We start from the raw sequence: 57,671 nt of genomic DNA on the forward strand, positions 1-57,671 counted from the left end.
ACGGTTGTTTTGCTTTTCTTGGGCGAGACTGAGTTTTCTATAGGCCCGCGCCTCTTATTATCCGCGCTTCTTATATATGAAGGCGGCGAAACGGCCGCAATGTGGGCATCAATTAGCTGTACGAGCGAACGACCATAGCCGCGAGCCTGAGTTCACTCAAAAATTGCGCTAAGAAGCTAACCAGCACTCATTATTGGATGCCTACCCCGCTCTGCCGCCATCGCAACGCCCTAGTTGTAAACTGCTTCACAGTCCTCCTGATCTATCCTGCCTAGCATTCGCACTTCATTGGCGTGCGGGTATTGCACGCAGCAAGTCGTTGCGCATGAAGCGCGCCCTGCAGCAGCAATGCATAAAAGCAGGTTTCAGTTGAGTCATGGAATGACGTTTTCTAGCAAGCTAGCCGTTCAGGTTCTGGCGGCAGCAAAATCTCCAATCACAGCGTCCTGCTTTGCAGGCGACGATATTCGCTACGCTGCAGAGTACGAGCTCCTGGAGCAGGAGTTAGGCAAGGCAGCTTCCTTGCACGCCGCCGGGGCCGTCGACTGGGAAGCTATGCGCGCAGGTAGTGAAAGCCTGCTAAGTACCCAGACGAAAGATCTACGAATCGCCGCATGGCTGACTTGGAGCCTGTATCAACGCGACTCGTTTCTCGGGCTGCATGCCGGCCTGGCCATGCTCGGCTTCTTCTGCCGCGATCACTGGGAAGATATCCACCCTCGCAAGGACCGCACTCGCGCTGCTGCAATCAATTGGCTGGTCCCCCGCATGGAACAGGTGCTTGCCGACCATGTGCCAATGGGCGAGCAACTGCCTCTATTCGAGCAGATCGCGATCGAACTACGCAGCCTCGAAAGCTGCCTAGCGACACGCCTGGGATCCCAAGCCCCACTTCTTTTACCGCTATGTCGCCGACTCGAGGAAATGGTCAAGCGAGCCGGCGCTGCCCATCCGCAGCCAGGCGCTGTCGGCGCCGCTATCGCCCAGGTCAAGCAGGCGGCAGTGCAGGTGTTCACCGCCACCACACCGGTTGAGCATGAGAAAGACGCCCACAAGAGCCTACGCAGCCTGCAGGATCAGGCCCGACCGCTTTGTAGCTGGTGGCTGAAGCAGAAAGCCACAGACCTCAGGCCACTGCGCCTAAGACGCCTTCCTCGACCTCCCTGAGCAAGGCTTGTGGGCGGTCGCCGATGGCATGGGTGGCCATCACAACGGTGCATTGGCCAGCCGCTTGATCGTTGAGCAACTGGCCGACTTACCGAAAGGTAGCCTGACCGAACGGTTGGCCAACCTGCGGCGCTGCCTGCATGACCTGAACCACCGGCTCGGGCAGGAGTTGACCGTCACCGCTGATCGTCCAGACCCGGTGATTGGCAGCACCGTGGTCGCACTGCTGATGGAGAATAATCGCGCCGCCTGCGTCTGGGCCGGCGACAGCCGCTGCTACCTCTGGCGTGGCGGTCGCCTGTATCAGCTTTCGCGCGACCACTCACTGCTGCAACAACTGATCGACGAACAAAACCTAAGCCCGCAGGAGGCTGCACGCCGCCCCGCTGCGCATGCGCTCACTCGCGCTGTCGGTGCCAGCGAGCATCTGGTGCTGGACATTCTTGAGTTCGATGTCTATCCAGGCGACGCCCTGCTGCTGTGCAGCGATGGCCTCTACCAGACTCTATCGCCGGACGCACTGGGTGCAGCGCTCAATTCGCCGTCGCCGGCGCTTGCGCTGCAACGGCTGTTCGACCTGGCCATGGACGGTCCGGCGCGGGACAACCTCAGCGCCGTGGTGGTACGCCGATGAACGAGCCCATAGGGGCCGAGCCGGCTTCGGACCTGACCTACTTCGCCTTCGCCTCCACGGCTGCCATGCCTGGCACTCCGACGTCGTCGGCCACCCATACCAACGAGTTGCCGCAGGTATTAGGCGGTCGCTACCGAATTGAACGACTGCTCGGCGTGGGCGGCATGGGAGCCGTCTACCGCGCCCGGGACCTGCTACGTGAACAGTTCGGCGACCCGGAGCCCTACATTGCGCTCAAAACCCTGAACGATGAGTTCGCCGAGTACCCCGACGCCCATGCGCTGCTTTATACCGAGTTCGCCCTGACCGCACGGCTTAGCCATCGCCATGTCGTACGGCTGTTCGGCTTCGATGTGGACACAGCCAGCCAGAGAGCTTTTATCACCCTTGAATTGCTCAAGGGTCCGACCCTCGACCAATTGCTCAGCGAGCGCCCTGGTGGCCTCGCCTGGGACGAGCTGCGCGAAATCGCCCTGCCGCTGATCGAAGCGTTGGCCTACTCCCATACTTACCCTTATGGCGTCAGCCAAGGGAGGCTACTACCCGACCGGCGAGAATGGCCTATGGCATGGCGGCGTGCATTTCGACGACGGCACTGCAGCCGAGTTCGATCAATCGAGCGTGCGCTGCATCGCTGATGGAGAGGTGATCGCCTATCGCATCGACGAGCACTACCCCGTCAGCGAGTTTACGGACGAGATCCCGCTGATCAAACGCGCGCCGTTTTCGCCGGGGTTCGTTCTGGTCAAGCACAGCCTACAGGCACCACCACTACGCAATGCCGACGGCCGCATCGATGATCGGAGTATCCCTCCAAACCTGACCCTCTACAGCTTGTATATGCACTTGCTGGACTGGCCGGGCTACCAGGCGCAGCCAGACCTGCCGCGCCCCGCCTTCTGGGAAACGAGAAGCTATACCGTCAACACGCAGAATCAAGGTTTGAGCGTCCGTGCGGGTCCGAGCAAGAACGCCGCCAAGCTTTCCGAGCTGTCCAGGGGAGCCGAAGTTGCCATTGGCGAAACGCAAGGCGAATTCAGCAAGCTGGTCAGCCTCATCGTGACAAGCTGTGTAAACCAAAACAGAAAGCGCCATATTGCCAGCGCTCTTTAACCCTGCCATAAACGCGCATTCGCCATTACCGTTACAAGGATGTACCAATGCGACTAGTGCGACGTGTCCTGTTGGCTGTTTTGTTGCTGGCTGCGCTGGTGGTCGGGGCTGGGTTGTATTTTGTGGCCTATCCCAACCTGCCTGACTATGAGGCGCCCAAGGTGCTTCGCTACCTCGACCAATGGAGCGAGGCAGACCGGCAAACCTATTACTACACGCCACAAGGCACCCAGGTTAAAGGCCTGGAATACGACTGGTTCGGAGCGCTGGAGCTACCGCTCAGTAGAGCCAAATTCGCGGCACCCGACTACCTGGCCCGCTTCGGATTTCTGATCGATCCCACACAGAAGGCCACTGCACTGAACCCTGGCAATCTTCCGGTCGGCTTTGCCCGACATGAAGATGACGAGACAGGAAGAGCCTACCTGGACGTCAGCTGTGCGGCGTGCCACACCGGCGAGCTGCGCTACAATGGTCAGGCCATACGCATCGACGGCGGCGCGGCGATGCACTCACTGGCGTCGACCGTACCGACTTTGCGCGGCGGGTCCTTTGGCCAGGCGCTCGGCATGAGCATGGCATTTACCTACTACAATCCGCTCAAGTTCCGCCGTTTCGCTCATGAGGTGCTGGGTGAGAACTACGAGCGTGATCGTAGCCAGCTGCGCCGGGATTTCAAGCAGGTGCTCAATCGGCTGCTCGGCACGGCCTACAACGACTGGCATCGTGGACTCTACCCGACCGAGGAAGGCTTCGGCCGCACCGATGCCTTCGGGCGCATCGCCAACACAACCTTCGGTAACGCCATTGACCCGGTCAACTACCGCGTCGCCAACGCCCCGGTTAGCTATCCGCAACTCTGGGATATCTGGAAGTTCGACTGGGTTCAGTGGAACGGCTCGGCCATGCAGCCTATGGCGCGCAACATTGGCGAGGCACTGGGCGTGGGTGCGCGACTGCAATTGCTGCACGAAGATGGCCAACCGGTTCCCGAGGCCGAGCGTTATGCGTCCGGCGTGCGTGTACGAGACCTGCATAGGCTTGAAACGACCCTGATGCAGCTGACCCCGCCACGCTGGCCTGAAGAGGTGCTGGGCCAGGTCGATCTCCAGCAGGCGAGCCAGGGACGCGCGCTGTACTGGGAAAACTGCGCGCACTGTCACGACGCCAAGCCCAAACCGGCCGACAAGCGCTTTGCTCCAAGCCGTGAGCCGGAGTGGCGCATGCCAGTCGTTGCGACCTCTTTCGTTGGTACCGACCCGACCACAGCCGACAACATTGCCGACAATCGCTTCGATCTCACCCGTTTGGGCTGGAAGCAGGAGGAGCTGAATCGGCTGGACGTCCGTCTGTTCGGTAAATCGGCAGGCGAACTGGACCTGAGGAAGGTTTCTAGCGCTAAGGGACTGGCCTATATCACTGCTTACGTCAGCGACCGCGCATATCGCGACGCGGGCATCACGCCGGAAGAGCGGGCCGAATTCGATGGCTTCGGGCTGCCGATCGGGGTGCAGGAAGTCCGCGGTTATAAGGCGCGCCCGCTAGACGGCATCTGGGCGACGCCTCCTTTTCTACACAACGGCTCCGTGCCAACCCTGTTCCAGCTGTTGTCGCCCGTCGCCGAGCGGCAAAAAACCTTCTGGACCGGTAGCCGAGAATATGACCCGCGGCATGTCGGCATCCGCACCGAGCGCTTCGAGGGCGGGTTCCTGCTGGACACCTCGATCATCGGCAATAGCAATCGCGGTCATGAATTTCGTGCTGGATGCCGCGGCAACGGCGTGATTGGTCGTGCCCTTGAGCCGCACGAACGCTGGGCTCTGGTGGAATACCTCAAGGTATATGGTGATCCGCGCTTCGAGCCTCTGCTGAGCGACATTCCACCCCGCCGTTACAATCCTGGCCCGGCCTGCCGCTGATCAGCGCATAAGGAGTTACACATGTTTACACGGTTCTGGCTCTGGCTCGGGCGCCTGCTCAGCCGACTGCTGGTCGCTTTGATCGCGCTCGGCGTGACCGTCTGGGCAATCAGCTTTGTCTTTTACCATTTCAAATACAGCGGTCCAGTTCCGACCGAAGAGATGGTCGCGCCCGACGAAGCCTCCGACACGCAGGCGATCATCGAGAACGCTATCGCGGTGATCGAGCAGCATCGAGACAACACTCGCGTGCTTCGTGACGCACACGCCAAAGCGCATGGCTGCGTTAAGGCCGAGGTGAGGGTACGTGAAGATTTGGAGAGCGCGCTGCGCCAGGGTGTATTCGCGGAGCCAGGCAAAACCTGGCAGGCCTGGGTGCGGCTCTCCAACGGCAACGCTTATCCTCAATTCGACCGGATCAAGGACGCCCGCGGTATGGCTATCAAACTGCTCGATGTGCCAGGCGATAAGCTCACCCGCGACCCGCACCATGCCGGGGAGCAGGACTTCGTGATGTTCAACCATCCGGTGTTCTTCGTACGCGACGTCGCAGAATATCGCAGCAACTTTGCAGCTCAAGCCGAAGGCAAAAAATTGTTGGCCTTCTTTCCGAGTGCCGACCCACGCAGCTGGGAACTGCGCCACCTTTATATCGCGTTGGAGACACTCGCACCGGCACCCGAGAGTCCAGTCGCGACCACCTACAGTTCAGTGGCGCCATACAAGCTCGGCCCGCACAACATCAAGTACCGCGTAATCCCCACCCCCGAGCATTGCCCGGACTACCGTCTGCCAGAGCAGAACCGCGATCTACCGAACTTCCTGCGCAGTGCGCTCTACCAGCAATTGTCGCTGGACCGCGCGCCAGCCTGTTTTCAGCTTCAGGTTCAGCGGCAGAACGCAGACCATTACATGCCGATTGAGGACACCAGTATCGAATGGGACGAGTCAGTTTCTCCGTTCGAAACGGTTGCCGATATCCGCCTCCCTGCGCAGGACTTTGACAACCCCGAACAGAACCTTGCCTGCGACAATCTTTCGTTCAACCCTTGGCATGCGCTGCCAGCGCACCGGCCGATAGGTGGCATCAACCGACTGAGGAAGACGGTCTATGAGGCGATCAGTGCTTACCGAGCAGAGCGAAATGGTTTTGGCCAGCTAGGTGCTAACCAGGAAACGCCGCGTTGACGCGCTTTCTCAAGGCTGCTTGAACTCAAGAATCTGCGAGACCGTTTTACGGTTCAGCTTTGCTCGTAAGCACTTGAAAAACAGGTGGGCCGTATCCGACTCCCCATTATCTGGACGAAGCAGCTGACATTGACGAGCGTAAACCAGCAGGCACTCATCGAAACCAGCCTGCAACTCGGCTTCGTGCCGATTCTGGCCTCGGTGAAGCCGCAGGTGTCGGCACATGTGGCTATCGACCTGGAAGGCGGTAGCAGCCCGGCCGGAATCTATATCGACGAAGCGGATTGGAAATTCATTAAGCGCCGTGATCAGGCTGAGGCATCGATCGCCGCCTCTGATCCAAAAGCCGTGAAAGAGGTCGAGCCGGTTAGCTGAACGCGGTGGTCGAGAGCTGACCAGTCTGCTGCCGGTGGCGCAGGCTGGCGCCAGCCGAAACGGCCTTTTCTATCGCCTCTAGTCCAAAGCTATCTCATACGCAAGAGTGCGGTTTGCCCGTAGCCATGAGTCTCCTCCCAAACGGTGTGACGATCCGCATTGATCGTCGCTCCGCCACGCATCGATTGTCGTCGAGCGCGTCTATCTCAACAGCCGCTTCTTCTAGCCTGCCAGTTCCTCGGCATTGGTGATTCACAGAGCCAGATAGCTCGATGCATGAGCGGCTTGCTGCTATCGCAGCCAGCCTGCCCGGATCCAAAGCCGTAACTCTTCTCGCTAGGCCAATGCTACCGGAGCCCCAAAGCCCAGCGAGTTTTCCCGCGCCCAAAGACAAACCCCCGGTCATCTTTCGATGATCGGGGGTTTGGTGTAGAAGCTTGACGATGACCTACTCTCACATGGGGAGACCCCACACTACCATCGGCGATGCGTCGTTTCACTTCTGAGTTCGGGATGGGATCAGGTGGTTCCAACGCTCTATGGTCGTCAAGCAATTCGGTTGGGGAGTCGGTGTTCAGTCGCTTCCCCTAATTGGGTATGTGATGGTGTTGCTGTATTGGTTTCGCTTGCGAGCGATGCGTCTTTTCGGTTTGTTTGTCGACTTCAACCGTCTGACACGCAAACATCAAATTGTTTGGGTGTTATATGGTCAAGCCTCACGGGCAATTAGTATGGGTTAGCTCAACGCCTCACAGCGCTTACACACCCCACCTATCAACGTCGTAGTCTTCGACGGCCCTTCAGGGAGCTCAAGGCTCCAGTGAGATCTCATCTTGAGGCAAGTTTCCCGCTTAGATGCTTTCAGCGGTTATCTCTTCCGAACATAGCTACCCGGCAATGCCACTGGCGTGACAACCGGAACACCAGAGGTTCGTCCACTCCGGTCCTCTCGTACTAGGAGCAGCCCCTCTCAAATCTCAAACGTCCACGGCAGATAGGGACCGAACTGTCTCACGACGTTCTAAACCCAGCTCGCGTACCACTTTAAATGGCGAACAGCCATACCCTTGGGACCGGCTTCAGCCCCAGGATGTGATGAGCCGACATCGAGGTGCCAAACACCGCCGTCGATATGAACTCTTGGGCGGTATCAGCCTGTTATCCCCGGAGTACCTTTTATCCGTTGAGCGATGGCCCTTCCATACAGAACCACCGGATCACTAAGACCTACTTTCGTACCTGCTCGACGTGTCTGTCTCGCAGTCAAGCGCGCTTTTGCCTTTATACTCTACGACCGATTTCCGACCGGTCTGAGCGCACCTTCGTACTCCTCCGTTACTCTTTAGGAGGAGACCGCCCCAGTCAAACTACCCACCATACACTGTCCTCGATCCGGATAACGGACCAGAGTTAGAACCTCAAAGTTGCCAGGGTGGTATTTCAAGGTTGGCTCCACGCGAACTGGCGTCCACGCTTCAAAGCCTCCCACCTATCCTACACAAGCAAATTCAAAGTCCAGTGCAAAGCTATAGTAAAGGTTCACGGGGTCTTTCCGTCTAGCCGCGGATACACTGCATCTTCACAGCGATTTCAATTTCACTGAGTCTCGGGTGGAGACAGCGCCGCCATCGTTACGCCATTCGTGCAGGTCGGAACTTACCCGACAAGGAATTTCGCTACCTTAGGACCGTTATAGTTACGGCCGCCGTTTACCGGGGCTTCGATCAAGAGCTTCGCTTGCGCTAACCCCATCAATTAACCTTCCGGCACCGGGCAGGCGTCACACCCTATACGTCCACTTTCGTGTTTGCAGAGTGCTGTGTTTTTAATAAACAGTCGCAGCGGCCTGGTATCTTCGACCGGCATGAGCTTACGGGGTAAACCCTTCACCCTCACCGGCGCACCTTCTCCCGAAGTTACGGTGCCATTTTGCCTAGTTCCTTCACCCGAGTTCTCTCAAGCGCCTTGGTATTCTCTACCCAACCACCTGTGTCGGTTTGGGGTACGGTTCCTAGTTACCTGAAGCTTAGAGGCTTTTCCTGGAAGCATGGCATCAACCACTTCTCCTTCTAAAAGAAGGATCGTCATCAGTTCTCGGCATTAAGATCCCGGATTTACCTAAGACCTCTGCCTACCACCTTAAACTTGGACAACCAACGCCAAGCTGGCCTAGCCTTCTCCGTCCCCCCATCGCAGTAACTAGAAGTACGGGAATATTAACCCGTTTCCCATCGACTACGCTCTTCAGCCTCGCCTTAGGGACCGACTCACCCTGCGTCGATTAACGTTGCGCAGGAACCCTTGGTCTTTCGGCGTGCGAGTTTTTCACTCGCATTGTCGTTACTCATGTCAGCATTCGCACTTCTGATACCTCCAGCAAGCTTCTCAACTCACCTTCACAGGCTTACAGAACGCTCCTCTACCGCTCAACTTACGTTGAACCCGTAGCTTCGGTACCTGGTTTGAGCCCCGTTACATCTTCCGCGCAGGCCGACTCGACTAGTGAGCTATTACGCTTTCTTTAAAGGGTGGCTGCTTCTAAGCCAACCTCCTAGCTGTCTGAGCCTTCCCACATCGTTTCCCACTTAACCAGGATTTTGGGACCTTAGCTGACGGTCTGGGTTGTTTCCCTTTTCACGACGGACGTTAGCACCCGCCGTGTGTCTCCCGTGCTGACACTTGCTGGTATTCGGAGTTTGCATCGGTTTGGTAAGTCGGGATGACCCCCTAGCCGAAACAGTGCTCTACCCCCAGCAGTGATACACGAGGCGCTACCTAAATAGCTTTCGAGGAGAACCAGCTATCTCCGAGCTTGATTAGCCTTTCACTCCGATCCACAGGTCATCCGCTAACTTTTCAACGGTAGTCGGTTCGGTCCTCCAGTTAGTGTTACCCAACCTTCAACCTGCCCATGGATAGATCGCCCGGTTTCGGGTCTATTCCCAGCGACTAGACGCCCTATTAAGACTCGCTTTCGCTACGCCTCCCCTATTCGGTTAAGCTCGCCACTGAAAATAAGTCGCTGACCCATTATACAAAAGGTACGCAGTCACCTAACAAAGTAGGCTCCCACTGCTTGTACGCATACGGTTTCAGGATCTATTTCACTCCCCTCTCCGGGGTTCTTTTCGCCTTTCCCTCACGGTACTAGTTCACTATCGGTCAGTCAGTAGTATTTAGCCTTGGAGGATGGTCCCCCCATATTCAGACAAAGTTTCTCGTGCTCCGTCCTACTCGATTTCACTTCTAAGATCCTTTCGCGTACAGGGCTATCACCCACTATGGCCGCACTTTCCAGAGCGTTCCGCTAAAATCAAAGAAGCTTAAGGGCTAGTCCCCGTTCGCTCGCCACTACTAAGGGAATCTCGGTTGATTTCTTTTCCTCAGGGTACTTAGATGTTTCAGTTCCCCTGGTTCGCCTCACACACCTATGTATTCAGTGTGTGATAACCATCTTATGATGGCTGGGTTCCCCCATTCAGACATCTCCGGATCACAGTCTGTTTGCCGACTCCCCGAAGCTTTTCGCAGGCTACCACGTCTTTCATCGCCTCTGACTGCCAAGGCATCCACCGTATGCGCTTCTTCACTTGACCATATAACCCCAAGCAATCTGGTTACTGTCTATAACGTGAAGACGACATTCGCCGAAAATCCGCATTTTGCTCTCTCGAGCATCTCGCAAATTTTACCTTGACTTGAATAATCACCAGTGAAAGTAATTACCCAAATCTACTTCTATCACATACCCAAATTTTTAAAGAACAGTTACTGGCGCAAAGACCAGAAATCAATACACTCCTCTAAGGAATCTATTCATTTCTGTGCTTTCAAGCGATGTCGAGGTAATGGTGGAGCCAAGCGGGATCGAACCGCTGACCTCCTGCGTGCAAAGCAGGCGCTCTCCCAGCTGAGCTATGGCCCCATCTACAGATCGGCCACATCCCATGACAATTGGTGGGTCTGGGCAGATTCGAACTGCCGACCTCACCCTTATCAGGGGTGCGCTCTAACCAACTGAGCTACAGACCCAATCGTCTCTCTCGGGTCGAAACCCAATCGCTTTTCGCTAGTGAATCAAGCAATTCGTGTGGGAACTTATGAAGAAGCTGAAGTCTTCGATTAAGGAGGTGATCCAGCCGCAGGTTCCCCTACGGCTACCTTGTTACGACTTCACCCCAGTCATGAATCACTCCGTGGTAACCGTCCCCCCGAAGGTTAGACTAGCTACTTCTGGAGCAACCCACTCCCATGGTGTGACGGGCGGTGTGTACAAGGCCCGGGAACGTATTCACCGTGACATTCTGATTCACGATTACTAGCGATTCCGACTTCACGCAGTCGAGTTGCAGACTGCGATCCGGACTACGATCGGTTTTATGGGATTAGCTCCACCTCGCGGCTTGGCAACCCTTTGTACCGACCATTGTAGCACGTGTGTAGCCCAGGCCGTAAGGGCCATGATGACTTGACGTCATCCCCACCTTCCTCCGGTTTGTCACCGGCAGTCTCCTTAGAGTGCCCACCATTACGTGCTGGTAACTAAGGACAAGGGTTGCGCTCGTTACGGGACTTAACCCAACATCTCACGACACGAGCTGACGACAGCCATGCAGCACCTGTGTCAGAGTTCCCGAAGGCACCCCTCCATCTCTGGAAGGTTCTCTGCATGTCAAGGCCTGGTAAGGTTCTTCGCGTTGCTTCGAATTAAACCACATGCTCCACCGCTTGTGCGGGCCCCCGTCAATTCATTTGAGTTTTAACCTTGCGGCCGTACTCCCCAGGCGGTCGACTTAATGCGTTAGCTGCGCCACTAAGATCTCAAGGATCCCAACGGCTAGTCGACATCGTTTACGGCGTGGACTACCAGGGTATCTAATCCTGTTTGCTCCCCACGCTTTCGCACCTCAGTGTCAGTATTAGCCCAGGTGGTCGCCTTCGCCACTGGTGTTCCTTCCTATATCTACGCATTTCACCGCTACACAGGAAATTCCACCACCCTCTGCCATACTCTAGCTTGCCAGTTTTGGATGCAGTTCCCAGGTTGAGCCCGGGGCTTTCACATCCAACTTAACAAACCACCTACGCGCGCTTTACGCCCAGTAATTCCGATTAACGCTTGCACCCTTCGTATTACCGCGGCTGCTGGCACGAAGTTAGCCGGTGCTTATTCTGTCGGTAACGTCAAAACAGCAAGGTATTAGCTTACTGCCCTTCCTCCCAACTTAAAGTGCTTTACAATCCGAAGACCTTCTTCACACACGCGGCATGGCTGGATCAGGCTTTCGCCCATTGTCCAATATTCCCCACTGCTGCCTCCCGTAGGAGTCTGGACCGTGTCTCAGTTCCAGTGTGACTGATCATCCTCTCAGACCAGTTACGGATCGTCGCCTTGGTGAGCCATTACCTCACCAACTAGCTAATCCGACCTAGGCTCATCTGATAGCGCAAGGCCCGAAGGTCCCCTGCTTTCTCCCGTAGGACGTATGCGGTATTAGCGTTCCTTTCGAAACGTTGTCCCCCACTACCAGGCAGATTCCTAGGCATTACTCACCCGTCCGCCGCTGAATCAGGGAGCAAGCTCCCTTCATCCGCTCGACTTGCATGTGTTAGGCCTGCCGCCAGCGTTCAATCTGAGCCATGATCAAACTCTTCAGTTCAATACTGCTTGGGTTTTGAGAAAACCCTAAACCTGGCTCAGCAATCGCAAATCTCTTCTCCTAAAAGAAGAGCACTCAATGATTTCTCGTTGAGTACATTGTGATGCTGATAATCTTGCTGACCATCAGTCTTACCTCACAAGCACCCACACGAATTGCTTGATTCAGTTGTTAAAGAGCGTTTCGATCAAGTCTTTCGTCTCAACCGAGGCCGCGCATTCTACAGCAGCCTTGTTTCTCGTCAAGCTGTTTTTGAAGAAGTTTTTCTTTCTTCTCAACCGCTTGCGCTTCCGATCAACCTAGCGCCTCTCGTCAGCGGGAGGCGAATCATACAGCGTCCAAAACCGCTGTCAACCACCTCTTTCAACCGCTTCCGATCAACCCGACCGAAGCGCCAACAGGACTCAACCTCCACCCTGCCAGCCCGGCGCATTCTACTCGAATCCGCCTTCCGTGCAAGCCTTTATTCTAGCTAAGTACTTGATTTGCAAGACGTTTCGCCAAAGGCCTGCGCCGGAGAAGGTGCGCATTATAGGCACTCACAAAACCACGTCAACGGTTGTTTTCAGTTTTGTTCAGCCTTGAGCGAAACCCGCCCAAAGGACTTCTTGCCCGCCTGGCACACGTGCGTACTACCAAGCCTAACGATAAAGGTTCGATCAACGACGTCGCCATCCACCCGAACCCCGCCCGAGGCCAGCAGATCACGAGCCACTGCCGCGTTCTTTACAAGGCCCGCTCGATTCAACACCGAAGAGATGGGCATATCTTCGGCAGATTGCAGTTCGATCTCGGGAATATCTTCAGGAAGCTCGCCCTCTTTCATTCTATTACCCGCCGATCGGTGAGCTGTCGCGGCGGCCTCCTCGCCATGGAAACGAGCCACGATCTCCTCGGCGAGCTTGATCTTGATGTCGCGCGGATTCGCGCCACGCGCCACGTCCGCCTGAAACTCTTCGATTTCAGCCATGTCGCGAAAACTCAACAACTCGAAGTAACGCCACATCAGTACATCCGGGATCGATACCAGCTTGCTGTACATAACACCCGGCGCTTCCTGGATCCCAACATAGTTGCCAAGTGACTTGGACATCTTCTTCACACCGTCCAATCCCTCAAGAAGAGGCATGGTGACAATGCATTGAGACTCTTGCCCATAAGAACGCTGCAGCTCACGCCCCATCAGGAGGTTGAATTTCTGGTCCGTCCCACCAAGCTCCACGTCCGCGCGTAGCGCAACGGAGTCATACCCTTGAACCAGCGGGTAGAGGAATTCGTGAATCGCTATAGATTGATTGGTCGAGTAGCGCTTACTGAAATCATCTCGCTCCAGCATACGAGCTACGGTGTACTGCGAGGCGAGACGAATGAAGTCCGACGGGGTCAGCTGATCCATCCAGGACGAGTTGAAAGCGACTTCAGTCTTGGTCGGATCAAGGATTTTGAATACCTGGTTCTTATAGGTTTCTGCGTTTTCCAAAACCTGCTCACGCGTCAAGGGAGGCCGCGTTGCGCTCTTGCCGCTCGGGTCACCGATCATCCCGGTGAAATCGCCTATAAGGAAGACAACTTGATGCCCCAGGTCCTGGAACTGACGCAGCTTATTAATAAGCACCGTGTGCCCAAGATGAAGGTCCGGGGCTGTTGGATCGAAACCAGCCTTGATTCGAAGTGGAAGGCCGCGATTGAGTTTGCTGACCAACTCCGCCTCGACGAGCACTTCGTCAGCGCCCCGCCTGATCACCGACAACTGCTCTTGAACCGACTTCATTGGAGGCCCCATACCAGGAAATAAAGGGGGTCAACCTTACAAGAACGCCGGGAAAATTCAACGGCAGCGAATGTGAACCAACAGGTGGGGACAGGAATTCAGGGTTGCCTCAACAGCACTTTGGTTATATTTTAGACAGATATTTTCTCTGTACAAAATATCGCCAAGACATTCTCTAGATATCTAATGACCTATTCAAAATCGAAAGCCCCTCTCTACCCGAAGAGCCATCTCCTGGCTGCAAGCGGTGTAGCTGCGCTTCTGAGCCTGGCACTTCTTGTATTTCCATCCCGAGAAGTCGAAGCGAAAAAGACCTTTCTCGATCTTAGCCTCGATACCGCCGCAGAGCTCGCAACCGTAAGCGAAGAGCCTCTCGTAAGCGATGTCTCGGAGACGCCGTTCGCTTCGATCGAAAACGCTGACGAGCCTGAGTTTCAGGTATCGCTGCCCGAGCCGAAACAAGACGAAGAAAAAGCCGTCGAGGCAAAGCCTCTCTCGAAAGAAGTGGTCGTTGCCAATGGAGATACGCTATCGACCGTATTCGCAAAAGTAGGCCTGCCGCAATCCACAGTCCATGAGGTACTGACAAGCAGCAAGGAGGCGAAGCAGCTTGCGCACCTCAAAGTTGGTCAGCGTCTCGAGATCGAACTGGATGAGCAAGGCAACCTGGCTCAGCTGCGCAGCCCACTGAACAAACTGGAAAGCGTGCACCTAGAGCGGTCTAGCACAGGCTATGTATTCAAGAAAGAACAACTCAAGCCGGACGTCAGCACCGCCTACGCCTTCGGCCAGATAGAAAGCAGCCTGTTTCTTGCCGCCAAGCGCGCAGGCCTCAGCCATAACCTCACGATGGATCTAGCCAACGTGTTCGGTTACGACATCGACTTCGCCATGGATATACGCAAAGGCGACTCGTTCGAAGTCATCTACGAGCAGAAGACCGTTGCCGGTGAGAAAGTCGGAACAGGGAACATTCTCGCGGCCCGCTTTACTAACCGAGGCAAAAGCTACACCGCTGTTCGCTATACCAACAAGCAGGGTGGCAGCAGCTACTACACAGCCGATGGTAAAAGCATGCGCAAGGCTTTCATTCGCACGCCAGTGGATTTCGCCCGCATCAGCTCACGCTTTTCAAACGGTCGAAAGCATCCGATCCTGAACAAGATCCGTGCCCACAAGGGTGTGGACTATGCCGCGCCACGGGGCACGCCTATCAAGGCCGCCGGTGACGGTAAAGTGCTCCTAGCGGGCCGCAAGGGCGGATATGGCAACACCGTGGTGCTTCAGCACGGCAACCGCTACCGTACGCTTTATGCTCATATGCAGGGCTTCGCCAAAGGCGTGCGCAACGGCTCAGCGGTCAAACAAGGTCAGATTATCGGCTATATCGGCACGACAGGCCTGTCCACCGGCCCGCACCTGCACTATGAATTCCAAGTCGACGGTGTGCACGTCGATCCACTGGGGCTAAAACTCCCCATGGCGGACCCGATTGCAAAAAACGAACAACAGCGCTTCATGCAGTTGAGTAAGCCCCTGATGGCGCGCATGGATGAAGAACGGGCGACCATGCTGGCCATGAAGGGCGAGTAATGCCGCGCTATATCGGGGTCATGTCAGGTACCAGTCTGGACGGCCTGGACTTTGCCTTGATCGAGCAGAACGAGCGGACGACCCTGCTTGCCACGCATTACGAGCCGATGCCTTCGCAGTTGAAGCAAGACTTGCTCGACCTGTGCTCTAGCGGCCCGGACGAACTAGCCCGAGCCGCGATGGCAGAGCAAGCCTGGGCTGAGTTGGCAAGCGATGGGATACAGAAATTGCTCGGCAAGGCGCAGACCGACGCAACAGCCATTCGTGCCATAGGCAGTCATGGGCAGACGGTACGGCATGAGCCGCAACGCGCCTTCACTATCCAGATCGGGCACCCCTCGCTGCTGGCGGAGTTGACAACCATCAGCGTAGTAGCTGATTTCCGGCGGCGCGACATGGCCGCCGGCGGCCAAGGGGCGCCCTTGGTACCAGCGTTCCATGAGGCGATGTTCAGCGATGCAGCTCGCGCCAGAGCGGTGCTCAATATCGGTGGATTCAGCAACCTCAGCCTGCTTTGCCCCGGTAAAGCGACGCGTGGTTTCGATTGCGGGCCAGGCAATGTGCTGCTCGACGCCTGGACCCAGCGCCACCAGAATCGTCCCTACGATCGAAACGGGGATTGGGCGTCAAGCGGCAGTGTCAACCCCCGATTACTCACAGCACTTCTCAGCGACAACTTCTTCGCCACCCAAGGACCGAAGAGCACGGGACGAGAGCTGTTCAACCTGTCCTGGCTGGATGCCCACCTCACCTCGTGTACCAGCGTTGCCCCAGAAGATGTCCAGGCTACCCTGCTGGAGCTGACCGCCCGCAGTATCTGCGATGCATTGCTTGCCACCCAACCCGAGACAAAGGAAGTATTGGTTTGCGGCGGCGGCGCGCACAACACTGCGCTGATGCATAGATTGCAAGCACTAGTGCCGGAATGCCAAGTGACCAGCACCGCAGAGTACGGGGTAGAGCCAGACTGGATAGAAGCCATGGCTTTTGCCTGGCTGGCGCATTGCTGCCTCGAAGGCATCGCTGCCAACCGACCTAGCGTGACAGGAGCACGAGGGCCTCGCGTTCTGGGCGCAATCTATCCCGCCTGAATCTGCGATGCTCATTGCGTACGAGTACAAACAAAAACACCGCGCCTCGGCGCGGTGTTCTTGTTTCAGTTCAGCAAAGCGTTTTCAGATCGAGAAGGACTGACCGCAACCGCAGGTTGTCGTGGCATTCGGATTCTTGATGACGAAGCGAGACCCTTCCAGTCCTTCCTGATAGTCGACTTCAGCGCCAGCCAAATATTGGTAGCTCATCGGGTCCACCACAAGGCTCACACCCTCACGCTCAATGATAGTGTCATCTTCTGCCAAATCCTCATCGAAGGTGAAGCCGTACTGAAAACCAGAGCAACCGCCACCCGTAACGAAGACGCGCAGCTTCAGCCGCGGATTCCCTTCTTCATCGACCAGGCTCTTCACCTTGCTCGCGGCACCCTGACTGAACTGAATCGCGGTGGGCGTGAAGGACTCGACACTCATTTGGTTCTCCTGGCGCGGGAGCGCACATTACTGCGTTGACGCCGCATTATCGGCTTCTCCTACGAAACTGGTCAACTATTCATCAGACACCGATTCCATAGAAGCGGTGCTCTTCCGAGCAGCGAGCCTGACGTCCGCCATTTCAGGGCAGCAGCGCCGCGTTAGCCAGGCCAAGCCGCTCATCCAGGCCGAAGGCGATGTTCATATTCTGCAGTGCCTGACCGGACGCGCCCTTGACGAGGTTGTCGATGACCGACAGCACCACCACCAGATCCCCGCCTTGAGGACGATGAACCGCGATACGGCACATGTTGGCGCCACGCACGCTACGTGTCTCAGGGTGGCTGCCTGCCGGCATGACATCGACGAACGGCTCATTGGCGTAACGCTGCTCGTAAAGAGCCTGCAAATCCACAGAGGTGTCAGCAACGGTCGCGTACAGCGTGGCATGGATGCCGCGAATCATTGGCGTCAGGTGCGGCACGAAGGTTAGCCCGACGTCTCCCCCCGCTGCGCGGCGCAGCCCCTGGCTGATCTCAGGCAGATGGCGATGCCCCTTGACCGCATAAGCCATCATGCTTTCACCCGCCTCGGTGAACAAAGACCCTATCTTCGCCGCCCGACCGGCGCCGCTGACACCCGACTTGCAATCGGCGATCAGTCGCGATGTATCGGCCAAGCCATTTTCTAGCAATGGTAGGTAGCCAAGCTGGGTCGCGGTCGGATAACAGCCAGGAACGGCAATCAGCCGGGCGCCCTTGATCCGCTCGCGGTTGACTTCTGGCAGGCCATATACGGCCTCTGGCAGTAGCCCTGGCGCGCCATGCGGCTGCCCGTACCACTTAGCCCATTCATCGGCGTCCTGCAAACGGAAGTCCGCAGACAGGTCGATGACTCGAGTGCCCGCGTCCAAAAGCTCTGCCGCCAGCGCATGGGCAACGCCATGGGGAGTCGCAAAGAAGACCACATCGCAGGCGCCCAGCGTCGAGGTGTCCGGCACGCTAAAGGCCAGTTCATCGTAATGGCCGCGCAGGTTCGGAAACATATCCGTCACCTTGACCCCGTTCTCGGAACGAGACGTGATCACCGCGACTTCGGCCTGGGGGTGTTGTGCCAACAGACGCAGCAGCTCAACCCCGGTGTAGCCTGTGCCGCCAACGATTCCGACCTTGACCATGAGCTGCCTCGCGCATTGAAACGATAAAGAACGCTGATGATAAAGGTGCCTGCCTCCAGGGCCAACCACCTAGATGACGCGCGGGGCCCCAAGCCTCTACTATCAGTCGGACTCTGAAAACCAAGGAACCCTCGAATGCTCTATCTCTGGCTGAAAGCCCTGCACATCGTTGCGATCGTCTGCTGGTTCGCCGGGCTGTTCTATTTGCCGAGGTTGTTTGTGTATCACGCCATGAGCGAGGACGCGACCAGTCGCGAGCGATTCAGGGTCATGGAGCGCAAGCTCTATCGGGGGATCATGATGCCCTCGATGATCGCCACGCTGCTTTTCGGGATAGGCATGATCGCTTTGAACCCCGCATTGTTCAGCAGCGGCGGTTGGCTACACGCCAAACTGGCACTGGTCGTCCTGTTGATCGGCTATCACCACGTTTGCGGCGCGCAACTGAAGCGCTTCGCGCGCGACGAGAACACCCGCAGCCATGTCTTCTACCGCTGGTTCAACGAATTTCCCGTGTTACTACTGCTGGCCATCGTCATTCTCGTGGTCGTCAAACCGTTCTGAACCTATTGAAGGAACCTGTCATGTCACTGCCAGCCCTCCTCGAAAAACGCCTGCGCCTGCCTTTGGTCGCCGCCCCGATGTTTCTGGTGTCCAATCCAACGCTGGTTACCGCATGCTGCCGTAGCGGCATCGTAGGCAGCTTCCCTGCTCTGAATCAGCGGGAAAGCAGTGGATTTCGAGATTGGCTGCTGGAGATAGACCAGCAGCTGTCGGGCCTGCACGCAGCCGCGCCATACGCCGTCAATCTGATCGTGCATCACAGCAATCCCCGCCTACAGGCAGATCTTGCGATCTGCGTTGAGCAGCAGGTCCCAATCGTCATCACCAGTCTTGGCGCCGTGAAGGAAGTGGTAGACGCCGTCCATGGCTACGGCGGCCTGGTCTTTCACGACGTCACCACACGCCGGCACGCGGAAAAGGCCGCCGAAGCCGGGGTCGACGGTCTGATCGCAGTTGCCGCCGGCGCTGGTGGCCACGCAGGCACCTGGAGTCCGTTTGCGTTGATTGCCGAAATTCGTCAGTTCTTCGACAAAACGTTGCTGCTCTCAGGCTGCCTCAACCACGGCCACGAAATATTCGCAGCGCAGCTGCTGGGCGCGGATCTCGCCTACATGGGGACGCGTTTCATCGCCACCCGCGAGAGCCAGGCCTCGGATGAATATAAACGAATGCTGCTGCAGGCCCACGCAGCGGATATCGTCCACACCGCCGCAGTTTCAGGCGTGCCGGCGAGCTTTCTGCGCCAGAGTCTGCAACAGGCTGGCTACGACGAAGCGCGCCTGAACGGCACGGGGAAAATGAACTACGCGGAAAAACTCAAACCTGTCAGTGATGAGGCAAAGGCATGGAAGACCGTCTGGTCGGCTGGGCAGGGCGTGGGCGAGATACATGATCTACCGAGCGCCGAAGAGCTGATCGCCCGCCTGGATCGCGAATACCGGGCCGCCCATGGTCAAGCCGCACAGCTCTCACAACGCTGGCTGCGGCAACCGTGACGCGCATCTCATTTCGCATCACCGCCATGCCCAGCTCTCCGCTGCAACTTGTTGGCGGCACAGCAGCGCTTTAGGCTTTAGCTAATCCCCTGGGAACAAGGATGTTGCATGAGTGCCGACCATTACCGAATCGTCTTCGATGGCGAGCTCGAACCAGGAATGTCAGCCGACACCGTCAAGAGTAACCTGGCCAGACTGTTCAAGAGCGACGCCGACAAGGTCGAACGTCTCTTCAGTCGCGGCTCGGTCAATATCAAGCGAAATCTGAGTGCGCTCGAAGCCGATCGATACCTGGAGGCGTTGCTACGTGCCGGAGCGCGGGCCCGCAAGGAGCCGGAGGCAAGCAAAGGTTTAACGCTGAGCCTCATTGACGACGCATCGACATTGTCAAGCCAGCCCTCAACGACTGCCGATCAGATGGAATGTCCCAAGTGCGGGCATTCGCAGCCAACCGCCATCCAGTGCGGAAGCTGTGGTGTAGTTATTCAGAAGTATTTGGCACGCCAGGCGCAGCAGGCCGAAGCATTAAAACAGGGCGAAATTCTCGCTGCGGCACAACCCTACGCCCCACCCCGAGCTCAGGTTGGCGAACCGACACCGGAGTACGGCGAGCTCAAGGTCTTTACCGTACAGGGCCGGATTGGGCGCTTGCGCTACCTCGCATGGTCAATGGCGCTGATGGCCGCAGTGCTCGGGTTATTCCTCATTGCAAGCATGGCGTCAGCCGTTTCCGAGATACTCGGATGGATACTCATCGGAGTTGTTGGCCTGGGCTTCCTGTTCATCAGCACACAAATCTGCGTGCAGCGTCTGCATGATATCGGGTGGTCCGGCTGGCTCATACTGCTCAATCTGGTACCGATAGTCGGCAATCTATTTTCACTGGCAATGCTGCTGATGCCGGGCAACGACGGCATGAATCGCTTCGGCCCGCCGCAACCACCAAACAGTAGAGCGGTAAAACTTCTCGCCTCGCTCTGGCTACTCGTGCCCGTCATTGGCATCCTGGCCGCTATTGCCCTGCCGGCATATCAGCAAACGTAATAGAAGCGAGCGCTTATCAGGCCAGCACCGCGCGCCCAGAAGCCCAGCCTCGCAAAGCGTCGAGCTTTTCCGCCATCACAACCGAGAGCGGCGAGGTCGCTCTGATGCATTCCAGCAGCATCGCCTGGTCCGGCTCACGTAATTGAGCTTGTCCGGCATAAACAGCCGCCACTACTACCTGCTCGATCTCTGCGCCTGAGAAGCCATCACATGCGCCAGCCAGTGCTGACAGATCGAAGCTATCGGCGCTCAGCTCACGCCGAGCCAGGTGAATGCGGAAAATTTCGGCGCGGGTCGATTCATCGGGCAAGTCAACGAAAAATAATTCATCGAAGCGGCCCTTGCGCACCAATTCCGGCGGCAGACGATCGACCGCGTTGGCGGTTGCCACCATGAACACTGGCGCATCACGCTCGGCCATCCAGGTGAGCAAGGTACCCAATACGCGCTGACTGACACCGCCATCCATTTCGCCCGTGGCGAGGCCCTTTTCCAGCTCATCCATCCACAGCACGCACGGCGCCATCTGCTCGGCCAGCTTCAGGGCCTCGCGCAGGTTGCGCTCGGTCTCTCCGAAGAATTTGTTGTATAGGCAGGCAAAATCCAGGCGCAGCAACGGCAAGCCCCACAGCCCGGCCACCGCCTTGGCCGCCATGCTCTTGCCGCCTCCCTGCACGCCAACCAGCATTACGCCGCGCGGCATGTCCGTGCGGCTGCCGGCAAGAAAGGCGCCCTGACGCTCGCCCAGCCACCGCTTGAAATTTTGCAAACCACCGACATCGGCGAACCGCGCCGTTTCGTACTCGAAACCAAGCACGCCCTCCATATCCAGCAGCTCGAATTTCTTGCGGTTGAGCTCCGGCAAATCGTCCTGAGTGATCGCCCCGTCGTCGCAAATCAGGCTATGCGCCAAGCTGCGGGCCTCGGCATGGCTAAGGCCGCGCAAATTCTTCACCACCTGTTGCAGCGTGCGATTGTCGGTACGCACCCGGGCACCGCGATTGCGCTCACTCCAGCGGGTCGCCTCATCGCGCACGATGCCCAGCAACTCTTCCTCAGACGGCAGCGTCAGACTGAACCGTGCCGCATATCGCTGGACCTCCGCCGGCAGCTTGAGTGCATGGGAGACCAGCACCAGCGTCGGTGCCGACGGCCCTTGCGTCATCGCGATCTCCTTCAACAGCCGCACCAGACGCGGCTCATCGAGAAACGGATGCAGGTCGCAGAAAACGTAGAGATTGCCAAGCGGATCATGCTTGACCTGCTTCAGCGCGACCTCGGCTGCGCAGCTCTCACCCGCGTCCAACGCCTCGCCGCCAAACGACAAATGCCTGAGCCCTTCCGTCGCGGACCAGACGTACATCACCAGGCCACGACTGACGGCCAACCCAGTCAAGGTTTCCAGTACCCGCCGTTCGTCCCAGGACTCGATTACTACCAACCTGAACCTTGATTCAAGCACCAACACCAGATCACGAATATCGTTCTTCATTCCCTATCCCCCTGTGCAGGCTGACCGGGCTCAAATTGGCCTGTTACACTGATTGATCGTTCCACTTGCTGGAGAAACGCCATGGATTGTCTGTTCTGCAAGATCGTGGCCGGGGACATCCCCGCACAGAAGATATATGAAGACGATCAAGTCATCGCATTCAACGACATCACACCCCAGGCACCGGTGCATTTTCTAGTCATCCCGAAGAAGCACATCGCGACCCTCCACGACCTGAGCGAAGAAGACGACAAGGCGCTCGCTGGCCACATCCTCTTCACCGCCCAGCGCCTCGCTGAACAGCAAGGCTGCCAGGAAGGCTTCCGGGTCGTCATGAACTGCAACGACCTGGGTGGCCAGACGGTCTACCACATACATATGCATGTGCTCGGCCAGCGTCAGATGCATTGGCCACCGGGCTGATCGACAACCCACTCGAGACGTACAGCGCAGCCCCATGGCTGCTCCGAAACACTGGAGGCGACATGCCCAACCGACGCGAATACTCTCCCGCCGACCGCCTGCTGATGCAGGCCGATGCCGCGTTAAGAACCCTGCTGCCGTTCAGCGGCCAGCCTCACCGGCCGACGCCCGCAGTATTGAAGAACGAGACCGATCTGAGCGACAGCGAAGCGCGTCACGTAGCGGGCCTTATGCGCATCAATCATACCGGCGAGGTCTGCGCACAGGCGCTGTATCAGGGGCAGGCACTGACGGCACGCTTGCCGAAGGTTCGCGAGGCGATGGAGCAAGCCGCCGACGAAGAGATCGATCATCTGGCCTGGTGCGAACAGCGCATCCACCAACTAGGTAGCCATACCAGCGTGCTCAATCCGGTCTTCTACGGGTTGTCGTTCGGCATCGGCGCTGCCGCCGGGCTGATCAGTGACCGCATCAGTCTGGGCTTCGTTGCCGCGACCGAAGATCAGGTCTGCAAGCATCTCGATGAACATCTGCAGCAGATTCCACCTGGCGACGAGAAGTCGCGGGCCATTCTCGAGCAAATGCGCACCGACGAGGCCCAGCACTCGACCGCTGCCCTCGATGCCGGTGGCTTGCGGTTTCCGGCACCGATCAAATTTGGCATGAGTCTAATGGCCAAGGTGATGACGAAAACCACCTACCGGATCTAACCAGCGGGAACGAAAAGGGCGCCGTATGGGCGCCCTTCTATTTCTTACGGTTTACCCGGCATATTGCGCGCGTAGAAGATCTCCAGCATCTCGTGGCGCAGACGGTCTTCCACTTGCTCACGCTGCTCCACAGAGAGATTACTGGTGGCGTCACCGAACAGATAATTCTCCAGCTCGAATTCCTTCAGCAGCATCTTGGTGTGGAAGAGGTTCTCCTGATAAACGTTTACATCGGTCATCTGATAGGCCGACCGCGTGTCATCGGACAGATAGTTCTGAATCGAATTGATTTCATGATCGATGAAGTGCTTCTTGCCTTCCACATCACGGGTGAAACCGCGAACGCGATAATCGACGGTGACGATATCCGAATCGAATTGATGAATCAGATAATTGAGCGCCTTTAGCGGCGAGATAACGCCACAAGTCGATACATCGATATCCACGCGGAAGGTTGCAATGCCTTCGACGGGATGAATCTCGGGGTAGGTGTGAACCGTGATATGGCTCTTGTCCAAGTGCGCCAGAATCGTATCGGGCAGAGGACCGGGCGATTCTTCAATCTGGCTATCGGTCGGCGTAACAGGCTGTTCCGAGATGAGAATGGTGACGCTCGCGCCCTGCGGTTCGTAATCCTGCCGAGCAATATTGAGAATATTCGCACCAATGATATCCACAACATCGGTCAGAATCTGCGTCAGCCGCTCCGCGTCATACTGTTCGTCGATGTACTCTACGTACGCCTGCTGATCTTCCTGGGTTTCGGCATAGCAGATGTCGTAGATATTGAAGCTCAAGGACTTCGTCAGGTTGTTGAACCCGTGGAGCTTGAGTTTGCTTTTCACCATTGGAGACTCTCTTTGATGCGGCTCACCGCGTGATTGAGCATGCCCGTCAGATACGCTGTACCTGCGTAGGACCGTATACACCTCTTCGCATTTGCGACCGTGGCTGTGCTGTTCTAATGAAACGGCCCCGTTAAAAACGGGGCGCGCATTATGCAGATTGATGACGCCAGGTTCCAGTGCTACGAGCGTCGATCACCGGCTTTGGTGCCTACATTTAGCCTCGACGCACCGAGCCTGAGCGCTAGCGGCTTTTACCCGAGCTAATCAGCCCAGCTCGACAATCTCATAGTCATGGGTAATTTCCACGCCTGCTCGCCCAAGCATGATCGAGGCGGAGCAGTACTTCTCGGCCGAAAGCTCCACAGCCCGCTTGACCTGAGCGTCCTTCAAGGCGCGGCCCTTGACGACAAAGTGCAGATGAATCTTGGTGAATACCTTGGGATCCTCGCTGGCCCGCTCCGCCTCAAGAAAGGCTTCGCAGCTTTCCACCGCCTGACGGGACTTCTTGAGGATGCTTACCACATCGAAGTTGCTGCAACCACCGAGCCCCAGCAAGAGCATTTCCATTGGACGAACACCGAGATTGCGCCCGCCGTTTTCCGGCGGACCGTCCATCACCACGACATGACCACTGCCCGACTCGCCAAGAAACATCGCTTCGCCGGCCCACTGAATGCGCGCTTTCATCGATAGACTCCGGTTAAAAAGGAGCGCAGCTTAGCATGACCATCGAATGCGACTGGAGGGCGCAATCCGACGAAATGAATGCTTTGAAGTTGATATTCGTGTCGCAGTTTTGTTGTCGACACGGACCGGTCTGTTAAGCTCCCTCAGCCTGATTACAGAACTCAGTCATACATAATAAGAACTGCCTTCTATTGGACACATCTTCCGGGACTACAGCATGGTCGCTATTACACTCACGCCCAAGATTAAGAACATCGACAAACTACTCGCGCATTGCCATCGTCGACGCTATACAGCCAAGAGCACGATCATCTATGCAGGCGATCGCTGCGAAACGCTCTTCTTTATCGTCAAAGGCTCGGTCACCATCCTGATCGAGGATGATGACGGCCGAGAAATGATCATTGCCTATCTCAACTCCGGAGACTTCTTCGGAGAGATGGGGCTATTCGAAAAGGAAGGTTCAGAGAAAGAGCGCAGTGCCTGGGTCCGCGCCAAGACCGAGTGCGAAGTCGCCGAACTGAGCTACGCCAAGTTCCGTGAACTGACACAGCAGGATCCCGACATCCTTTATGCGCTCGGCAGTCAAATGGCCGAACGTTTGCGCAATACCACGCGCAAGGTCGGCGACCTGGCATTTCTCGATGTGACCGGCCGGGTAGCCCGCACTCTGCTCGACCTCTGTAAGCAGCCGGACGCGATGACCCATCCGGACGGCATGCAGATCAAGATCACCCGTCAGGAAATAGGCCGTATCGTCGGGTGTTCGAGGGAAATGGTCGGCCGTGTACTCAAAAGCCTGGAATCTCAAGGCCTGGTACATGTGAAGGGCAAAACCATGGTGGTGTTCGGAACTCGCTGATATCGAGTCTGCACCATTGAAAAAGCCGGCAATTTGCCGGCTTTTTCAATTTCGATCAGTCCGGATCGCCAGCCAGCCGCGGACGGGCGCGCTCAGGGAAAAACAAGCGCTGCAGCTCGACGCCGGGTTGCTCGGCACGCATGAAGGCCTCACCCACCAGAAACGCGTAGACCTGGTTGATCTCCATCAACTCCACATCGGCACGATGAAGGATCCCGCTCTCGGTCACTACCAAGCGATCCCGGGGAATGCGTGGCAGCAGATCCAGCGTCGTTTCCAAGCTGAGTTCGAAGGTGTGCAGGTTACGGTTGTTGATTCCGAGCAAGGGCGTCTCCAGGCGCAAGGCCCGCTCCAGCTCTGCGCCGTCATGCACCTCTACCAGCACATCGAGCCCCTGGGCCTTCGCCACGTCGGCCAGCTCGGCCATCTGCGCGTCTTCCAGCGCAGCGACGATCAGCAGAATGCAGTCGGCGCCCAGCGCCCTGGCCTCGATCACCTGATAGGGATCGACCATGAAATCCTTACGAATCACTGGCAGCTTGCAGGCGGCGCGGGCCTGCTGCAGGTATTCATCGGCGCCCTGGAAGAAATCGATGTCGGTCAGTACCGACAGACAGGTCGCGCCGCCCGCCTCGTAGCTCCTGGCGATGTCGGCGGGCACGAAGTCTTCGCGCAGCACACCCTTGCTGGGCGAAGCTTTCTTCACCTCGGCGATGACCGCGGGCTGCTTGTTGCGTACCTGCTCCTGCAAGCTGCGGGCGAAACCACGAACCGGATCCGCCGCAGCCGCTCGCTGTTCCAGCTCGGCCAGACCGATGCGGCCACGGCGCTCGCTGACTTCCTCGCGTTTGCGCGTGATGATCTTTTCCAGAACCGTCGGCACGCTCATTGCGCCTTCTCCTGCTTGAACACCACGGTAAAGGACACCAGCTCCTCGAACTTGTCCCGTGCAAGGCCGGTGTGCAACGCGTCATGGGCGATCTCGACGCCCTGCTTCAGGCTGCTGGCCACATCGGCGGCGTAAAGCGCAGCGCCGGCGTTCAGTACGATCATATCCGCCGCCTTCTGACCATTCTCGGTCTTGCGACGGCCCAGCGCGTCTCGAATCAGCTCCAACGAGCCCTGGGCGTTGTCGACGTTGAGGCCGATCAGGCTCTGGCTCTTGATGCCAAAGTCCTCCGGCTGGATGCGGTACTCACTGATTTCGCCCTTGTTCAGCTCGGCCACGTAGGTCGGCGCAGCCAGGCTGATTTCGTCCAGCCCGTCCTGGGCATGCACCACCAGCACATGCTGGCTGCCCAGACGCGAGAGCACTTCGGCCATCGGACGGCAAAGCTCCTTGCTGAACACGCCCAGCACCTGATGTTTGACGCCCGCCGGGTTGGACATCGGGCCGAGGATGTTAAACAAGGTACGCAGCCCCAGCTCGCGCCGGGGCCCAGCGGCGTGTTTCATCGCGCCGTGATGCGCCGGGGCAAACATAAAGCCCACGCCCACGGCATCGACGCTGCGTGCCACCTGCTCAGGCGTCAGGTCCAGATTAACCCCCGCCGCCTCCAGCAGATCGGCGCTGCCGCTCTTGCCTGAGACTGCGCGATTACCGTGCTTGGCGACCTTGCCGCCGGCGGCCGCGACGACAAAGGCCGCGGCAGTGGAGACGTTGAAGATATTCATGCCGTCGCCGCCGGTGCCACAGGTGTCCACCAGGCGATGGGTATCGAAATGCACCGGCTCGGCGAGCTCCCGCATCACCTGTACCGCACCGACGATCTCGTCGATGGTCTCGCTCTTCATACGCATGCCCATGAGGAACGCGCCGATCTGCGCATCGGTGCACTGGCCGGTCATGATCTGACGCATCACCGCTTTCATTTCATCGGTGCTCAGATCCAGCTGACCAACGATGCGGTTGAGGGCTTCCTTGATGTCCATCAGCGCACGCCTCCGGTTTGCTTCAGAAAATTGGCGAACAGCTCGTGTCCCTGCTCGGTCAGGATGGATTCGGGGTGAAACTGCACCCCCTCGACATTCAGCGTCTTGTGCCGCAGTCCCATGATTTCGTCGACGCTGCCGTCGGCGTGCTGCGTCCAGGCCGTTAATTCCAGACAGGCCGGCAGCGTTTCTCGCTTGACCACTAGCGAGTGGTAGCGCGTCACCGTGAGCGGGTTGTTCAGGCCGGCGAATACGCCAAGGTCGTGATGAAAGACCGGGCTGGTCTTGCCATGCATGACCAGCCGCGCGCGAACCACATCGCCACCAAAGGCCTGGCCGATGCTTTGATGGCCAAGGCATACGCCGAGGATCGGCAGCTTGCCGGCGAAATGACGGATCAATTCCAACGAGACGCCCGCCTCGTTCGGCGTGCAGGGGCCGGGCGAGACGACGATACGTTCAGGGTTCAGGGCTTCGATTTCGGCAACGCTCAACTCGTCGTTGCGCACCACTTTGACATCTGCGCCCAGCTCGCCGAGATACTGCACGACGTTGTAGGTGAAGGAATCGTAGTTATCGAGCATCAGCAGCATGATCAGTTCTCCTGCTGGTCGTGTTCGGCCAGCGCCACCGCACGGAACATGGCGCGGCGTTTATTGAGCGTTTCTTCCCACTCCAGCGCGGGCTGGGAGTCGGCCACGATACCGGCGCCGGCCTGCACATGGAGTTCACCGTCCTTGATGACCGCCGTGCGGATGGCGATGGCAGTGTCCATGTTGCCGTTCCAAGCCAGATAGCCGACTGCGCCGCCGTATACGCCGCGCTTGACCGGCTCCAGCTCGTCGATGATTTCCATGGCACGGATCTTCGGCGCGCCGGACAAGGTGCCCGCCGGCAGGATCGCACGCAGCGCATCCATGGCGGTCAATGGCGCCTTGAGCTGGCCGGTGACGTTAGACACGATGTGCATGACGTTCGAATAGCGCTCGATTACCATCTTCTCGGTCAGTCGCACCGAGCCAGTCTCGGCCACCCGACCGACATCGTTGCGCCCCAGATCGATCAGCATCAGGTGCTCGGCCAGCTCCTTGGCGTCGCTGAGCAGATCCTGCTCCAGCGCAAGATCAGCCTCTTCGTTAGCCCCGCGCGGGCGGGTGCCGGCGATCGGCCGGACGGTGACCAGCCCTTCCTCGACACGCACCAGCACTTCGGGTGACGAGCCCACCACGTGGAAATCGCCAAAGTTGAAAAAGTACATGTAAGGCGTCGGGTTGAAGCAGCGCAGTGCGCGGTAGAGGTCGATCGGCGCTGCCTTGAAGGGGATCGACATGCGCTGGGAGATCACTACCTGCATGCAATCGCCCGCGAGTATGTAGTCCTTGATGCGGTTGACCGCCTGCTCATAATCTTCGCGGCTGAAACTGGAGCGGAAGGTCGGCTCGGCGCCGCCGCCCTTTTCAAAATCTAATCCCAGGCGCGGCCTGATCGACTGACGCAGCTTCTCGCGAAGCGCTTGCAGTTTCGCCTGCCCCGTCTCGTAGGCGTCGGGCTGCTCCGGATCGACCAGCACGATGCAGTGCAGCTTGCCGGCCAGATTGTCGAACACAACCACAGCATCGGAGACCATCAGCAGGATATCTGGCGTGCCCAGCGGATCGGGATTGGGGCAGTTCGCCAGCTTGCGCTCGACATAGCGGACGCTGTCGTATCCGAAATAGCCCACCAAACCACCGTTGAACCGCGGCAGCCCTTCGACCGGCGCGACGCGGTAGCGCTGCTGGAACGCCTCGACGAAGGCCAGCGGATCCTCGACCTCGCAGGCCTCGGTCTCGGCGCCATCGGTGGTGACGCTGATGCGGTGGTCATGCACACGCAGCACGGTGCGGCACGGCAGGCCGATGATCGAATAACGGCCCCACTTCTCACCGCCTTGCACGGACTCGAGCAGGTAGGAGTTGGACGCGTCGGCGAGCTTGAGATACAGCGTGAGCGGCGTGTCGAAGTCGGCGAGGGTTTCGAACGACAGGGGAATGCGATTGTGGCCTTCGGCGGCCAAGCGCAGGAATTCTTCGCGGGTCATATCAGCCTCGTGGTCGGAGGGAGCTACTTGGGTCGATTGCAAACGTACCGGCCGAGCCGGCAGGAAATATCAGGCGCGCCAGCGCCAACGGGCCAGGGCCTTGATGACATTCATCCATTGTTTGCGGGTGACCACCACGATCTGATCTCGTCTGCGGGGTGTGCGGAACAGAAGCCACACTAGCGCAGCCCCGAGACCGAAGCAACCAGCTCGCGCAGGTCATCGAGCACCAGTGTCGGCTCCTCGTTAGTGATGGGCTCGCCGTGGTTGTAGCCATAAGTCAGCGCGACACAGGGAACCGCCGCCGCTTTCGCCGCGCGCACATCGTTGCGCGAGTCACCGACGAACAGCGACGCACCGGGCTCGACGCCGGCCTGGCTCATGACCCACAGCAACGCTGCCGGATCAGGCTTTTGTTGGGGCAAGGTATCGCCACCGACCAGCCACTGGAAGTAACCGGCTAGCCCTTTCTCCTGGAGCAACGGCTCGATGAACTGCGCCGGCTTATTGGTGATGATCGCCAGCTTCACATCGCGCTCGCACAGCCAATCCAGACATTCATGGACACCCGGATAGACAGCGGTCAGTTCGTGGCCGCCAGAATAGGCCTGCATGAACAGCGCCAGCGCCTCGTCGGCTAACTCATCGGCCACGCCGTCATGCTGCAATTGACCGGCCAGTGCACGGCGTACCAGCACCTTCGAACCGTTGCCGACCCAGTCACGTACCCGTGCGACGCCGGCAGGTTCGCGGCCCAGCAGCATCAGCATCTTGTCCACCGCGGCAGCCAGGTCCGGCACCGAATCCATCAGGGTGCCGTCCAGGTCGAACATCACCAGCCGTGGCAGCTTACCGTCGAAAAGCTGTTCCAGACGGGTCATGGCCGCGCCAGCGCCAGTTCGGCGCGCATATGGTCGATCACGGCCTTGTAATCCGGCTGATTGAAAATGGCCGAGCCGGCAACGAAGGTGTCGGCACCTGCGGCGGCGATCTCGCGGATGTTCTTCGGATTAACACCGCCGTCGATCTCCAGGCGGATCTCGCGGCCGCTGGCATCGATCAGTGCACGTGCTTCGCGCAACTTGTCCAGCGTGTTGGGGATGAACTTCTGCCCGCCGAAACCTGGGTTGACGCTCATCAGCAGGACCATATCAATTTTGTCCATCACGTACTTGAGCACATCGAGCGGTGTGGCCGGGTTGAACACCAGCCCGGCCTTGGCGCCGCCGTCCTTGATCAGCTGCAGTGATCGATCGATGTGATCCGAAGCCTCCGGGTGAAAGGTGATGTAGCTGGCACCGGCCTCGAGAAAATCGCCGATCATGCGATCCACCGGGCGGACCATCAAGTGCACATCGATGGGCGCGGTGACGCCGTGCTTGCGCAGCGCCGAGCAGACCATCGGGCCGATGGTCAGGTTGGGGACGTAGTGATTGTCCATCACATCGAAATGAACGATGTCTGCGCCAGCGGCGAGCACGTTGTCCACTTCCTCACCCAGGCGGGCGAAGTTGGCGGAGAGGATGGAGGGAGCGATGGCGAACGGCTGCATGACGACCTCGGTAGCACGGCGGAATGCCGCGCATTGTACCCGAGGGCCGGAGTGGCGGCGCGCCTGACATCCGTTGTGGATGCCGACGCGCCGCAGCGGGTCAGGTCAGCTCATCGAAGCACTCGGCGATGATCGCCAGGCCGCGCTCGAGCAGCTCGTCCTCGGCGGTCAAAGGCACCAGCACGCGCAGCACGTTGTAGTAAGTACCGCAGGACAGCAGGATCAGGCCCTTGTCCCGGGCCTTGGCGACGATCTGCGAGGTCAGCGCCGCCGCAGGACGCGCATGGTCGCCGTCTTCGAACAACTCGATGGCGATCATCGCGCCGAGCCCGCGCACCTCGCCGACTTCCTTGTGCCGCGCCTGAATGTCTTTGAGGCCAGTGGTGAGCTTCTCCGCCACCGCCTTGCAGCGGTCGAGCAGCTTCTCCTCCTCGAAAATCTCCATGACGGCCAGCGCCGCCGCACAGGACAGCGGGTTGCCGGCGTAGGTGCCGCCCAAGCCGCCCGGGGCGATGGCATCCATGATCTCGGCCTTGCCGCAGACGCCCGCAATCGGGAAGCCACCGCCGACCGACTTGGCGAAGGTCGTGAGGTCAGCCACCACGCCCATTTGCTCCATGGCGAAGAAGGTGCCGGTGCGCCCGGCACCGGTCTGCACTTCATCAGCGATCAGCAAAATGCCGTGCTGGTCGCAAAGCGCACGCAGGCGGACCATGAACTCCTTCGGCGCGACATTGAAGCCGCCCTCGCCCTGCACTGGCTCGATGATGATTGCGGCGATGTCGCGTGGCTCGGCGTCGTTCTTGAAGATGCGCTCGATGCTGGCGATTGACTCGTCAACGCTGACACCGTGAATCGCGCATGGATACTGCGCGCGAAAGATGCCGCCCGGCATCAGACCCATGCCGGCGGAGTACGGCGCGACCTTGCCGGTCAGCCCGAGGGTCATCATGGTGCGGCCATGGTAGGCGCCGGTGAATGCGATCACCCCGGCGCGACCGGTGGCGGCGCGGGCGATCTTCACCGCGTTTTCCACCGCCTCGGAGCCGGTGGTGACCAATAGGGTCTTCTTGGCGAAATCACCGGGCACCCGGGCGTTGATCTTCTCGCACAGTTCAACATAGGGCTCGTAGGCCAGTACCTGGAAGCAGGTATGGGTTAGCTTGTGCAGCTGCTCTTCCACTGCCTTGATGATCTTGGGGTGCAGGTGGCCAGTATTCAGCACGGCGATGCCACCGGCGAAATCGATGAACTCGCGACCCTCCACGTCGACCACGCTGCTGTTTTTCGCGTGATCGGCAAAAATCGGATGGATCTGGCCGACGCCACGGGGAACGGCGGCGACACGGCGTTGCATCAGGGATTCGTTGGTCTTGCTCATAAGCTCCTCGGTAGCCACTCATCGTCGGCACGGGTCGGAATGAACGTCAGGAACCAAGCGCCGCAGCATACGATGATCGACTGCCGCACCCTCCAGGCGTTCGGATTACAGTAAATGGCTGTTCGTTATTTTGCACGCTCAATTTGAATCGCTGCCCAATGCCTGCGTTATCGTGAGGGCTGTTCAGGCAGGTTGATGGGTGCGCATCTTCTCGGAGCGACCGCGCAACCATTCCAGGGTCAACAACAGGGCGATGGAGAAACCGATCAGCAAGGTTGCAGCAGCAGCGATGGTCGGACTCAGGTTCTCGCGGATACCGCTGAACATCTGCCGCGGCAATGTGATCTGCTCGGGGCCGGCAAGGAACAGCGTCACCACCACCTCGTCGAAAGACGTGGCGAAGGCGAACAGCGCACCACTGATCACGCCCGGTGCGATCAACGGCAAGGTCACCCGGAAGAAGGTGGTCAGCGGTGAGGCACCCAAGCTGGCGGCGGCGCGCACCAGGTTGTAGTTGAAGCCCTGCAGCGTGGCCGAGACGGTGATGATTACGAAGGGCACGCCCAGCACCGCGTGCACCAGGATCAGCGAAAGGTAGCTGTTGCCCATGCCCAGCGGCGCGAAGAACAGGTAGCTGGCCACGCCGACGATGACCACCGGCACGACCATCGGCGAGATCAGCAGGGTCATCACCAGCGCCTTACCGCGGAATTCGCCGCGGGTCAGCCCGATCGCAGCCAGGGTTCCGAAGACCATTGCCAGCACCGTTGCCGCGGGCGCGATGAGCAACGAGTTCTTCAGCGAACGCATCCAATCGGCAGACGTAAACAACGCCTCGTACCAGCGCAGCGAAACGCCCTGCAGCGGATATACCAGGAACGAGCCGGAGTTGAACGACAAGGGCACGATCACCAGCACCGGCACGATCAGAAACAGCAACACCAGCGCGCAAAGGATGCGCAAGGTGTAGAACCAGACGCGCTCGATGGGCGACATGTAGGGGCTCAGCATGTAAAGGTCTCCTGCCCGGATAAACGAAGGGATGGCCGTGTTTGCCGTAGCTGCGCCGCCATCTCAACCCAACCGCAGCCGACTGGCACCGACCAGCCAGCTGTAGACGATGTAGAGCAGCATGGTGGCGAGCAGCAGCAGACCACCCAACGCCGTGGCCATGCCCCAGTTGATGGTGGTGTTGGTGTAGAAGGCGACGAAGTAGCTGACCATCTGATCGTTCGGGCTGCCGAGCAGCGCCGGCGTGATGTAGTAGCCAATGGAAATGATGAACACCAGCAGGCAACCGGCACCCACGCCGGCAAGCGTCTGCGGAAAATACACCCGCCAGAAGCTGGCGAAGGGGTGGCAGCCCAGTGAGATCGCTGCACGCATGTAGCTCGGCGAGATGTTCTTCATCACGCTGTAGATCGGCAGGATCATGAACGGCAGCAGGATGTGCACCATGGCGATGTAGACACCGGCGCGGTTGAACACCAGCTGCAGCGGCTCGTCGATCAGCCCCATCTTCAGCAGCGCGCCATTGATCAGGCCGCTCGACTGCAGCAGCACGATCCACGCCGCGACGCGCACCAGAATCGACGTCCAGAACGGCAGCAGCACCATGATCATCAGCAGATTGCTCTTGCGCGCCGGCAAGTTGGCCAGCAGATAGGCCAACGGGTAAGCCAGCACCAGGCAAATGGCCGTGATCACCAGGCCCATCCAGAAGGTACGGGCGAAGATATCCAGGTATACCGCTTGGTCAGGCGAGACCGGCGCCAGCTCGCCCATATCGTCAATTCGATGGTCGAGCGCGGCCAGCAGGTAATACGGCGTGACGGCGCTATTGTTACGGCGGATGACCTGCCAGTAGGCTGGATCGCCCCAGCGTTCATCGAGCGCCTCAAGCGCGGCCTTGTAAGAGGACGGTTGTTCCTTGAAGGGCAGCGCCCGCGCGCTCTTGGTCAATAGACTGCGGTAACCGGCCTGTTCCATATTGAGGCGCTTGGACAGATCGCCCAGGGACTGATTGCGACGAGCCTCGATTAAATCCTCGCTCAGCGCGCGGTACACCGGCTCGTCGGGCAAACCGCGGCCATCCCAGGCGGCGATCGCCTCCACCGTTCGCGGCAGGTTGCCAACCACTTCGGGGTTGTCGACGCTGCGCCAGAGCAGCGAGGCGATCGGCAGCACGAAGGTCAGCAGTAAAAACACCAGCAGCGGCAGAATCAGCGCCTTGGACTTAAGACGATTCATGCGTTCGGCGCGTGCCAATCGCCGCTTCAGCGTTGGCTCGGCGAGCGCGGGGACAGGCAGGGTGATGGCAGTCGCCATGGCGTACTCCGCGAGGTGAGAGGGTTCCAGCGCCGCAAGCCCGGCGAATCCACTCGCCGGTCGTGCGGCTGACGCTTAGCGTGCGGCCCAGGCGTTGAAGCGCTGTTCCAGTTGCTCGCCGTAGTCGGCCCAGAAGGTCACATTCATGGCCACCTGGTTGGCGATGTTTTCCGGCGTGGTCGGCATGTTTTTCAGCAGTTTCTGGTCAAGCAGTTCGACGGCCTTCTTGTTCGCCGGACCATAGGCGATGTTTTCCGAGTAAGTCTTCTGCTGTTCCGGTTGCACGGTGAAGGCGACGAACTCGAGCGCCTCCGTCTGATTCTTCGCGCCTTTCGGAATGGCCCAGGAGTCGAAGTCGTAGATGCCGCCGTCCCAGACGATCTGCAGGTTGCTCTCATCCTGTACCGCGGCGATGCGACCGTTGTAGGCACTGCTCATGACCACGTCACCGGAGGCCAGGAATTGCGGCGGCTGAGCACCGGCTTCCCACCACTGGATGCTGGACTTGATCTGATCGAGCTTCTTGAACGCGCGATCCTGGCCTTCTTTGGTGGCCAGCACTTCGTACACCTCTTTCGGGGCGACACCGTCGGCCATCAGCGCGAACTCCAGCGTGTACTTGGCGCCCTTGCGTAGGCCGCGCTTGCCCGGGAATTTCTCGGTGTCCCAGAAATCCGCCCAGCCGGTCGGTGCGCTGGCGAGCTTGTCGGCGTTATAGGCCAGCACCGTCGACCAGACGAAGAATCCGACCCCGCAAGGTTGCACGGCACCCTCGACGAAGTCGGCCGGGTTACCCACCACGGAGGGATCGATTTCCTCGAACAGCCCCTCGTCGCAACCGCGCGACAGTTCCGGCGATTCGACTTCCACCAGGTGCCAGGACACGCTGTTGGTATCGACCATGGCTTTCACCTTGGCCATCTCGCCGTTGTATTCACCAGCGATGATCTTATGACCAGTCTTGGCTTCGAACGGCTGGTTGAAGGCTTTGATCTGCGCCTGCTTGTTCGCCCCACCGAAGGTGACCGCCGTGAGGCTTTCCGCCGTGGCCTGCGCCGCGCAAACCAGGCCGAGGCTCAGGGCGGTCAGTTTCAGAGATTTCAGCATTGTTATTCGCTCCATGATGCGGTTGAAAACAGCTTTCTTGCTTGCCCCTGCTCAAGCCGCTTGCAGCGGGTCCAGTGCACGGACGTGCTCCACCTGCCAGCCGATCGGCACGACATCGCCAACCGTCAGGGCGGGATCGAATTCGGCGATCGGCTGCTTGACGAAGAAGTCACTGATGCCGCACACCTCAAGGCGGATACGGATGTGATCGCCGAGATAAACGAACTCGGCGACGCGCCCGGTGAAGCGGTTCGGGCAGCTGGCGCTGGCGCTGTTCAAGCGAACCCGCTCAGGGCGAATTGACAGGTTGACCGGTGCGCCGGGATCGCCGACCTTGACCGCCAGCGCCTCGACCCTTTCCCCACGGCCGAGTTCAACGGTGCAGTTGTCGCCGTTGCGGCTGATCAGTCGCGCTGGCAGCCGGTTGTTCTCGCCGAGGAAATTGGCGACGAAGGTGTTGGCAGGTCTCTCATACAATGCGCGCGGTTCATCGATCTGCTGGATCTCGCCCTGATGGAACACCGCCACCCGGTCGGACATGGTCAGCGCCTCGCCCTGGTCGTGAGTGACATACACCACGGTGACGCCCAGGCTCTGGTGTAGATGCTTGATTTCCATCTGCATCTGCTCGCGCAATTGCTTGTCCAGCGCACCCAGCGGCTCGTCCATCAAGACCAACTGAGGCTCGAACACCAGTGCCCGGGCCAGCGCCACGCGCTGCTGCTGGCCACCGGATAGCTGTGCCGGGTAGCGATTACGGAAGCCTTCGAGCTGAACCATCGCCAGAGCGCGCTTGACCCGCTCCTTGACGTCGAGCTTGGCCATGCCGCGCACGCTCAGCGGGAAGGCGAGGTTTTCAGACACCGTCATGTGCGGGAACAAGGCGTAGTTCTGGAACACCATGCCCATGTCACGCTTGTGCGGCGGCAGCTTGTTGATCGAGCGCCCGCCGAGCAGGATTTCGCCAGCGGTCGGCGTCTCGAAACCGGCGAGCATCATCAGGCTGGTGGTCTTGCCGGAGCCAGATGGGCCGAGCAGCGTGAGGAATTCGCCCTTGCGGATGTCCAGGTTGAGGTCTTTGACGATCAGCGCTTCGCCGTCATAGCTTTTCTGGATGCCACGAAAGCTGACCAGTACATTGTTCGCTTGAGAATCGAGCATGCCGCACCTGTGTTCCGTTGTTCCGTGGCCACAGGTTAGGAGCCTGGAATAACGTCGCACATCGGCGCAGCGGAGTGATTGGACTCAGCGTAACGGAGAGGCTGTTGTAGGGATCGCCCTACAAAGTGCCAACTCGCAGCAAGACGTTGGAACTGGGCAAACGTCTTAAAAAGGGCTGTTGCAGAGCTGTCAGCAAGCTGCAACGCCCCCTTCAGACCAGCTTGTGTTCCATGGCATAGCGCACCAGATCGGCCACCGAATGAGCGACCAGTTTCTGCATCAGCCGGGCCTTGTGGGTGCTGATGGTCTTGCTACTGAGTGCCAGCTTGGTGGCGATGTCATTGACCGAATCGCCATGCACCAGGCGTTCGAACACCGAATATTCACGTTCGGACAGCAGCGCATGGGGTGGTCGGGAGTCGGTCAGACCGACCTCGAAGACCATCCGGTCGGCCAGTTCGGGATCGATATAGCGCCCGCCGGCGGCAACCTTGCGCACGGCGGTGAGCAGCAGCGCCGGGTCGCTGTCCTTGGTGGCGTAGCCGGCCGCGCCGATCTTCAGCGCCCGCGCCGCCATCTGCGCCTCGTCATGCATCGACAACACCAGAATCGCCGGCGGCTCGCTCAACGCACGGATCCGCGGGATGGCTTCGAGTCCGTTGACGCCGGGCATGGAGATGTCCAGCAGGACGACATCGCAGGATGTTTGCCGCAGCAGGTCGAGCAACTGTTGGCCATTTCCGGCCTCGCCGATCACCTGCATGTCTTTGGCCAGCCCAATCAGTTGCTTGATGCCCTCGCGAACGATGGTGTGATCTTCAGCGACGATTACCCGAATCATGGCGTTAGCTCTCCAATGTGCTGATCAGCGTCGCGGGTTCAGCCGGGGCATCCAGCGGAACCGAGACATGAATCGAAGTTCCCTCGCCCGGCTGGCTTTCCAGCAGCAGCGTGCCGCCGAGCATCTGCGCCCGTTCCTGCATGCCGACCAGACCGAACGAGGGCCCATGCCGGCCCGGCTGGACGGCGAATCCTTGGCCATCATCGCTGATGCTCAGGCACAGCACATCCCCCTGCCGCTCGAGGCGGAGGCTCACCGTTTGCGCATTGGCGTGACGCATGACGTTGGTTAGTGCCTCCTGAAGGATGCGGAACAGGCCGATGGCCTTTGCATTGCTCAGTTGCGGTGGACATTCCGGCACTTCTACCAGGCAGGCGATGCCGGTGCGCTCCTCGAAGCGCCGTGCCTGCCAATCGATGGCCGAGGCGATACCGGCATCGAGGATCGGCGGGCGTAAGGCGGTCGCGACGTCACGTACCTGCTGGAACAGCTGGGCGATCAGTCGTTTCATACCCTGCAGTCGCGCCGCCAGGCCGGGGTCGAGTTGGGCGAAGCTGATCTCGCACATGGAGATTTCCAGCTTCAGTACTGTGAGCATCTGCCCCAGCTCGTCATGCACTTCGCGGGCAATGTGGGCCTTCTCTTCCTCGCGCACGGTTTCAACGTGCGCCGCCAGTTTGCGCAATTGCGCACGCGAGGCATCCAGTTCCAGTTCTATTCGCTTGTTGTCGGTGATGTCCCAGACGATGCCGTCCCAGACCTGCCGTCCCTGCAGCTGGCCGCGCATCGATGCCCGAATATCGGCCCAGCGGATCTCTCCGGAGCGCGTAAAGATGCGCCCCTGCCAGCGCCAGTCGCTCATGCTGTCCAGCGCCTGTTGCTGGCTGCTCCAGTAACCTGGCTCGTCTTCGGGATGGACCAGGCTGCGGATGCCGCGGCCTGGCTGGAGCAACAGTTCTGCTGAGTAACCCACCAGCCGCTGACTGGCCTCGCTGATGTAGGCAATGCTGACCGGTGCACCGGCGTGTTGCCGCTCCAGACGGAAAACCAGGCCGGGCACGTTGCCCGCCATCGCCTTGAGCCGCGCCTCGCTCTCCTGCAGCGCGGCACTGGCGCGGCGGCGTTCGGTGATGTCGGCGAGAAACACCACCAAGTACTCCTTGCTGCCCAGGCGCAGAAAGCTCAGGGTCACGGCGGCAGGAAACCGGCTTCCGTCGACACGCTGCCACTCGCATTCGTGCACCCGGTGGTCGTCGACGCCGCTACGGGCGTCGCGCCAGAGCTGCAGCCAGTCGTCCATTCCCAGACCCGGTTCCAGTGCCTGCAAGGGCTGATCGAGCAACCGCTCCGAGGCGTATCCTAGGAGTTCTTCGGCGGCTTGGTTGGCGTAGCGCACACGGCTGTCCCAGTTCAGCCAGAGGATGCCCACCGTGCTGTGATCGAGACAGAATTGCGTCAGGCGTTGCGCCTCTTCGGCCGTCTCGCGCAACTCGATGTCTCGCCGTGCCGACTTCAGCCGGGTTTCGAGCAACCCCTGTTGACGCCGTTGCCAGGCCAGCATGACCACCGTTGCCACCAGCAAGAGGGCCAACAGCAAGCTGAGACTGCGCCAGTAGCTGATGCGTCGCGACTGATCGATGCTGCGTGATTTCAACCACTGTTCCTGCAACCGACCGAACTCCTGCGCGGGAAAGTTGCGTAACGCCTGGTCGATGATGGCGCTCATGATCGGACTGTCGCGACGCGAGCCGATGCGCAGGAGCTGTGGATTGCCGAGATCGCCCACCACGTCCAGCGAGGCGTACTCGGCTTTTTGCGAAAGCCGGCCGAACAACGGCTCGTCTACGATGGCGAAACGCACCCGCGCCTCGAGCAGCTGACGCAGCGCTTCCATCTGGCTGTCCACCTCCAGCACCGGTTGGCTCGGGTAGTTGCTGCTCATGTAGTCGGCGACCGCTCCGGGCCCTTCCAGCGCGATCAGATCACTGTTGTCCAGCCGCTCGAGATCTATCGCACGCGGGCCGTTGACGTCGCCGATGATCAGCCGTGGCACACGGAGAAAGGGATCGCTGTAACGCCAGACATGCAGACCATCGCGGGTCTGCCGCAGGCCGGGCGCGAGGTCGATCTCACCGGCGTGCATGGCCTGATCCAGCGCGGCTTCGTTGGTGTAGCGATGCCACTGCAACGCCACACCGAGGTTGGCGGCGAGCTTTTCCATGAACTGCACATTGAATCCGGACAGTCGCCGCTGACGTTGGTCATACTCGGCATAGGGCGCGGCCATTACCACGCCCACGCGCCATAGCCGATGCTCGTCCAGCCAGGCCAGCTGCGCGTCGCTCAGCGGAACGCTCGCGGCCGACACCGGTAGCTGAACCAGTGCCAATAACAGGCAGCAATAACGCAGCAGAGATGACAACATAAACCTCACATAATCGGCGGGTATGCCGAAAACGTTTTGTAGTGCATCTGCACCGCCCGCGCCAGCACCGTTACGTCCTGCCGGCCAGACACCAAGGAAATCCAATGCCTCGTTTTCGCGATTCACTGCGGTGGGTTGTCCTCCTGTCCGCGACCTTGACGGCTCTGACGACCTCCGCAGCGGATGAGCCGGCCACGACGGAACCCACTCCCGCGCCGATTCCAGCCGAGCGACCTAAGCTGCCGCCACGCAGCGACACGATGGCAGCGGACCTGCTGCGCCAGCTGCCCAACAGCGAATTCGTCAACCTAAAGGCCGGCAGCAAGGACTTCATCGCGCTCTGGCGACCGGCCAATGTCGGCGAACCCAAGGGGATCATCATCCTCTTGCCCGGAGAGGGAGAGACGGCTGACTGGCCGCGCGGCATCGGCCCGCTGCGTCGCGGTCTGCCCGATTACGGTTGGCACACTCTGAGTCTCAGCCTGCCGGACTCACCCAACCTGATCCCACTGGCAGGCGCGAAAGAGCCGACAAAACCACCAGCCGAGCCCGCCGAAGCGGAACCACCTCAGCCCACGGACGAACAAACACCCAGTGAGGCCGGGTACCTTCCAGAAGAAACGGCAGCGCTGCCGGATGAGTCTCTGACGGATGACGCAGCGGCGGGTGAGCCCACCGAGCCGCCACCAGCGGAGGCTACCCAGACCGAGCAGATCGCTGAACGTATCGAGGCGGCTCTCGCCTTTGCGCGCAGCAAGCAACCGGCGACCATCGTGTTCCTCGGCCATGGCACCGGTAGCTATTGGGCGGCGCGCTATCTCCAGCAGCTGGCGCCGGCCGATGTCCGGCGTCTACTGGTCATCCAGCCGCGCCAACCCGAAGGACAGGATGAGCCGCTTGCGCGCCTGGTCCCGGCGCTCAAGCTGGCAACGGGGGACTTCTATTACAAGGACGATATCGGTCAGCGTTCGGCGGCACGCGAACGGCTCAACGCAAGCCGTCGAAACAAGCACCCTGCTTATCTGCAAGTCGGATTGCAGCGGTTGACTGGCGATTCAAAAATCGAGCAGGAGCAGCTTCTGCGCCGGATTCGCGGCTGGCTGGCCAAGCAGACGTAGCGGCCCGATGCCCAGCACATCAGTGCGGCCTCAGCGAAAGCCGCGCCGCTCGCGGATCAAGGTATAGGCATTGTGCAACTCACGGGTTCGCTCGGTCGCTTCACGGACCTGCAGCGCCGTCGCGCCGGCACCGGCTTGCTTGTCCGGATGATGCTTGCTGAGCAATCGACGGTAGGCACGCTTGATCGCCTGAGGCTCGCTGTCTGCGCGCACGCCAAGCAGTCGCAGAGCTTGTTCATAGGCGCCACCGAGGTTGCTCGGCGCCCCCTGGCGCCGCCCACCGCTTGGATCCAGCGCCGCAATGGCTGCTGAATCCCAGCCCATCCATCGCCCCCAGAGCATCACCAGTTCGTGTTCACGCGCGTCGATCTGCCCCTGCGCCCGGGCCATCCGCCAGCAGGCCTGAAGCACCCCCTTTGCCTCGTCGTGGCGTCCCTTGAGGCGCTGCAGTGGATCGCGCAATCCCTGCCCACTGGACTTGCCCCGGTAGAACGCATCGATGGCGAGACGCTGCGCCGCCGGGTTCAGACGTCGCCGCTGCATTTCTTGGCGCGCGGCCTGGATATGTGCCTCGCTGATTCGCCCACTACTCTTGGCCAGGCGGCCGAGCAGGAAAAACAGCAATTCGTCGCCCTGCATCAGGGTTCTGTCGCCGCTCATCCTCTCGCGCAGCCTGGCCCAGGAATTCAGCCCGAGCCGGCGATCGAGCACTTGCCCGAGCAGTGCGCCAAGCAGCGCTCCCGGAATACTTGCGATCAGCCAGCCGATCAGCGCACCCAATAGCGTAATGGGCCAGAACATTCAGCGCTGCGCCTCCAGAATTGCCTCGACTTCGGCCAGGCGTTCGTGGGTGCCGACATCGACCCAGCGCCCGTTGTAATGCTCACCACTGACCTGGCCGGCCGCCATCGCCTGACGCAGCAGCGGCGCGAGCTTGAATGCTCCGGCGCTGCAGTCTTCGAACAGCCGCGGGTGCAGCACGGCGATGCCGCTGTAGGTGAAGGTTGCAGCCGGCGCATCGGCTTCGATGACCCGGTCGCCGACCAACACGAAATCACCGGCCGGATGATGCGGCGGATTGCTCACCAGCACCAGATGCGCAAGCCCCACCAGTGGCTGCGCCAGGCCCGCAAAATCGTAGTCGGTCCAGATATCGCCATTGACCACCACAAACGGCTGATCGCCCAACAACGGCAGCGCGCGATGGACCCCGCCTCCGGTTTCGAGCGGCTCACCCTCAGCCGAATATTGAATGCGCACGCCGAACCGATCCCCCGCTCCCAGGTATGCCTCTATCTGCTCGCCCAGCCAGGCATGATTGATCACCAATTCGGTGATGCCCGCCCTGGCCAGCGCACGCACGTGGTACTCGATCAGCGGCACTCCACCCGCCCGCACCAGCGGCTTGGGTGTATGCAGGGTCAGCGGCCGCAGACGCTCGCCTTTTCCCGCCGCAAGAATCATTGCCTTCATGGTTGTACCTTCGCGTGCGGCAGGCCCTGCAGCAGCGCGCTCAGTTCAGCCAGTTCCGGGCGGCGCGCGGTCACCGTCTCGATGTAGGCGAAGAAACGTGGCACGTCGGCCAGATAGCGCGGTTTGCCGTCGCGGTGGCAGATCCGCGCGAAGATGCCGATGACCTTCAGGTGCCGCTGCAGTCCCATCAGGTCACTGGCACGCTGGAATTCATCGAACCGGGGCTGGACCGGAACGCCCGCAGCGCGCGCGGCGTCCCAGTAACCCTGCAGCCAACCCTGTACCCGCTCCTCCGGCCAGCTGAGGAAGGCATCCTTGAACAACGAGGTGATGTCGTAAGTCACCGGGCCGATGACCGCATCCTGGAAATCCAATACACCAGGGTTCGGCTTGCTGATCATCAGGTTGCGTGGCATGTAGTCGCGATGCACCAGCACCTTTGGCTGCGCCAATGCCGAGTCGATCAGCAGTCGGCAGGTCCGTTCCCAGACCTCCAGTTCGGCGGCGCTGAAACGATGGTCCAGGTGGCGCTGCACATACCACTCCGGAAACAGCTGTAGCTCACGGCGCAGCAGGGCTTCGTCATAGCCCGGCAGCGATGCCGCCAGCGGCTGGGTCTGAAAGGCGAGCAAGGCGTGGATGGCGTCGGCGAACAAGTCGTCGGCGTTGGTTTCGTCGATGACATCGAGATAGGTTTGCCGCCCCAGGTCGCTCAGCAGCAGGAATCCTCGTTGCAGATCCTGGGCGAGAATCGCCGGCACGTTCACGCCCGCCCCGGCCAGCAGCTCCGCCATCGCAACGAACGGCTGGCAGTTTTCCTGTGGCGGCGGCGCGTCCATCAAGATGAAGCTGCGCCCCTGCGCCTCCCAGCGAAAATAGCGACGAAAACTGGCGTCGCTGCTGGCCGGAACCAGTGCCACCCCGGGCACGCTACCCCAACCTTTGCGCTCGAAAAGCTCGCGCAGCTGGGGTTCTAGCCAGGCGCTCAGGTCCTGCAGACGTTGATCGTGTTGCGGCATATCAGTGCTCTCCACGGCGCTAGCCGATAGGCGGGTCATGCTTTATTATCCAGCATCTTTTTCAGCCCATCGAGAGGCGTGCGGCCCAGCCCGGCCGATGGCTCGCCGCAAGCACGGACCCAAAAAACAAGATGGCAGTCAAATATCCCGCTTTTCGTAAAAAATTCCCCCTACTGGTTACCGGCGGCTTGCTCGCATTGCAACCCGTAGCGACTCCTCTTGTAATCGCAGCCGAGCAGTTTGCCTGCCAGCCTGGTGCGGGTGGAGGCTGGAGCTGCACCTCCGATGCCGCCAACCCCGAGCTGCCGCCTCGTCCCGTTCATCGCGGTAGCGCTGCGAGCGACACCGCCAGCGCTACACAACCGCGCAGCAGCAAGGGTGAACCCCAGGTAGCCACCACCAAGTTGGTGACCGAGAGCAAAGGTCGCGCGCTGGCCTCGCGCAGCGCTGATTACAGCCACTTGGACTGGGTCCCGCGTGACCAGCTGACCAATGCGCAACTGGCCGAGACCGGCCCCTATTGTGCCGGTACTTATGTTGAACCGAACCGTCCTGGTCGGTTCGATGAGACCCCGATGAGCGACGCGCCGACTTACGTCTCGGCGAAAGCGACGCGCTACGAACAACAGCAGGAGGTCGCGACGCTGGCCGGTGACGTGGTGTTGCGTCAAGGCAGCATCCAGGCCGAATCCGACGAAGCCAGCCTGTATCAGTTGGAGAACCGCGGCGAGCTGAAAGGCAACGTTCGTCTGCGTGATCGCGGCGCGCTCATGGTCGGCGACCGCGCCGAACTCTTCCTCGATACCGGTGAAGCCCAGGTCGAGAACGCTGAATACGTGGTCCATGAAGGCAAAGTCCGCGGCAGCGCGCAGTACGCCAAGCGCACCGAAGACGCCATCATCCGCCTCAAGGACGGGACCTACACCCGCTGTGAACCAGGCGACAACGACTGGTATCTGCAAGGCAACAACGTCACCTTGAACCCAGCGACCGGCTTTGGCTCGGCGACCAACGTGACGCTCCGGGTCAAGGGCGTCCCGGTGTTCTACACGCCTTACATTTATTTTCCGATCGACGATCGCCGCCAATCCGGCTTCCTCGCACCCAGCATCAGCTCATCCAGCGATACCGGGCTGTCATTGATCACGCCCTATTATTTCAACCTGGCGCCGAACTTCGACGCCACGGTCTATCCGAACTATATGACCGATCGCGGCCTGTTGATGGAGGGCGAGTTCCGCTACCTGACCCGCAGCAGCGAAGGGCAGTTCGGCGCGGCTTATCTGGATGACAGTAACGACGATCGCGAGCTGCAGTCCGAATACGAAGATCAGCGCTGGATGTACAGCTGGCAGCACCGGACCGGCCTGGATCGTCGCTGGCTGGCAGAAGTCGACTATACCGACATCAGCGATCCGTATTATTTCCAGGATCTGGACACCCAGCTGGGCATTGATCAGCCAGACCACCTCGATCAGCGTGGCACCCTGAGCTATCGCGGCGAAACTTACACCGCTCGCCTGAACGTGCACGCTTACGAACGCGCCACCATCGCCGACGTCACGCCTTATGAACGCCTGCCTCAGCTGACGCTCAATGGCGCGCTGCCGTTCCAGCCAGGGGGTTTGCGCTTCGCCTACAACACCGAGTTCGTGAGTTTCCAGCGCAGCTTGCGCGACGGTTTTTTCACTGACGAGGATGGCAACACCGGTCTGCCGGAGCATCGTTGGTACGACGATCGCCTGCGAGGCCTGGCCCGTGCCGAAGGCGAGCGTCTGCATCTGGAACCGGGCGTCAGCCTGCCGCTCGACTGGACTTGGGGCTTCGTCAAGCCTTCGCTCAAGTACGCTTATACCCAATACGATCTGGACCTTGACGCGCGTGGCAGGCAAACCCTGGCAGCCTACGAATCGTTCGACCAGTCACAGAACCGCAGCGTGCCGATCTTCAGTGTCGACAGCGGCCTCTATTTCGATCGTGACACCCAGTGGTTCGGCAAGGACTATCGTCAGAGCCTCGAGCCGCGGCTGTTCTATCTCTATGTGCCGGAAGAGGACCAGGACGACATTCCGATCTTCGACACTGGCGAAAGCACCTTCAGCTACTCCTCGCTGTGGCGTGACAATCGGTTCTCCGGTAAAGACCGCATCGGTGACGCCAACCAGGTATCGCTTGGCGTGACCAATCGCTGGATCGAACCGAACGGGTTCGAGCGCCAGCGCCTGAGCATCGGCCAGGCCTTCTACTTCGAAGACCGCAAGGTCCAGCTGCGCGGCATCGACTATCGCACGCGTTCCAATGCGACCTCGTCGGTATCGCCTTATGCCCTGGAATACATGTACCGCTACAACCGGGACTGGCGCTTCACGTCCACCTTCAACTGGGACCCGGATACTCACAGCACCCGTTCCGGCAGCGCGATGTGGCACTACCAGCCGGCCGACAATCCGAACAAGATCGTCAATATTGGCTACCGCTACCGCAACGACACCGTCCGTTTCGACCAGGCCACGGGTCTGTGGACCTACGGCGGTGACTACGGCACGCCGGGAACACCCGAATACATCAAGGACTACTACAAGATCAACCAGCACGACATTTCCACCATCTGGCCGATCCTGCCACAGTGGAGCGTGATCGCACGCTGGCAGCATGACTACAGCCGCAACCGTACCCTGGAAGCCTTTGGTGGTTTCGAGTACGACAGCTGCTGCTGGAAGCTGCGTCTGATCAACCGCTACTGGATCGATTACGACGAAACCAGTCTCAACCCATCGCAGAACGACGAGCCGGACAACGGCATCTTCCTGCAAATCGTCCTCAAGGGACTCGGCGGCGTCTTCGGCAGCTCGACCGAGACATTCCTCGACGAAGGCATACAAGGTTACCGTGAACGTGAAGATCAAGCTTTCTGATTACCTGCGCCCACTGCTGGTGGGCGCGTTCTTGCTAGGCAATGCCACGCTCGTCGCCTCGGCCGGCGCCGAGGTGCGCGCACTCGACCGTATCGTCGCCATCGTCGATAACGACGTCATCATGCAGAGCCAATTGGACCAGCGCATTCGCGAGGTCGAGCAGACAATCGAGAAGCGCGGCGCCGAAATGCCCCCGCGCGACGTCATGCAGCAGCAGGTGCTCGAGCGCCTGATCACCGAGAACCTCCAGCTGCAAATCGGTGAGCGCTCAGGCATCCGCATCTCGGATGAAGAGCTCAACCAGGCCATGGCCACCATCGCCCAGCGCAACAACATGAGCCTCGACCAGTTCCGCGCCGCCCTCGAGCGCGACGGGCTGAGCCTGGACACCGCCCGCGAGCAGATTCGCCGGGAGATGGTCATCAGCCGCGTGCGTCAACGCCGCATTGCCGAGCGTGTTCAAGTGTCTAACCAGGAAGTGGAAAACTTTCTGGCATCGGACCTGGGCAAGCTGCAGCTTTCGGAGGAATACCGACTGGCCAACATCCTGATTCCCGTGCCGGAATCAGCCGACTCAGCTGCCATCCAGGCCGCGGAGAAAACCGCCCGGGATACTTACGAACAACTGCAGAATGGAGCGGACTTCGCCAAGCTGGCGGTGTCTCGTTCCGCCAGCGAGAACGCACTGGAGGGCGGCGACATGGGCTGGCGCAAAGCCGCTCAGCTGCCTCCGCCGTTCGACACCGAAGTCAGAGCCATGAACGTCGGTGACTTCACCCAACCGGTCCGCACGCCGCCAGGGTTCATTCTGCTCAAAGTGTTGGACAAGCGCGGCGGCGATACCCAGGTACGCGACGAGGTCCATGTCCGTCATATCCTGATCAAGCCGAGCCAGATCCGCAGCGAAGAGGAAAGCCGTCGCCTGGTAGAGCGCCTGCGCGATCGTATACTGGCTGGCGAGAGCTTCGCCGAACTGGCAAAAAATTTCTCTGAAGATCCGGGCTCGGCGCTCAACGGTGGCGACCTGAACTGGATCGATCCGAGTTCGCTGGTCCCCGAGTTCCGCGAAGTCATGGCTAACACCCCGAATGGCCAGCTGTCCGAACCCTTCAAGAGCCCTTTTGGCTGGCATATCCTTGAGGTGCTTGGGCGCCGCGCCACCGACTCCAGCGAGGAGTTCCGCGAGCAACAGGCGTTGTCACTGCTGCGCAACCGCAAATATGAAGAAGAGCTGCAAGCCTGGCTGCGCCAGATACGCGATGAGGCCTACGTCGAAATCAAGATCTGATACCGACTGGGTCGGTGCACGCCACAGCGGGCCTGCCAATTTGGCCGGCCCGTTTTTTTTACCTCTGAAGGCAGATCGACATGACCGTCAAACGCTTCGCCCTGACCCCCGGCGAGCCCGCCGGCATCGGTCCCGACCTCTGCCTGTTGCTCGCGCGCGACAGTCAGCCTCACGTCCTGATCGCCATCGCCAGCATTGAGCTGATGCGTACCCGCTCTACCGAGCTAGGGCTGAACATCACGCTGATCGAGGTGACACCCCTGCACTGGCCGGACCAGCCGGCACCAGCGGGCAGTCTGTATGTCTGGGATACACCTCTGGCCTCTGCCGCAACCAGCGGTCAGCTCAGCCCGACCAACGCCCACTACGTGCTTACCACCCTGCAACGCGCCGGAAAAGGCTGCCTAGATGGCAGTTTCGCCGGGATGATCACCGCGCCAGTGCACAAGGGGGTCATCAACGAGGCGGGTATTCCATTCTCTGGGCACACCGAGTTTCTGGCGGAGCTGACAAGCACTGAGCAGGTGGTGATGATGCTCGCCACCCACGGGCTGCGGGTCGCACTGGTGACCACGCATCTCCCGCTCAAGGAAGTCGCTGACGCCATCACTTCCGAGCGCCTGCAGCGCGTGACACGCATTCTGCACAGCGATCTGGTGGAGAAGTTCGGCATCGCCCATCCCCGTATTCTGGTCTGCGGGCTCAACCCTCACGCTGGCGAGGGCGGGCATCTGGGTCGCGAAGAAATCGAAATCATCGAGCCGACCCTGGAAGCGCTTCGTCGCGAGGGGCTCGACCTGATCGGCCCGCTGCCCGCCGACACTCTGTTCACCCCCAAGCACCTCGATCACTGCGATGCAGTGCTGGCGATGTATCACGACCAGGGATTGCCGGTACTCAAATACAAGGGCTTCGGTGCGGCCGTCAATGTCACCCTCGGTCTGCCGATCGTACGGACTTCGGTCGATCACGGTACTGCGCTGGATCTCGCCGGCACCGGCCGAATCGATACCGGCAGCCTGCAGGTGGCGCTGGAAACGGCCTATCAGATGGCTAGATAGCTGGAAGCTCGGTATGGCGAATAGCTCTATGATGCTGTTCGACGCCTGTCGATGATTCACGCCCCAGCGATGCCAGGTGGATATGAACGTAACATCCGCCCTATTCCACTTGGCCAACGCGGGGTCGATCGCATTCACCGAGCATGGGTTCGAGGCGACGCAAAAAGCGACAGCCACCCCAGCCTGTTAAACTGCGCACCTTTCGCTTCAAGCTTCCTGCTTCAAGCTGCTCCTGGGTACTGCTGTCCATGTCCGAGAACTATCAACACCGCGCGCGAAAGCGCTTCGGTCAGAACTTTCTTCACGATGCTGGCGTGATTCATCGCATCCTGCGCGCCATCCATGCCAAGCAGGGTGAGCGCATGGTGGAGATTGGACCGGGCCAGGGCGCCCTGACCGAAGGCCTGCTCGACAGTGGCGCACACTTGGACGTGGTCGAACTGGACCTGGACCTTATCCCGATCCTCCAGCAGAAATTCGCCTACCGAGACAATTTCTCACTGCATCAGGGCGATGCTTTGAAGTTCGATTTCGCGAAGCTGAGCCGGGAACCGGCGAGTTTGCGCATCGTCGGTAATCTGCCTTACAACATCTCCACACCGCTGATCTTTCATCTGCTCGACCACGCCGCGCTGATCCGCGACATGCATTTCATGCTGCAGAAGGAGGTGGTCGAACGGCTCGCAGCGCAGCCAGGTGGTGGCGACTGGGGACGCCTGTCGATCATGGTGCAGTACCACTGTCGCGTCGAACATCTGTTCAACGTCGGCCCCGGCGCCTTCAACCCAGCGCCGAAGGTGGAATCGGCCATCGTGCGCCTGGTGCCGCATGAGGTACTGCCGCATCCGGCGCGCGACCATCGCCAGCTGGAAACCGTGGTTCGCCAGGCCTTCAATCAGCGTCGCAAGACGCTACGCAATACACTCAAAGGCCTGCTCGATGCAGACGCGATCGCCGCGGCCGATGTCGATGGCAGCCTGCGCCCGGAACAGCTGGATCTCGCGGCGTTCGTAAGATTGTCAGATCAACTTTCCGCCCACAGCTGCGCCCGCGTCTGAAGGCGACCCCATCCACAGGAGACCCCATGCCTGAAGACCAGCGCTACCGGATCGACGTCAGCGTCAGCCCAACCTACCTCGCCGACCAGTCGCAGCCGGAACAAAACCGTTATGCCTTTGCCTACAGGGTAACGATCGAAAACAAGGGCCAGCTCATTGCCCAGCTACTGTCTCGCCACTGGATCATTACCGATGGTGACGGTCAGGTGCAGGAAGTGCGCGGTGCCGGCGTCGTCGGCGAACAGCCGGTGATCGCACCGGGTCAGCGTCACGTCTATACCAGCGGCACGCTGATGACGTCCCGCGTCGGCACCATGCAGGGCAGCTACCAGATGCTCGCCGAAGACGGACACCGCTTCGAAGCCGAGATCGCCCCCTTCCGGCTGGCCGTTCCCGGAGCCTTGCATTGACTACCTATGCTGTCGGCGACCTGCAAGGTTGCCTCGAACCCCTCAGATGCCTGCTGCAGCAGGTCGACTTCAGCCCCTCTCGCGACTGTCTTTGGCTCGCCGGGGATCTGGTCAACCGCGGTCCGCAATCGCTCGAAGCACTGCGTTTCGTACGCGATCTGGGTAGTTCGGGCGTCACGGTGCTGGGCAATCACGATCTGCATCTGCTGGCCGTTGCGCACAATGTCGAGCGGCTGAAAAGATCCGACACGCTCCAGCCGATCCTCGATGCACCCGACCGAGCCGACCTGATCAACTGGCTGCGTCAACAGAAGCTGATCCATCACGATACCGGGCGGGAAACGACCATGGTCCATGCCGGCATCCCGCCGCAATGGACGCTGGCGAAGGCCCTGAGGCGAGCCTCCGAGGTGGAACAGGCATTGCGCGATGACGCCATGCTGCCGCCCTTCCTCGACGGCATGTACGGCAACCAGCCCGCCAAATGGAACAAGGAACTGCACGGCGTGCCGCGGCTGCGCCTGATCACCAACTATTTCACCCGTATGCGCTTCTGCAAAGCCGACGGTACGCTCGACTTGCAAGCCAAGGAAGGACTCGACTCGGCCCCACCGGGCTTCGCGCCCTGGTTCAGCCATCCCACTCGCAAGACCCGTGGCTGCAAGATCATCTTCGGCCATTGGGCTGCACTGGAAGGTCACTGCGACGAGCCCAATGTGTATGCACTGGATACCGGTTGCGTGTGGGGCAACACCATGACTCTAATGAATCTAGACAGCGGAGAAATGCACCGCTGCGATTGCGAGGCGACCCATGACTGACTTCAAACGCATCTCACCGGAGCAGGCCCAGGCGCTGCGCAACAATGGCGGTGTGATCGTCGATATTCGCGACGCGCACAGCTACACCAGCGGTCATATCACCGGCTCGACACATCTCGACAATCAATCCTTGCCGGACTTCATTGCGGCCGCTGATCTCGACCACCCGCTCGTCGTCACCTGCTACCACGGCCACTCCAGCCAGAGTGCCGCCGCCTACCTGATCAACCAGGGCTTCTCCGACGTCTACAGCCTCGACGGCGGCTTCGAGCTGTGGCGCCAGACTTTTCCACAGGACGTCGAGCAAGGCGATCCACAGTAAAAAAACATCGGCCCCGAACGCCGCGCATGGCGCGGCCTTGCGCGGCCAATCCGACGAAACGCAGCGGTAAAAACGTCTCTCTTCCCTTGAATTTGCTGAATCCGAACTATCCTTCAGTTCAGGCCATCCAAACAAATGAAAGCCGTGTACCGGCTACCGGGCCTCAGGTTTTCGACCATTAGGTGTTCGGGGGGACTCCAAGGCCGACAAGTCGGCCGCACCTGAATGCCTGATGACAACACCGGCTCCGAGCATCGTCCGAGGTGAAGTCATGAGCATTTTCAGCCATTTCCAGCAACGATTCGAAGCAACTCGCCAGGAGGAATATTCGCTTCAGGAATACCTCGACCTGTGCAAGGAAGACCGGGGTACCTACGCTACGGCGGCCGAGCGCCTGCTGATGGCGATCGGCGAGCCCGAACTGATCGACACCTCGACTGACCCGCGACTGTCGCGGATCTTTTCCAACAAGGTGATCCGTCGCTATCCCGCGTTCGAGGATTTCCACGGGATGGAAGACTGCATCGATCAGATCGTGTCCTATTTCCGGCATGCCGCGCAGGGGCTGGAAGAGAAGAAGCAGATTCTCTACTTGCTCGGCCCGGTGGGCGGCGGCAAGTCCTCTCTCGCCGAAAAGCTCAAACAGCTCATGGAGCGCGTACCCTTCTATGCGATCAAGGGCTCGCCGGTGTTCGAGTCGCCCCTGGGGCTGTTCAACCCGGCTGAAGATGCACAGATCCTTGAGGAGGACTACGGCATTCCGCGTCGCTACCTCAGCTCGATCATGTCACCCTGGGCGACCAAGCGCCTGCAGGAATTCGGCGGCGACATCAGCCAGTTCCGTGTGGTCAAGCTTTATCCCTCTATTCTCAATCAGATCGCCATTGCCAAGACCGAGCCCGGTGACGAGAACAACCAGGACATTTCCGCCCTGGTGGGCAAGGTGGATATCCGCAAGCTGGAGGAATTCCCACAGAACGATGCCGACGCGTACAGCTACTCGGGCGCCCTCTGCCGTGCCAACCAGGGCATGATGGAGTTCGTCGAGATGTTCAAAGCGCCGATCAAGGTGCTGCATCCGCTGCTGACCGCGACCCAGGAAGGCAACTACAACAGCACCGAAGGCCTCGGCGCGATTCCCTACAACGGCATCCTGCTGGCCCACTCCAACGAGTCGGAGTGGCACACCTTCCGCAACAACAAAAACAACGAAGCCTTCATCGACCGCATCTACATCGTCAAGGTGCCGTACTGCCTGCGGGTCACCGACGAGATCAAGATTTACGACAAACTGCTGTTCAATAGCTCGCTATCCAAAGCCCATTGCGCGCCCGACACGCTGAAAATGTTGGCGCAGTTCTCGGTGCTGAGCCGGCTGAAGGAGCCGGAAAACTCCAACATCTACTCGAAGATGCGGGTCTACGATGGCGAAAACCTCAAGGACACCGACCCCAAGGCCAAGTCGATCCAGGAATACCGTGACACCGCCGGTGTCGACGAGGGCATGAACGGGCTCTCGACCCGTTTCGCCTTCAAGATCCTGTCCAAGGTATTCAACTTCGATCCGCACGAGATCGCCGCCAACCCGGTGCACCTGCTCTATGTGCTGGAACAGCAGATCGAGCAGGAACAGTTCCCTGCCGAGGTGCGCGAGCGCTACCTGCGCTTCATCAAGGAATACCTGGCGCCGCGCTACGTGGACTTCATCGGCAAGGAAATCCAGACCGCCTATCTGGAGTCTTACAGCGAGTACGGCCAGAACATTTTCGACCGTTACGTGCTGTATGCCGATTTCTGGATTCAGGACCAAGAGTACCGCGACCCCGAAACCGGCGAAATTCTCAACCGGGCTGCACTCAACGAAGAATTGGAGAAGATCGAGAAACCAGCTGGCATCAGCAATCCGAAGGATTTCCGCAACGAGATCGTCAATTTCGTACTGCGTGCTCGCGCCAACAACAACGGCAAGAATCCATCCTGGCTCAGCTACGAGAAACTGCGGGTAGTGATCGAGAAGAAGATGTTCTCCAACACCGAGGACTTGCTACCGGTCATCAGCTTCAACGCCAAAGCCAGCAAGGAGGATCAGAAGAAGCACAACGATTTCGTCGTGCGCATGGTCGAACGCGGCTATACCGAAAAACAGGTACGCCTGCTATCGGAATGGTATCTGCGGGTACGTAAATCGCAGTGAGAGCAGCCGGAGCTGGATGGCTGAACGCCGGAAGCACAAGCAAAGCGTGCGCTTGCGGCGTTGTTGGCGCTTCCAGCCTCTGGCTTCCCGCTTGAAGCTGCCCCGGAGGGGCCTATGAGTTACGTGATCGACCGCCGTCTGAACGGCAAGAACAAAAGCACAGTGAATCGCCAACGATTCCTGCAGCGATACCGAGGACACATCAAGAAGGCCGTGGAGGAGGCCGTGGGTCGTCGCTCCATCACCGACATGGAGCACGGCGAGCAGATCAGCATTCCTGGTCGTGACATCGATGAGCCGATACTCCACCACGGTCGCGGCGGGAAGCAGACCATCGTGCATCCCGGCAACAAGGAATTCGTCGCCGGTGAACGCATCCCCCGACCGCAGGGTGGCGGCGCAGGCCAGGGCGCAGGCAAGGCCAGCAACAGTGGCGAAGGCATGGATGACTTCGTGTTTCAGATTACCCAGGAGGAATTTCTCGACTTCATGTTCGAGGACCTGGAGCTGCCCAATCTGGTCAAACGCCACCTGACCGGCACCGACACCTTCAAGACGGTCCGCGCCGGCATCAGCAACGAAGGCAATCCGTCGCGTATCAATATCGTGCGCACGCTGCGCTCGGCCCATGCGCGCCGCATCGCGCTGTCGGGCAGCAGTCGCGCCAAACTGCGTGAGGTGAAGGCCGAACTGGCACGCCTGAAGCTCGAAGAGCCTGCCAATTTCACCGACATCCAGGCCGCCGAGGAAGAAATAGAGCGGCTCAGCGCACGCATTCACCGTGTTCCGTTTCTCGACACCTTCGACCTCAAGTACAACCTGCTGGTCAAGCACCCCAACCCCAGTTCCAAGGCGGTGATGTTCTGTCTGATGGACGTGTCCGGCTCCATGACCCAGGCCACCAAGGACATCGCCAAGCGCTTCTTCATCCTTCTTTATCTGTTCCTCAAGCGGAACTACGACAAGATCGACGTGGTGTTCATCCGCCACCACACCAGCGCCAAAGAGGTCGACGAGGAGGAATTCTTCTACTCGCGGGAAACCGGCGGCACCATCGTCTCCAGCGCATTGAAAATGATGCAGGAGATCATGGCCGAGCGTTATCCGGCTAACGAGTGGAACATCTACGCCGCGCAGGCTTCGGACGGCGATAACTGGAACGACGATTCGCCGATCTGCAGAGACATCCTGGTCAACCAGATCATGCCGTTCGTCCAGTATTTCACCTATGTCGAAATCACCCCTCGCGAACATCAGGCGCTGTGGTACGAATATAACCAGGTGGCCGAAGCCTTCGGTGACTCGTTCGCCCAGCAGCAACTGGTGACCGCGGGAGACATCTATCCGGTGTTTCGCGAGCTTTTCCAGCGGCGCATGGCTAGCTGAGGTACGCAGCATGAAACGACAGCCCATTTCCACCGGCTCGGAATGGACCTTCGAGCTGATCCGCGCCTACGACCGCGAGATCGGTCGCATCGCTGAGCGCTATGCGCTGGACACCTACCCAAACCAGATCGAAGTCATCACGGCCGAACAGATGATGGATGCCTACGCGTCGGTAGGCATGCCGCTCGGCTATCACCACTGGTCCTACGGCAAACATTTTCTCAGCACTGAAAAATCCTATACCCGAGGCCAAATGGGCTTGGCGTACGAGATCGTGATCAACTCCGATCCGTGTATCGCCTATCTGATGGAAGAGAACACCATCACCATGCAGGCGCTGGTGATTGCCCATGCCAGCTACGGCCACAACAGCTTTTTCAAGGGCAACTACCTGTTCCGCACCTGGACCGACGCCAGCTCGATCATCGATTACCTGGTGTTTGCCAAGCAGTACATCATGCAGTGCGAGGAACGCCACGGCATCGATGCAGTGGAGGATCTGCTCGACTCCTGTCATGCGCTGATGAACTATGGTGTCGATCGCTACAAGCGCCCCTACCCGATTTCTGCCGAGGAAGAACGACGGCGGCAGAAGGATCGCGAAGAGCACCTGCAAAAGCAGATCAACGACCTTTGGCGAACGATTCCAAAATTTGGTGAAAAAGGCGACGAGCGCAAACGCGACCAGCGCTTCCCGGCCGAACCGCAGGAGAACATCCTCTACTTCATCGAGAAACACGCACCGTTGCTGGAGCCCTGGCAGCGAGAGGTGGTGCGAATCGTGCGCAAGATCGCCCAGTATTTCTATCCACAGCGCCAGACCCAGGTGATGAACGAAGGCTGGGCGACCTTCTGGCATTACACCTTGCTCAACGATCTGTACGACGAAGGACTGGTAACCGACGGCTTCATGATGGAGTTTCTCCAGTCGCATACCAGCGTGATTTATCAACCCGGTTTCGACAGCCCCTACTACAGCGGCATCAATCCCTACACCCTGGGGTTCGCCATGTATCAGGATATTCGCCGGATCTGCGAAAAACCCACGGAAGAAGACAAGCGCTGGTTCCCGGATATCGCCGGTAGCGACTGGCTGACCACCGTGAAATTCGCAATGAACAACTTCAAGGATGAGAGCTTCATCCTGCAATTCCTGTCACCGAAGGTCATTCGCGACCTCAAACTGTTCAGCATCCTCGATGATGATCACAAGGACGAGCTGCTGGTCCCTGCCATCCATGACGAGAATGGCTATCACGCCATCCGCGAATTACTGGCGGCGCAGTACAACCTGGGCAATCGCGAACCCAACGTTCAGGTCTGGAGCGTTGATCGTCGCGGCGATCGGTCGCTGACCCTGCGTCATCAGCAACACGACCGCAAACCCCTGGGCAGCTCGACCGATGAGGTGCTCAAGCACCTGCACCGGCTCTGGGGCTTCGATGTGCATCTGCAATCGATGCAAGACGACAAGCTGGTCACGACTCATCACATGCCGCCGAGGGTCGTCGACCCGGAGGCCGAAGGCAAATTCCCCGGCATGAATCTGGCGCTACCACCGATCTGATCGACTCGGCGCAGTGCCCCTCAGGAGCCTCGCGGCTTGCTGCCGCGAGGCTTTCGTTTATCCTCCGCCGGAACGGAGGACTACATGCAGATCTACAAAGTCGGCGGAGCGGTACGTGATCGGTTGCTGGGACGGCCCGTCACCGAGGTGGATTGGGTGGTGGTCGGATCCAGCGCCGAGGAAATGCAGGCCAAGGGCTTTCGCCCGGTGGGCGCGGACTTCCCGGTGTTTCTGCACCCTGCTACCGGCGAGGAATACGCGCTTGCCCGCACGGAGCGCAAGAGCGGACGCGGCTACGGCGGTTTCACCTTCTACGCCAGCGCTGACGTCACGCTCGAGGAAGACCTCGCCCGCCGCGACCTGACCATCAATGCCATGGCCGAGGATGAGCGGGGTCATCTGATCGATCCCTACGACGGCCAGGCCGACCTGGCCGCGCGCCAGCTCAGACACGTGTCCCCCGCCTTTGCCGAAGATCCCTTGC

46 protein-coding genes, 2 tRNA genes, 3 rRNA genes and 3 pseudogenes (1 of these 54 only partly in view) are annotated in these 57,671 nt (G+C 59.6%); 27 read left to right on the forward strand and 27 right to left on the reverse strand.

The window, feature by feature from the left end:
* Nucleotides 1–381: 381 nt before the first annotated feature.
* From ACL0K2_RS10510 to ACL0K2_RS10540, 7 genes and pseudogenes are all read left to right on the forward strand, one after another.
* Nucleotides 382–1,167 carry a type VI secretion system ImpA family N-terminal domain-containing protein gene (locus ACL0K2_RS10510; RefSeq protein WP_413044354.1) on the forward strand — a complete coding sequence of 262 codons (786 nt, stop codon included), beginning with the start codon at nucleotides 382–384 and terminating at the stop codon, nucleotides 1,165–1,167.
* A pseudogene (locus ACL0K2_RS10515) lies at nucleotides 1,145–1,801 on the forward strand (PP2C family protein-serine/threonine phosphatase); the annotation flags it as partial. The gene ACL0K2_RS10510 and the pseudogene ACL0K2_RS10515, both read left to right, overlap by 23 nt.
* Nucleotides 1,798–2,346: pseudogene (locus ACL0K2_RS10520) on the forward strand (protein kinase domain-containing protein); the annotation flags it as partial. The pseudogenes ACL0K2_RS10515 and ACL0K2_RS10520, both read left to right, overlap by 4 nt.
* A 31-nt stretch (nucleotides 2,347–2,377) precedes the next feature.
* Nucleotides 2,378–2,914, forward strand: a complete 537-nt coding sequence (locus tag ACL0K2_RS10525) for a hypothetical protein (protein WP_413044355.1) — start codon at nucleotides 2,378–2,380, stop codon at nucleotides 2,912–2,914.
* A gap of 47 nt (nucleotides 2,915–2,961) precedes the next feature.
* On the forward strand, nucleotides 2,962–4,833 hold the full coding sequence (locus ACL0K2_RS10530; protein WP_413044356.1) for a di-heme-cytochrome C peroxidase: 1,872 nt from the start codon (nucleotides 2,962–2,964) through the stop codon (nucleotides 4,831–4,833).
* Between the two features lie 21 nt (nucleotides 4,834–4,854).
* Nucleotides 4,855–6,021: a catalase family protein gene (locus tag ACL0K2_RS10535; RefSeq protein WP_239609603.1), complete on the forward strand. Its 1,167-nt coding sequence runs from the start codon at nucleotides 4,855–4,857 to the stop codon at nucleotides 6,019–6,021.
* A gap of 78 nt (nucleotides 6,022–6,099) precedes the next feature.
* Nucleotides 6,100–6,396: pseudogene (locus ACL0K2_RS10540) on the forward strand (chromosome partitioning protein ParA); the annotation flags it as partial.
* A gap of 435 nt (nucleotides 6,397–6,831) precedes the next feature.
* Here ACL0K2_RS10540 and rrf read toward each other — a convergent pair.
* The 6 genes from rrf to tyrS all read right to left on the reverse strand — a co-directional run bounded on the left by rrf (nucleotide 6,832) and on the right by tyrS (nucleotide 13,827).
* Nucleotides 6,832–6,947 (reverse strand): 5S ribosomal RNA (rrf, locus tag ACL0K2_RS10545).
* Between the two features lie 154 nt (nucleotides 6,948–7,101).
* A 23S ribosomal RNA gene (locus ACL0K2_RS10550) occupies nucleotides 7,102–9,992 on the reverse strand.
* Between the two features lie 253 nt (nucleotides 9,993–10,245).
* A tRNA-Ala gene (locus ACL0K2_RS10555) sits at nucleotides 10,246–10,321 on the reverse strand.
* Nucleotides 10,322–10,351: 30 nt separating this feature from the next.
* A tRNA-Ile gene (locus ACL0K2_RS10560) sits at nucleotides 10,352–10,428 on the reverse strand.
* Nucleotides 10,429–10,519: 91 nt separating this feature from the next.
* Nucleotides 10,520–12,056 (reverse strand): 16S ribosomal RNA (locus ACL0K2_RS10565).
* The 16S, 23S and 5S rRNA genes sit together here with 2 tRNA genes alongside, the layout of an rRNA operon.
* 565 nt (nucleotides 12,057–12,621) lie before the next feature.
* Entirely contained in the window at nucleotides 12,622–13,827 is a 1,206-nt protein-coding gene (tyrS, locus tag ACL0K2_RS10570; protein ID WP_045160569.1) for a tyrosine--tRNA ligase, read from the reverse strand.
* Between the two features lie 186 nt (nucleotides 13,828–14,013).
* Between tyrS and ACL0K2_RS10575 the strand changes: the two genes are divergently transcribed.
* A complete protein-coding gene (locus tag ACL0K2_RS10575) occupies nucleotides 14,014–15,420 on the forward strand; it encodes an OapA family protein (RefSeq protein WP_239610278.1) in 1,407 nt (468 codons plus the stop codon).
* Nucleotides 15,420–16,511, forward strand: a complete 1,092-nt coding sequence (locus tag ACL0K2_RS10580; RefSeq protein ID WP_239610265.1) for an anhydro-N-acetylmuramic acid kinase — start codon at nucleotides 15,420–15,422, stop codon at nucleotides 16,509–16,511. The genes ACL0K2_RS10575 and ACL0K2_RS10580 overlap by 1 nt, the downstream gene beginning before the upstream one ends.
* An 84-nt stretch (nucleotides 16,512–16,595) precedes the next feature.
* Here the strand turns inward: ACL0K2_RS10580 and erpA are convergent, their stop codons facing one another.
* Together erpA and argC are read right to left on the reverse strand one after the other, a co-directional pair.
* Nucleotides 16,596–16,946: an iron-sulfur cluster insertion protein ErpA gene (gene erpA / locus ACL0K2_RS10585; protein ID WP_014851496.1), complete on the reverse strand. Its 351-nt coding sequence runs from the start codon at nucleotides 16,944–16,946 to the stop codon at nucleotides 16,596–16,598.
* A gap of 142 nt (nucleotides 16,947–17,088) precedes the next feature.
* Nucleotides 17,089–18,123: an N-acetyl-gamma-glutamyl-phosphate reductase gene (gene argC, locus ACL0K2_RS10590; RefSeq protein ID WP_239610264.1), complete on the reverse strand. Its 1,035-nt coding sequence runs from the start codon at nucleotides 18,121–18,123 to the stop codon at nucleotides 17,089–17,091.
* A 135-nt stretch (nucleotides 18,124–18,258) separates the two neighbouring features.
* On the opposite strand from argC, the gene hemJ reads away from it, so the two are divergent.
* The 3 genes from hemJ to ACL0K2_RS10605 all read left to right on the forward strand — a co-directional run bounded on the left by hemJ (nucleotide 18,259) and on the right by ACL0K2_RS10605 (nucleotide 20,726).
* Nucleotides 18,259–18,687 (forward strand): protoporphyrinogen oxidase HemJ, encoded by a 429-nt coding sequence (gene hemJ, locus ACL0K2_RS10595; protein ID WP_045160566.1) that lies wholly within the window; start codon nucleotides 18,259–18,261, stop codon nucleotides 18,685–18,687.
* Between the two features lie 20 nt (nucleotides 18,688–18,707).
* Nucleotides 18,708–19,682, forward strand: coding sequence for an NAD(P)H-dependent flavin oxidoreductase (locus tag ACL0K2_RS10600; RefSeq protein ID WP_413044357.1), 975 nt, complete (start codon nucleotides 18,708–18,710; stop codon nucleotides 19,680–19,682).
* A gap of 108 nt (nucleotides 19,683–19,790) precedes the next feature.
* A complete protein-coding gene (locus tag ACL0K2_RS10605) occupies nucleotides 19,791–20,726 on the forward strand; it encodes a DUF805 domain-containing protein (protein WP_413044358.1) in 936 nt (311 codons plus the stop codon).
* A 16-nt stretch (nucleotides 20,727–20,742) separates the two neighbouring features.
* On the opposite strand, the gene ACL0K2_RS10610 is transcribed toward ACL0K2_RS10605, so the two are convergent.
* Nucleotides 20,743–22,218 (reverse strand): AAA family ATPase, encoded by a 1,476-nt coding sequence (locus ACL0K2_RS10610; RefSeq protein ID WP_045160563.1) that lies wholly within the window; start codon nucleotides 22,216–22,218, stop codon nucleotides 20,743–20,745.
* An 81-nt stretch (nucleotides 22,219–22,299) separates the two neighbouring features.
* On the opposite strand from ACL0K2_RS10610, the gene ACL0K2_RS10615 reads away from it, so the two are divergent.
* Complete coding sequence (locus ACL0K2_RS10615) at nucleotides 22,300–22,641, forward strand: histidine triad nucleotide-binding protein (RefSeq protein WP_413044359.1); 342 nt, start codon at nucleotides 22,300–22,302, stop codon at nucleotides 22,639–22,641.
* Nucleotides 22,642–22,703: 62 nt separating this feature from the next.
* Nucleotides 22,704–23,351 (forward strand): 2-polyprenyl-3-methyl-6-methoxy-1,4-benzoquinone monooxygenase, encoded by a 648-nt coding sequence (gene coq7, locus ACL0K2_RS10620; protein ID WP_239610260.1) that lies wholly within the window; start codon nucleotides 22,704–22,706, stop codon nucleotides 23,349–23,351.
* A 44-nt stretch (nucleotides 23,352–23,395) separates the two neighbouring features.
* On the opposite strand, the gene speD is transcribed toward coq7, so the two are convergent.
* Nucleotides 23,396–24,196: an adenosylmethionine decarboxylase gene (gene speD / locus ACL0K2_RS10625; protein WP_413044360.1), complete on the reverse strand. Its 801-nt coding sequence runs from the start codon at nucleotides 24,194–24,196 to the stop codon at nucleotides 23,396–23,398.
* 267 nt (nucleotides 24,197–24,463) lie between these two features.
* Nucleotides 24,464–24,886, reverse strand: a complete 423-nt coding sequence (locus tag ACL0K2_RS10630) for an OsmC family protein (protein WP_413044361.1) — start codon at nucleotides 24,884–24,886, stop codon at nucleotides 24,464–24,466.
* A 217-nt stretch (nucleotides 24,887–25,103) separates the two neighbouring features.
* Here ACL0K2_RS10630 and crp point away from each other — a divergent pair, with 217 nt between their 5' ends.
* Nucleotides 25,104–25,748 carry a cAMP-activated global transcriptional regulator CRP gene (crp, locus tag ACL0K2_RS10635; protein WP_045160560.1) on the forward strand — a complete coding sequence of 215 codons (645 nt, stop codon included), beginning with the start codon at nucleotides 25,104–25,106 and terminating at the stop codon, nucleotides 25,746–25,748.
* Between the two features lie 55 nt (nucleotides 25,749–25,803).
* Here the strand turns inward: crp and trpC are convergent, their stop codons facing one another.
* From trpC to ACL0K2_RS10700, 13 genes are all read right to left on the reverse strand, one after another.
* Nucleotides 25,804–26,637: an indole-3-glycerol phosphate synthase TrpC gene (gene trpC, locus ACL0K2_RS10640; protein WP_045160559.1), complete on the reverse strand. Its 834-nt coding sequence runs from the start codon at nucleotides 26,635–26,637 to the stop codon at nucleotides 25,804–25,806.
* Nucleotides 26,634–27,680, reverse strand: a complete 1,047-nt coding sequence (trpD, locus tag ACL0K2_RS10645) for an anthranilate phosphoribosyltransferase (RefSeq protein WP_045160558.1) — start codon at nucleotides 27,678–27,680, stop codon at nucleotides 26,634–26,636. Before trpD ends, trpC begins: the two co-directional genes overlap by 4 nt.
* The gene (locus ACL0K2_RS10650; protein ID WP_045160557.1) at nucleotides 27,680–28,273 is read right to left on the reverse strand and encodes an aminodeoxychorismate/anthranilate synthase component II; all 594 of its coding nucleotides are present in this window, start codon (nucleotides 28,271–28,273) and stop codon (nucleotides 27,680–27,682) included. The genes trpD and ACL0K2_RS10650 overlap by 1 nt, the downstream gene beginning before the upstream one ends.
* A 2-nt stretch (nucleotides 28,274–28,275) precedes the next feature.
* Nucleotides 28,276–29,760, reverse strand: coding sequence for an anthranilate synthase component I (gene trpE, locus ACL0K2_RS10655; protein WP_413044362.1), 1,485 nt, complete (start codon nucleotides 29,758–29,760; stop codon nucleotides 28,276–28,278).
* 179 nt (nucleotides 29,761–29,939) lie between these two features.
* On the reverse strand, nucleotides 29,940–30,641 hold the full coding sequence (locus ACL0K2_RS10660) for a phosphoglycolate phosphatase (RefSeq protein ID WP_413044363.1): 702 nt from the start codon (nucleotides 30,639–30,641) through the stop codon (nucleotides 29,940–29,942).
* Nucleotides 30,638–31,312, reverse strand: coding sequence for a ribulose-phosphate 3-epimerase (gene rpe, locus ACL0K2_RS10665; protein ID WP_045160554.1), 675 nt, complete (start codon nucleotides 31,310–31,312; stop codon nucleotides 30,638–30,640). The genes ACL0K2_RS10660 and rpe overlap by 4 nt, the downstream gene beginning before the upstream one ends.
* A 100-nt stretch (nucleotides 31,313–31,412) precedes the next feature.
* Nucleotides 31,413–32,693 (reverse strand): 4-aminobutyrate--2-oxoglutarate transaminase, encoded by a 1,281-nt coding sequence (gene gabT, locus ACL0K2_RS10670; protein ID WP_045160553.1) that lies wholly within the window; start codon nucleotides 32,691–32,693, stop codon nucleotides 31,413–31,415.
* A gap of 183 nt (nucleotides 32,694–32,876) precedes the next feature.
* The gene (locus ACL0K2_RS10675; protein ID WP_045160551.1) at nucleotides 32,877–33,704 is read right to left on the reverse strand and encodes an ABC transporter permease; all 828 of its coding nucleotides are present in this window, start codon (nucleotides 33,702–33,704) and stop codon (nucleotides 32,877–32,879) included.
* Between the two features lie 63 nt (nucleotides 33,705–33,767).
* Entirely contained in the window at nucleotides 33,768–35,021 is a 1,254-nt protein-coding gene (locus ACL0K2_RS10680) for an ABC transporter permease (RefSeq protein WP_413044364.1), read from the reverse strand.
* A 75-nt stretch (nucleotides 35,022–35,096) separates the two neighbouring features.
* Complete coding sequence (locus ACL0K2_RS10685; protein WP_045160549.1) at nucleotides 35,097–36,128, reverse strand: ABC transporter substrate-binding protein; 1,032 nt, start codon at nucleotides 36,126–36,128, stop codon at nucleotides 35,097–35,099.
* 51 nt (nucleotides 36,129–36,179) lie between these two features.
* Nucleotides 36,180–37,289, reverse strand: a complete 1,110-nt coding sequence (locus ACL0K2_RS10690) for an ABC transporter ATP-binding protein (protein ID WP_413044365.1) — start codon at nucleotides 37,287–37,289, stop codon at nucleotides 36,180–36,182.
* Between the two features lie 211 nt (nucleotides 37,290–37,500).
* On the reverse strand, nucleotides 37,501–38,130 hold the full coding sequence (locus ACL0K2_RS10695) for a response regulator transcription factor (RefSeq protein ID WP_045160545.1): 630 nt from the start codon (nucleotides 38,128–38,130) through the stop codon (nucleotides 37,501–37,503).
* Nucleotides 38,131–38,134: 4 nt separating this feature from the next.
* The gene (locus ACL0K2_RS10700) at nucleotides 38,135–40,555 is read right to left on the reverse strand and encodes a PAS domain S-box protein (RefSeq protein WP_413044366.1); all 2,421 of its coding nucleotides are present in this window, start codon (nucleotides 40,553–40,555) and stop codon (nucleotides 38,135–38,137) included.
* A gap of 104 nt (nucleotides 40,556–40,659) precedes the next feature.
* Here ACL0K2_RS10700 and ACL0K2_RS10705 point away from each other — a divergent pair, with 104 nt between their 5' ends.
* Complete coding sequence (locus ACL0K2_RS10705; protein WP_413044367.1) at nucleotides 40,660–41,673, forward strand: alpha/beta hydrolase family protein; 1,014 nt, start codon at nucleotides 40,660–40,662, stop codon at nucleotides 41,671–41,673.
* Between the two features lie 30 nt (nucleotides 41,674–41,703).
* On the opposite strand, the gene ACL0K2_RS10710 is transcribed toward ACL0K2_RS10705, so the two are convergent.
* Genes ACL0K2_RS10710 through ACL0K2_RS10720 form a run of 3 tightly spaced genes read right to left on the reverse strand, consistent with a single transcriptional unit; the run spans nucleotide 41,704 to nucleotide 44,165 of the window.
* Nucleotides 41,704–42,474: a DnaJ domain-containing protein gene (locus ACL0K2_RS10710; RefSeq protein ID WP_413044368.1), complete on the reverse strand. Its 771-nt coding sequence runs from the start codon at nucleotides 42,472–42,474 to the stop codon at nucleotides 41,704–41,706.
* Nucleotides 42,475–43,146 (reverse strand): N-acetylmuramate alpha-1-phosphate uridylyltransferase MurU, encoded by a 672-nt coding sequence (murU, locus tag ACL0K2_RS10715; protein ID WP_413044369.1) that lies wholly within the window; start codon nucleotides 43,144–43,146, stop codon nucleotides 42,475–42,477.
* On the reverse strand, nucleotides 43,143–44,165 hold the full coding sequence (locus ACL0K2_RS10720) for an aminoglycoside phosphotransferase family protein (RefSeq protein ID WP_413044461.1): 1,023 nt from the start codon (nucleotides 44,163–44,165) through the stop codon (nucleotides 43,143–43,145). The genes murU and ACL0K2_RS10720 overlap by 4 nt, the downstream gene beginning before the upstream one ends.
* Before the next feature lie 131 nt (nucleotides 44,166–44,296).
* Between ACL0K2_RS10720 and ACL0K2_RS10725 the strand changes: the two genes are divergently transcribed.
* The 11 genes from ACL0K2_RS10725 to ACL0K2_RS10775 form a co-directional block, all read left to right on the forward strand.
* Nucleotides 44,297–47,080, forward strand: coding sequence for an LPS-assembly protein LptD (locus ACL0K2_RS10725; protein WP_413044370.1), 2,784 nt, complete (start codon nucleotides 44,297–44,299; stop codon nucleotides 47,078–47,080).
* A complete protein-coding gene (locus ACL0K2_RS10730; RefSeq protein ID WP_045160580.1) occupies nucleotides 47,061–48,368 on the forward strand; it encodes a peptidylprolyl isomerase in 1,308 nt (435 codons plus the stop codon). Before ACL0K2_RS10725 ends, ACL0K2_RS10730 begins: the two co-directional genes overlap by 20 nt.
* A gap of 80 nt (nucleotides 48,369–48,448) precedes the next feature.
* On the forward strand, nucleotides 48,449–49,429 hold the full coding sequence (gene pdxA, locus ACL0K2_RS10735) for a 4-hydroxythreonine-4-phosphate dehydrogenase PdxA (protein ID WP_045160539.1): 981 nt from the start codon (nucleotides 48,449–48,451) through the stop codon (nucleotides 49,427–49,429).
* A gap of 248 nt (nucleotides 49,430–49,677) precedes the next feature.
* Nucleotides 49,678–50,487 carry a 16S rRNA (adenine(1518)-N(6)/adenine(1519)-N(6))-dimethyltransferase RsmA gene (gene rsmA, locus ACL0K2_RS10740; protein WP_045160579.1) on the forward strand — a complete coding sequence of 270 codons (810 nt, stop codon included), beginning with the start codon at nucleotides 49,678–49,680 and terminating at the stop codon, nucleotides 50,485–50,487.
* A 26-nt stretch (nucleotides 50,488–50,513) separates the two neighbouring features.
* Nucleotides 50,514–50,897 carry a Co2+/Mg2+ efflux protein ApaG gene (apaG, locus tag ACL0K2_RS10745; protein ID WP_045160538.1) on the forward strand — a complete coding sequence of 128 codons (384 nt, stop codon included), beginning with the start codon at nucleotides 50,514–50,516 and terminating at the stop codon, nucleotides 50,895–50,897.
* Nucleotides 50,894–51,718, forward strand: coding sequence for a symmetrical bis(5'-nucleosyl)-tetraphosphatase (locus tag ACL0K2_RS10750; protein ID WP_413044371.1), 825 nt, complete (start codon nucleotides 50,894–50,896; stop codon nucleotides 51,716–51,718). Before apaG ends, ACL0K2_RS10750 begins: the two co-directional genes overlap by 4 nt.
* A complete protein-coding gene (gene glpE / locus ACL0K2_RS10755) occupies nucleotides 51,711–52,040 on the forward strand; it encodes a thiosulfate sulfurtransferase GlpE (RefSeq protein ID WP_045160536.1) in 330 nt (109 codons plus the stop codon). The genes ACL0K2_RS10750 and glpE overlap by 8 nt, the downstream gene beginning before the upstream one ends.
* Before the next feature lie 271 nt (nucleotides 52,041–52,311).
* On the forward strand, nucleotides 52,312–54,234 hold the full coding sequence (locus ACL0K2_RS10760) for a PrkA family serine protein kinase (RefSeq protein ID WP_045160535.1): 1,923 nt from the start codon (nucleotides 52,312–52,314) through the stop codon (nucleotides 54,232–54,234).
* Between the two features lie 114 nt (nucleotides 54,235–54,348).
* Nucleotides 54,349–55,620, forward strand: a complete 1,272-nt coding sequence (locus ACL0K2_RS10765) for a YeaH/YhbH family protein (protein ID WP_045160534.1) — start codon at nucleotides 54,349–54,351, stop codon at nucleotides 55,618–55,620.
* Between the two features lie 10 nt (nucleotides 55,621–55,630).
* Nucleotides 55,631–57,187 carry a SpoVR family protein gene (locus tag ACL0K2_RS10770; protein WP_045160533.1) on the forward strand — a complete coding sequence of 519 codons (1,557 nt, stop codon included), beginning with the start codon at nucleotides 55,631–55,633 and terminating at the stop codon, nucleotides 57,185–57,187.
* Nucleotides 57,188–57,271: 84 nt separating this feature from the next.
* Nucleotides 57,272–57,671, forward strand: partial view of a multifunctional CCA addition/repair protein gene (locus ACL0K2_RS10775; protein WP_413044372.1) — the 5' portion only. 854 nt of this gene lie beyond the right edge of the window; the window shows 400 of its 1,254 coding nt (coding positions 1–400); the start codon lies at nucleotides 57,272–57,274; its stop codon lies off the right edge, out of view.

The organism is Pseudomonas sp. YJ42 (assembly GCF_047225135.1).
In the GTDB taxonomy this organism is placed as follows: domain Bacteria; phylum Pseudomonadota; class Gammaproteobacteria; order Pseudomonadales; family Pseudomonadaceae; genus Stutzerimonas; species Stutzerimonas stutzeri_E.

Excerpts from the sequence above, each read along its gene's own strand:
- coq7 (WP_239610260.1), top strand. The coding sequence starts at position 22,704 with ATGCCCAACCGACGCGAATACTCTCCCGCCGACCGCCTGCTGATGCAG.
- ACL0K2_RS10720 (WP_413044461.1), bottom strand. The coding sequence starts at position 44,165 with ATGCCGCAACACGATCAACGTCTGCAGGACCTGAGCGCCTGGCTAGAA.
- ACL0K2_RS10650 (WP_045160557.1), bottom strand. The coding sequence starts at position 28,273 with ATGCTGCTGATGCTCGATAACTACGATTCCTTCACCTACAACGTCGTG.
- ACL0K2_RS10725 (WP_413044370.1), top strand. The coding sequence starts at position 44,297 with ATGGCAGTCAAATATCCCGCTTTTCGTAAAAAATTCCCCCTACTGGTT.
- ACL0K2_RS10705 (WP_413044367.1), top strand. The coding sequence starts at position 40,660 with ATGCCTCGTTTTCGCGATTCACTGCGGTGGGTTGTCCTCCTGTCCGCG.
- ACL0K2_RS10675 (WP_045160551.1), bottom strand. The coding sequence starts at position 33,704 with ATGCTGAGCCCCTACATGTCGCCCATCGAGCGCGTCTGGTTCTACACC.
- tyrS (WP_045160569.1), bottom strand. The coding sequence starts at position 13,827 with ATGAAGTCGGTTCAAGAGCAGTTGTCGGTGATCAGGCGGGGCGCTGAC.
- ACL0K2_RS10660 (WP_413044363.1), bottom strand. The coding sequence starts at position 30,641 with ATGACCCGTCTGGAACAGCTTTTCGACGGTAAGCTGCCACGGCTGGTG.
- ACL0K2_RS10770 (WP_045160533.1), top strand. The coding sequence starts at position 55,631 with ATGAAACGACAGCCCATTTCCACCGGCTCGGAATGGACCTTCGAGCTG.
- rpe (WP_045160554.1), bottom strand. The coding sequence starts at position 31,312 with ATGCAGCCGTTCGCCATCGCTCCCTCCATCCTCTCCGCCAACTTCGCC.
- ACL0K2_RS10685 (WP_045160549.1), bottom strand. The coding sequence starts at position 36,128 with ATGCTGAAATCTCTGAAACTGACCGCCCTGAGCCTCGGCCTGGTTTGC.
- gabT (WP_045160553.1), bottom strand. The coding sequence starts at position 32,693 with ATGAGCAAGACCAACGAATCCCTGATGCAACGCCGTGTCGCCGCCGTT.
- ACL0K2_RS10680 (WP_413044364.1), bottom strand. The coding sequence starts at position 35,021 with ATGGCGACTGCCATCACCCTGCCTGTCCCCGCGCTCGCCGAGCCAACG.
- ACL0K2_RS10700 (WP_413044366.1), bottom strand. The coding sequence starts at position 40,555 with ATGTTGTCATCTCTGCTGCGTTATTGCTGCCTGTTATTGGCACTGGTT.
- ACL0K2_RS10510 (WP_413044354.1), top strand. The coding sequence starts at position 382 with ATGACGTTTTCTAGCAAGCTAGCCGTTCAGGTTCTGGCGGCAGCAAAA.
- trpE (WP_413044362.1), bottom strand. The coding sequence starts at position 29,760 with ATGACCCGCGAAGAATTCCTGCGCTTGGCCGCCGAAGGCCACAATCGC.
- ACL0K2_RS10600 (WP_413044357.1), top strand. The coding sequence starts at position 18,708 with ATGTCACTGCCAGCCCTCCTCGAAAAACGCCTGCGCCTGCCTTTGGTC.
- ACL0K2_RS10530 (WP_413044356.1), top strand. The coding sequence starts at position 2,962 with ATGCGACTAGTGCGACGTGTCCTGTTGGCTGTTTTGTTGCTGGCTGCG.
- ACL0K2_RS10695 (WP_045160545.1), bottom strand. The coding sequence starts at position 38,130 with ATGATTCGGGTAATCGTCGCTGAAGATCACACCATCGTTCGCGAGGGC.
- hemJ (WP_045160566.1), top strand. The coding sequence starts at position 18,259 with ATGCTCTATCTCTGGCTGAAAGCCCTGCACATCGTTGCGATCGTCTGC.
- ACL0K2_RS10535 (WP_239609603.1), top strand. The coding sequence starts at position 4,855 with ATGTTTACACGGTTCTGGCTCTGGCTCGGGCGCCTGCTCAGCCGACTG.
- ACL0K2_RS10710 (WP_413044368.1), bottom strand. The coding sequence starts at position 42,474 with ATGTTCTGGCCCATTACGCTATTGGGTGCGCTGATCGGCTGGCTGATC.
- ACL0K2_RS10765 (WP_045160534.1), top strand. The coding sequence starts at position 54,349 with ATGAGTTACGTGATCGACCGCCGTCTGAACGGCAAGAACAAAAGCACA.
- ACL0K2_RS10760 (WP_045160535.1), top strand. The coding sequence starts at position 52,312 with ATGAGCATTTTCAGCCATTTCCAGCAACGATTCGAAGCAACTCGCCAG.
- ACL0K2_RS10575 (WP_239610278.1), top strand. The coding sequence starts at position 14,014 with ATGACCTATTCAAAATCGAAAGCCCCTCTCTACCCGAAGAGCCATCTC.
- ACL0K2_RS10580 (WP_239610265.1), top strand. The coding sequence starts at position 15,420 with ATGCCGCGCTATATCGGGGTCATGTCAGGTACCAGTCTGGACGGCCTG.
- pdxA (WP_045160539.1), top strand. The coding sequence starts at position 48,449 with ATGACCGTCAAACGCTTCGCCCTGACCCCCGGCGAGCCCGCCGGCATC.
- ACL0K2_RS10610 (WP_045160563.1), bottom strand. The coding sequence starts at position 22,218 with ATGAAGAACGATATTCGTGATCTGGTGTTGGTGCTTGAATCAAGGTTC.
- erpA (WP_014851496.1), bottom strand. The coding sequence starts at position 16,946 with ATGAGTGTCGAGTCCTTCACGCCCACCGCGATTCAGTTCAGTCAGGGT.
- apaG (WP_045160538.1), top strand. The coding sequence starts at position 50,514 with ATGCCTGAAGACCAGCGCTACCGGATCGACGTCAGCGTCAGCCCAACC.
- trpD (WP_045160558.1), bottom strand. The coding sequence starts at position 27,680 with ATGGACATCAAGGAAGCCCTCAACCGCATCGTTGGTCAGCTGGATCTG.
- glpE (WP_045160536.1), top strand. The coding sequence starts at position 51,711 with ATGACTGACTTCAAACGCATCTCACCGGAGCAGGCCCAGGCGCTGCGC.
- trpC (WP_045160559.1), bottom strand. The coding sequence starts at position 26,637 with ATGAGCGTGCCGACGGTTCTGGAAAAGATCATCACGCGCAAACGCGAG.
- crp (WP_045160560.1), top strand. The coding sequence starts at position 25,104 with ATGGTCGCTATTACACTCACGCCCAAGATTAAGAACATCGACAAACTA.
- ACL0K2_RS10615 (WP_413044359.1), top strand. The coding sequence starts at position 22,300 with ATGGATTGTCTGTTCTGCAAGATCGTGGCCGGGGACATCCCCGCACAG.
- argC (WP_239610264.1), bottom strand. The coding sequence starts at position 18,123 with ATGGTCAAGGTCGGAATCGTTGGCGGCACAGGCTACACCGGGGTTGAG.
- ACL0K2_RS10605 (WP_413044358.1), top strand. The coding sequence starts at position 19,791 with ATGAGTGCCGACCATTACCGAATCGTCTTCGATGGCGAGCTCGAACCA.
- rsmA (WP_045160579.1), top strand. The coding sequence starts at position 49,678 with ATGTCCGAGAACTATCAACACCGCGCGCGAAAGCGCTTCGGTCAGAAC.
- ACL0K2_RS10690 (WP_413044365.1), bottom strand. The coding sequence starts at position 37,289 with ATGCTCGATTCTCAAGCGAACAATGTACTGGTCAGCTTTCGTGGCATC.
- ACL0K2_RS10630 (WP_413044361.1), bottom strand. The coding sequence starts at position 24,886 with ATGAAAGCGCGCATTCAGTGGGCCGGCGAAGCGATGTTTCTTGGCGAG.
- murU (WP_413044369.1), bottom strand. The coding sequence starts at position 43,146 with ATGAAGGCAATGATTCTTGCGGCGGGAAAAGGCGAGCGTCTGCGGCCG.